The sequence below is a fragment of the Pseudomonas sp. 22526 genome (assembly GCF_052044735.1).
Taxonomy (GTDB): domain Bacteria; phylum Pseudomonadota; class Gammaproteobacteria; order Pseudomonadales; family Pseudomonadaceae; genus Aquipseudomonas; species Aquipseudomonas piscium.
The window spans coordinates 55,405-111,931 of sequence record NZ_JBQENK010000005.1 but is presented as its reverse complement, the minus strand read 5'-3'; the positions used below and the strand labels follow the sequence as shown (position 1 = coordinate 111,931).

The window sequence follows — 56,527 nt, the reverse complement described above, 5'->3', positions numbered from 1 at the left end:
CGACCATGCTCAGTTGCGCGCACTGGCCGACACAGGCCGGCATTTCGGTGAAAAGGTTGTCGGAGCAGAACAGCACCCGCAGGCGGGTCAGGCGGTGCAGGTCGTCCGGCAGGCTGCTCAGGGCGTTGCCGCTGAGGTTGAGCACTTCCAGTGAGTCCGCCAGGTCGAAGATCTCCCGGGGGAATTCGGTCAGCCCGCAAGACAGGTCCAGACGCTTGAGCCCGGCCAATTGGCCGGCCCGCAGTTGGGCAAGGGTATCCATGAACAGATTCGACACTCAGGCAGGAGGAGGGCGCGCGGCCCTGGAAATGGCCGCCATGATAGCGGCGCGGGGCGACGGGTGGCGACTGCTGGTTCAGCTCAGCGGCGTATCCGCGCTGATTTCCTGCAACTGGCCCAGGCGGCTGCGGGTGCGCGCCAGGTCGATGGCGTTGCCGCCCAGGCTCTCGCGCAGGGAGCGTTCGCCGATCAGGGTCAGGTGTTTGTCCTGGTCGTACAGCACGTCGATCAGGTTGATAAAGCGCTGCTGCACGGCGATCGGGCATTCGCCCAGTTCCGGCAGTTCGTCGATGATCCAATGGTCGAAACGCCGGCTCAGCTCCAGGTAGTCCATGACCGCAGTCGGCTGTTCGCACAGGTCACTGAAGGCAAAACCCACGCTGTGCCGGTCGCACAGCCGTACCTGGAGCTGGCGCGCGCCGACCATCAGCGCCGAGGTCGGGCCGTTGCGCTGCGGCAGGCCCAGGCTCAGGCGCTGCTGCTCGCTGCCGGGCCAGAGGTAACGGCCCTGGGTGAACATCTGCTGCGAATGGCTGCGGGGCTGGCTGCGGTAGTCGTGGGGGCCGCCGACCTCCATCACTTGCATGCGGCTGGCGATCAGGTCGATCACCGGTTTGAAGCGCGCATGGTAGAGCGGGTTGGGCAGCAAGCCCTGGGGGGCATAGTTGGAGGTCACCAGCAGCAGGATGCCGCGCTGGAACAGGGCCTTGAACAGCCGCGTGATCAGCATCGCGTCGCCGATGTCGTGGACGTGGAACTCGTCGAAGCACAGCACGCGGCAGTGGCTGAGCAATTCGTCGAGGGTGGCCTCCAGGGCGTCGGGCTGTTCGCGGTGGCGGAACATGCCCTGATGCAGTTGGGCGAAGAAATCGTGGAAGTGCAGGCGCTGTTTTTCCGCCAGCGGGATGGCGCGGAAGAAACCGTCCAGCAGCCAGCTCTTGCCCCGTCCCACCGCACCATGCAGGTACAGGCTGCGGCTGGCGTGTGGCTTGGCGTCTGGCTGGAGCAGGGCATTGGCCTGCTGGGCCATGTAGTCGATCACCCGCTGCTGGCTGTGGCTCAGGGTGTAACCCTGGTCGTGGGCCTTGTGCCGGAAATACTCGTGAATCACCCGACCGTGGCTGGTGCTGGCGGCGGGCCGGGCGAAGGCCTTGCCGAAGAACGCGCGCAGCCTGGGCCAGCGCGATGGGCGTAGCGAGCGGTTTGGCGGTAAGGCGGCCAATGGTGTCACCCCGATGGTTCCAGGCCTGCTCCCCCCCTGGAACCGGCGCGGTAATTTAACCAATCCCCGGCGCGGCATCCAGCGCTGTCTGAGGACAGGGTGGGCGTTCTACGAAAAGCTCCGGTCGGTACAGCTTTTTGCCCCTCTCAGTGCGTTCGACAATGGTGCGCCGGGCGCTCGGCGGGGGTGTTTCAAGGCAGGGCATTTTGCCGCCGCTGCTGGCGATTTCCCTGGTGCTGACTAACCTGAGCTGTACCTATCGTTCCTCAAAAGGATTGAGGCGTTGAATGGCAAGCGGGTTTTCGCAGTCATGAGCATGCTGCTCAGCGCGACGGCATGGGCCGCGGAGCTCCAGGTGGAGGTCCGGGTCAACGTGCAGCGTGGCTGCCAGCTGGTGGGACAGCAGCGCGACGCCGGCGTCGAGCAACTGGGCGTGCTGGATTTCGGCAGCGGCCCGCGTCTCGACAATCCCGCCGGCCCCCTCAGTGCGGCGTTGCTCGACGCCCGCCTGCCCAGGCTCGAATGCAACCCGGACACCCCTTATCAATTGCGCGTCGATGGCGGGCAACACGGGGGCGTCGGCGAAGTGCGCTACCTGGCCGGCACTGCCGAACACAGCAAGCCCATTCCCTATCGCCTGTACCAGGACGCGGCGCGGCGCATTCCGCTGCCGGTGAACGTGCCGGTGAGCGGCCGGGTGCCGGACTCGGGGTCGGTGGACCTGCCGTTGTACGGGCGGATCGAACCGCTGGCCGAGATCCCGCGGGTCAGCCGTTATTCCGATCTGCTGAAAGTGACGGTGACCTGGTAGTGGCCGGGCACCGAGGCTGGTCAAGGGGAGAGAGCCGATGGATCTAGGATGGCGGCGATGAGGATCAACAGCTGGGCGCTGGCGGCCCTGGGTTCGCTGCTACTGCTGGCTGGCAACGCGCAAGCGGCGATCAGCGGGCAGATTTACGCGCGGCTGACCATCATCGCCGGCTGTGAAGTGACCAAGGCCGCGACCAACACCCCCGAGAGTCCGGTCGAGGACTTCGGCCTGCTGGATTTCGGCCAGCATGGCCCGACCTGGAACACGCCCTTGAGGGCCAGCGTCAGCGGTAGCGGCAGCGGGCGCCTGGGGGTGGCCTGCAACCCTTCGGTGACCGGTTTCACCGTGACCATCAACGGCGGCCTGAATGGCGACGGCAGCACCCGCCGCCTGAGCAATGGCCGCCAGACCATTGCCTATCGGCTGTTTCTCGATGCCTCCGGCAGCGACAGCTACAGCATCGGTCAGCAACGCAATTTCGCCGTTACCAGTGGAGCCCAGATACCCATCCCGGTGTTTGGCTCGGTGGTCGCGAATACCCGCGCGCTACCGGCAGGGGTCTACACCGACACCCTGACGGTGACGCTGGATTGGTAAACCCCAAGAGGACGAATGTCATGCACATGCTTGTATCCCGGATCGCCCTGTCGCTGCTTGGACTGGCCATGTTCTCCGTGGCCCAGGCCGCGACGGTCACCGGCCAGATCACGTCCAGCCTGATTCTCACCAGCAGTTGCCAGGTCAACGGCGCGAGCGGCAGCAGCGGCCTGAACTTCGGCGCCCTGAACTTCGGCACCACCAACAGCCTGTTCACCCAGGCCACGGCCCAGGTGCTTGGCGGTGGCGGCGGGGCCTTGTCGATCCTCTGCTCCAGCGGCACCAGCCCGGTGGTGAAAGTCCGTGCGGGCGCCCATGACGGCGAGTCCGCCGGTGGCACCCGGGCCCTGGCCGATGGCAGCGGCAACTTCGTGCCTTACGACTTGTACACCGACTCCGGCCACTCGCAGCTCCTGGCCATCGACGATGTCATCAACCTGGCCACCAGCACCGGTGTGGCGCAGACCGTCAACATCTACGGCAAGGCGCTCGGCAAGGCTGGCCTGCCGGCGGGCACCTACACCGATACCGTCGCCGTCGAACTGACCTTCTGACGCCATGGCCCGTCACGCCTGCGCGGCGCTGGTGCTGCTCGGTGCCAGCAGCCTGCCGCTGCCCCTGGCGGCGGTGACCAGCCAGAGCTTCCAGGTCAGCGCCACGGTGGTCGCCGGCTGCCTGGTGGTGGGCGGGGTGAGCAATTACGGCAGCCTGAACTTCGGTAGCCAGTCGGCGTTGTCCACCAGCACGCTGCAGGTCGCCCTGGCGGGCAGCGTGCAACTGCAATGCACGCCGGGGGTGACCCTGAACATGAGTGTCGACGGCGGCCAGTACAACAGCAGCGGGCGGCACATGCAGCTCGATGGCGGCAGTGCGCGGGTGGCTTATCAGCTGTTTCGCGACGCCGCGTTCAGCCAGAGCCTGGGTATCGGCCAGAGCGTGGCGGTGGCCTACAGCGACGCGAACAACATCAGCCTGCCGATCTACGGCCAGGTGCAATTGCCGGGCAACCAGCCTGGGGGGACATACAGCGACGTGCTGCAGGTGCAGCTGTCGTGGTGATGGGGCAAGACCATAAGGAGTAGCAGCATGTATTCGACTTCCCGGCGCTTGCAGGCCGTTCGATGGGTTGCGCTGGCCATGGCGTTGCTGGGGGCGCCCCGGGCCATGGCCGCCAGTTCGGTGCTGATCTGGCCGATCGACCCGGTGCTGGAGGCCGATCAGCAAGCCAGCGCCTTATGGCTGGAAAACCGCGGCACGGAAACCGCGAACCTGCAGATCCGCGTCTTTGCCTGGAGCCAGAGCAGCTTCGAGGACCAGTACCAGAACCAGCGGGAGGTGATCGGCAGCCCGCCGGTGGCGAAGATCGCCCCGGGGCAGAGGCAGCTGGTACGCCTGACCCGGACCCGCGAAGTCCCGCCCGGCCAGGAGCTGGCTTACCGGATCATCATCGATGAAATCCCTTCGGCCCAGCCGCCGACCGTCGAAGGCGAGGGCAAGACGGCGGCGGCCATCCGGTTCCAGATGCGCTATTCGGTGCCGCTGTTCGCCTACGGCGCCGGGCTCTGGAGCAAGGAGGACAGCACCCGCCAGCGTGACCCGAAAAGCGCCGGCGTGCCCGAGCTGAGCTGGCGCAAGGTGGCGGTGGACGGGCGCAATTACGTGGAGGTGCGCAACCAGGGCGCGGTGCATGCACGCCTGACCGACGTGGCGTTCAAGCAGGCGGGGCAGACCCGGCCGCTGGTGGAAGGGCTGCTGGGCTACGTGCTGCCGGGGGCGATCATGCGCTGGCCGGTGCCCGCTGCGCCGACCGCGGATGCGGCGTTGCAGGTGCGAGTCAATGGCGCGCCGCAGGTGCAGAGCATTGCGCCGGCCCGCTAAAGCCGCCCGCCACCGCGGGCAGGCAAGGTTACGGAGCTGCCCGGCGATCGGCGATTCAGGCTGAGCGGTATCGGGAGCCACGGCTGGCCATGGAAGAAAGGTGTCCATCGATGGACGTAACGTCTCAATGAGACTCGGCGCGGTTCGTCGTTTCTGGCGCCGGGGATGGGTGCTGAGCGGGCTGTGTTGCTGGATGTTCACCTCCAGCAGCCTGGGTGGCGAGCTGCCGCCACCGCCCAGCGGCATGGACGCGATCAGCGATGCACAGTTGTTTCTGGAACTGGTGGTCAATCAGATGAATACCGGGCGGGTGATCGCTGTCGAGCAACGCGCCGGGCGCCTGTTCGTGCCGGCCCAGGCCTTGCGGGAAAGCGGGATGAAACTGCCCGAGGGGCTCGACACGCAGGTCGCCCTCGACAGCCTGCAGGGGCTGCACAGCGACTACGACAGCCAGGGTCAGCGCCTGTTGCTGCAGGTGCCGCCGGACTGGCTGCCGGAGCAACTGGTCGGCAGCCGCCAGGCCTATCCCCGGACCCCGGCGCTGAGCAGTTTCGGCGCCTTGCTCAATTACGATCTGTACCTCAACGACACCGACGATGCCGGTACCTACCTGGCCGCCTGGAACGAAGTGCGGCTGTTCGACGGCTGGGGCACCCTGTCCAACACCGGCCAGTACCGGCGGACCTTTTCCGGCCTGGGCGGGGGCACGCTGAATAACGGCTACCGGCGCTACGACACCACCTGGCGTTACTCCGACGACGAGCGCCTGCTGACCTACGAGGCCGGCGACCTGGTCAGCGGCGCCTTGCCCTGGAGCAACTCGGTGCGCCTGGGCGGCGTGCAACTGTCCCGCGACTTTGCCGTGCGCCCGGACCTGGTGACCTATCCCTTGCCGCAGTTCGCCGGGGAGGCGGCGGTGCCGTCCTCGGTGGACCTGTTTATCAACGGCTACAAGTCCAGCAGCGCCGACCTGCAGCCGGGGCCTTACACCCTGACCAATATCCCGTTCATCAACGGTGCCGGCGAAGCGGTGGTGGTGACCACCGATGCCCTGGGGCGCCAGGTGTCCACCACCGTGCCGTTCTATGTCACCAGCAGCCTGCTGCAAAAAGGCCTGAGCGATTTCTCGGTGGCCGCCGGGACCCTGCGCCGCGACTACACGCTAAAGGATTTCAGCTATGGCCCAGGCGTCACTTCCGGCAGCCTGCGCTACGGCCTGAGCGACCACCTGACCCTGGAAGGCCACGCCGAAGCCGCGGAGTCCCTGACCCTTGGCGGCTTCGGCGGCAACCTGCGCCTGGGCAATTTCGGCGTGCTCAATAGCGCCATCAGTCAGAGCCGTTTCGACGGCCAGGGCGGGCAGCAGGTCAGCCTCGGTTATCAGTACAGCAGCCAGCGCTACAGCCTGTCCTACCAGCGCATGCAGCGCCGCGACGGCTATGCCGACCTGACGGTGGTGGACAGCCCCTACGCCAGCCTCAGCCAGCGCAGCGAACAGCTGACCCTGAGCCTCAACCTCGAGCGCTACGGCAGCCTCGGCGTCGGTTATTTCGATGTGCGCGCCACGGACGACTCGCGTACCCGCCTGCTCAACCTGACCTGGAGCAAACCGCTGTGGCGCAGCAGCAGTTTCTACCTGTCGGCCAACCGTGAGATCGGCGACAGCAACTGGGCGGTCCAGGCCCAATTGGTGGTTCCTTTCGACCTCCACGGCAGCCTGAGCCTGAGCAGCGAGCGCAGCCAGGACGGGCAGAGCCGGCAGCGGATCAACTACAGCCGGGCGGTGCCCAGCGAGGGCGGCGTCGGCTTCAACCTCGGTTACGCCCAGGGCGATGCGCCGTCCTACCGTCAGGCCGACCTGACCTGGCGTTTGCAGTCGGTGCAATTGCAGGCCGGGGTCTATGGTTCCAGCGAGGCCGAAACCCGCTGGGCCGATGCCAGCGGCTCGCTGGTGTGGATGGACCGCCAAGTGTTTACCGCCAACCGCATCGACGACGCCTTCGTGGTGGTCAGCACCGCCGGCTACCGGGATATTCCGGTGCGCTACGAAAACCAGCTGGTGGGGCGCACCGACCGGAACGGCCATCTGCTGGTGCCCTGGAGCAGTGCCTATTACCGCGGCAAGTACGAGATCGACCCGCTGAACCTGCCGGCCAACGTGCAGAGTCCGCTGGTCGAGCAGCGGATCGCGGTGCGTCGCGGCAGCGGCTATCTGGTGGAGTTCCCCTTGACCCGCATCGTCGCCGCCAGCCTGGTCCTGGTGGACGCCCGGCACCGGGAGCTGCCCCTGGGCAGCCTGGTGACTCACGAGCAGAGCGGCGCCCAGGCGGTGGTGGGTTGGGATGGCCTGGTGTACCTGGAAAACCTGGCGCCGAACAACAGCCTGCGGGTCAACCTGGCCGACGGCGGCAGTTGCCAGGTGAGCTTCGCCCTGGAGCCGGAGCAGGAACAGGTGCCGCTGATCGGGCCGCTGGTGTGTCAGTGAGGATTCATGAACGGAGTCGGGAGTGGGTGAACATGGACAGGTTGCGTCGCTATTGGGGCCAGGGGCTGTTGCTGATGGTGCTGCTGTTGCCTGGGGCGGTTCATGCCCTGTGTTCGGTGGTCAGTACCTCGCCGGCAAGTTTCGGCACCCTCAGTTCGATCCTGGTGCGCACCACCTCGCAGTCCGCTTCCAGCACCAACGCCGGCCTGGCCTGCACCGGCTCGTTGGCGTCCCTGATGGCCAGCAACGACCATTTCTACGCCACCATCACCTCCTCGCAGAGCGGGTTGCTGGGCCCCACTGGCGATGTCATCAGCTATACGATCTATGGCGACAACAGCACCAATTACCCCATCACCCGCGGCGTGCAGTTCGACTTCGCGCGCAACTCCATCGTCGATGCCCTGGGGCTGCTGGGCAGCCCGACCGTGGCCAAGGCGATACCGGTCTACCTGGGCAGTATCACCGGCAGCAACGTCGCCGCCGGCCTCTACAGCGAAACCCTGAGCATTGCCTGGAGCTGGAACTATTGCTCGGGGATCGGAGCATTGGGCATATGCCTGGGGCGCGATATCGGCAGCGGCGTCGCCAGCCTGACGGTCAACCTGACGGTGGCCAACGACTGCGTGATCACCGCGCCCAACATCAGCTTCGGCAGCGCGCCGGTGATCAGCGCCTTCGCCACCGTCAGTGGGCAGACCATCAACCTCGCCTGCACCAAGGGCAGTGCCTACACCGTGGGCCTGGACGATGGCCAGCAGGCCGTCAGCGTCGGCGGGCGGCGGCGGATGGTCTCGGGGGGCAACTACCTGGCCTACGACATCTTCAAGAGCGCCGGCACCACCCGCTGGGGCAGCGTGGGCGCGGCGCGGCGGGCCAGTTCCGATGCCGAGGTGAATCCCGGTAACGGCCTGGGCACCGGCAGCCAGGTGTTCAACTACAACGCCAGGATCTACACCGACCAGGCCACGCCGCCGGCGGGGACCTATATCGACAACGTGGTGCTGGATGTGGGGTTTTAAGGAGGGAGGGACCCTATTGCGCCAGTCGCAGGTGTTTGTGGCGTGGCGCAGATCCTGCGGCTGCTGCGCTGCCGATCGCAGGCTGCGCCAGCAGCTACAGGAGGAGGTGATGGCCCAGATGACGGGGCCGATGTAGCCGCTGCCGTAGGCTGCGATAGGTCCGAAGGACCTTTGGCGGTCTCAAGGCAGGCCCAGGGGGTGCGGGCGCTGTGGCTCAGAATTTCTGGGTGTTCTGCAGCCGCTGTGCTACCGCCGAGCCACTGGGGCTGACCATGGCGTAGTTGTAGCCGCTGTCGGACCAGTAGTCGGCCTGCAGTTCGCCATCGCTGCGGCTGCCCCGGGGCAGCAGGTAGTTCTTCGGTCCCGGCGGGCGGATATAGAAGCTGATCCGGTGCCCGCCCTGGTCCTCGTACAGCACCATCGCCGCCGGCCCTTGATCGGTGCTCAGCAGGCGCCCGCTGACCGCCTGGAAGCCGGCCTCGCGCAGGTCCGGCAGGCGCTCGGCCTGGGTGAAGTAGCGGTCGAGCCAGGCCTGCATGGCGCCGTTGCCCCGGACCTCGAGGTCGGCCGGGAGAACGCCTTGCTGGGCGAACAGGCGGTAGGCCTGCAGGGCATCGGTCATCGGCAGCGGGGCGCTGGCCAGGGTCATTTCCCGGGCCTGCCAGCCGCTCAGGCCGCCGACGCCGAGGGCGAGCAACAGCAGCGCGGCGCTGGCCAGGTGGCGGCGCGACTGGCGCTTGAGGCGCTGGCGAATCAGCGTCGGGTCCAGGTTGGGGTTGGCCGGTTGTTGCAGGGCGCCGCCGAGGGCCGCGCGCAGCTGCTGGGCATCCTGCTGCCAGGCCTGGACCTGGGCGGCGAGCTGCGGGTGGCTGCTCAGGTAGGTTTCCAGCAGGCGCCGGTCGCTCTCGCTGAGCTGATGGTCGACGTAGGCGTGCAGGTCGCGTTCGCTGGGGGGCAGGCTGATCATTTGAGTATCCGCAAGGAAGGGCTGCTGATTTCGCCGTCGCTGAGCTGGCGCAGGGCCTGGCGCGCCCGGGACAGGCGGGACATCACAGTGCCGGTGGGCACGTCGAGGATAGTGGCGACTTCCTTGTAGCTCAGGCCTTCCACCGAGACCCAGAGCAGCAGCGCGCGCTGCTCGGCGGGCAGGCGGTCGAAGGCTTCCAGGGTCGATTGCGCGACCACACTGCGTTCCACCGAAGGCTGGGCGTCGTCGCGCCCGGTGAAGAATTCCAGCATGCGCGCATAACGCCGTGAACGGCGGTGCGCATCGAGAAACTGCCGGTAGAGAATGGCGAACAGCCAGGCCCGCAGATCGCCTTCGGGGCGTTTTTCGCTCCAGCTCGACAGCGCCCGCTCCAGGCATGCCTGCACCAGGTCGTCGGCGCTGCTGGGCTGGCGGCCCAGGGACAGGGCGAAGCGCCGCAACCGAGGGATGATTTCACGCAGCTGTTCGTCGATATCGTTCATGGGTTCCTGCGGGTCGTTGGCCAGTCGCGACGCTTGCAACAGCACACTTCAGCCAGACGCCCGGCAACGCAGATTATTCCCGTGCCCGAAAAATAAAAAGCGGGCCAGGGAATAAGCGCTGCCGGGGTTCGTCTGACGGGTTCTTTCCACCTGTGGCCCGCGGCCCTGGAGATATTCATGGTAGATCGTCCATCACCCCCTGACCGGCCGCCGTTGAGCGCGACCAGCCTGAGCCTGCGCCTGGCCGGGATCGCCCTGGTGGTCGCGGCCCTGGCCGGCGCCATGGCCTATGTGCACGGCAGCTTCGATCCGCAACGCCTGACCCCCAAGGCCCTGGTGGATGTGCTGGAGAAAAACAACGGCGTGCATCCGGGCTTTCGTCGCAACCACGCCAAGGGCGTGTGCGTGGCCGGTTATTTCGAGAGCAGCGGCGAGGCCCGCAGCTATTCCAGCGCCCAGGTGTTCAATGACGCGCGGACCCCGGTGGTCGGGCGTTTCGCCTTGCCCCCCGGCAACCCCTATGCGCCTGACGGCAGCGTGCCGATCCGCAGCCTGGCCCTGCGTTTCACCCAGGCCAACGGCCAGCAATGGCGCACCGGGATGAACAGCATGCCGGTGTTTCCGGTGGGCACCCCCGAGGCGTTCTACCAGTTGCAGCAGGCCAGTTCGCCAGACCCGGTGACCGGCAAGCCGAACCCGGCCAGCGTGCCGGCATTTTTCGCCGCCCACCCGGAAGCCATGCCGTTCCTGCAATGGATCAAGGGCGCCAAGCCTTCGGCCAGCTATGCCACCGAAACCTACAACGGTATCAACGCGTTTTACCTGGTGAGCGCCAGCGGGCAACGCCAGGCGGTGCGCTGGGGCGTGGTGCCGCTGACCCAGGACGCCCCCGGCGCAGTAGTGCCTGAGGGCAGCGACTTCCTGGAAAAAGACCTGGTACAGCGCCTGGCCGCGGGGCCGTTGCGCTGGCGCTTGAACATCACCCTGGCCAACCCGGGCGATCCGACCGACGACGCCAGCAAGGCCTGGCCCAGCGAGCGCAGGGTGCTGAATGCCGGGACCCTGGTGCTGGAGCGCAGCCAGCCGCAGAACGCTGGCGAATGCCGCGACATCAACTACGACCCGCTGGTGCTGCCGAGCGGCATTGCCGCCTCCGACGATCCGCTGCTGGCGGCCCGTTCGGCGGCCTACGCCAGTTCCTATCTGCGCCGCACCAGTGAAGTCGGCCAATTGCCCCGCGCTGCCCAGGAGTCCCGCCCATGAGCGCCCAACCGAACCACTTCGCGCCACTGGCGCGCCTGCTGCACTGGCTGATGGCGCTGATGATCATTGCGATGCTGTTTATCGGCGCCGGCATGGTGGCCTCGGTGTCCGAGCGCCATCAGTGGCTGATCCACCTGCACAAGCCGCTGGGCATTGCCATTCTGCTGCTGGTGATAGTGCGTCTGTTCGTGCGCTTTTCCACCCGGCAACCGCCCTTGCCAGCGGACCTGCCGGGCTGGCAGGCGTTGGCGGCCAAGGCCTCCCACGTGCTGTTGTATGCGCTGATGCTGGTCCTGCCGCTGCTGGGCTGGGCGATGATTTCGGCGGCGGGCGACCCGGTGATGCTCGGCAGCTCGCTGCAATTGCCGTCGATCCTGCCGGCCAATGCCCAACTGTTCGCCTGGCTGCGCAAGACCCACGGCTTTCTCGCCTACCTGCTGTTCCTGACGGTGCTGCTGCATCTGGCGGCGGCGCTGTTCCATGGTTGGGTGCGCCGCGACGGCGTGCTGGAGAGCATGCTGCGCGGCAAGGATTGAGCGGGATCCGATGCGAGCAGCCGGACCTTGGCCGGCTGCTCCTGCAGGAGCGAGCGTGCTCGCGAAGCGCCCGTCCAGACCCCACGATTCATCAGGACTGTGCGCTCCACCACCAATACACCAGCGCCACGCCATTGATCGCCGCCCCCAGCAGGCACACCCCGGTCCAGCCGGCCCAGGCGTACATGGCGGTGGCGCCAATCGAGCCGCTGGCGCTGCCGATCGAATAGAACAGCATGTAGCCCGCCGCCAGGCGGCTCTGGGCCTCGGGGCGGGTGTTGTAGATCAGGCTTTGGCTGGTGACATGCACCGCCTGCAAACCCAGGTCGAAGACGATCACCCCCAGCAGCAGGGCCCAGAGCGACGATTGGGTGTAGGCGATCGGCAACCAGGAGGCCAGCATCAGGCTCAGCGCCAGGCCGCTGGTCCACTGTCCCAGGCCACGGTCGGCCAGGCGTCCGGCGCGCGAGGCACCCAGGGCCCCGGCGGCGCCGGCGAGGCCGAACAGGCCGATCTCGGTATGGGACAGCGACAGAGGCGGGGCGCTCAGGGGCAGCACCAGCGGGGTCCACAACACGGTGCCGGCGCCGAAGATCAGCATTGCCAGCACCGCTCGGTCGCGCAGGACCTTTTCTTCGCGGAACAGACCGAACAGCGAGCGGATCAACTGGCCGTAGCTGTGCAGCGCCGCCGGTTGCTCGACCTTGGGCAGCACCCGCCACAGCAGCAGCGCCATCAGCAGGGTCAACCCGGCCGACAGCAGGTACACCGAACGCCAGCCGGCCAGGTCGGCCATGGTTCCCGACACCGTGCGCGCCAGCAGGATCCCGAGCACGATGCCGCTGGTCACGCTGCCCACCACCCGGCCCCGTTCGCCCGGCGCGGCCAGGTTCGCCGCATAGGCCACCAGCACCTGGGTCACCACCGCGAGCAGCCCGGTCAGGGCCATGCCCAGCAACAGCCAGGTGCTGTCCGCCGCCAGCGCCACCATCAACAGGGCAACGACCGACAAGCTCATCTGGCCGACGATCAGGCGCCGTCGGTTCAGCAGGTCGCCCAGCGGCACCAGGAACAGCAGGCCGAGGCCATAGCCGACCTGGGTCAGGGTGATGACCAGGCCGATGGTCGCTCGCGGCATGTCCAGGCTGTGGGCCATGGCGTCGAGCAGGGGTTGGGCGTAATAGACATTGCCCACCGCCAACCCGCAGGCAATGGCAAAGAGCAGCACCACCGACGCCGGAATGGTGGCGGATGGCAAAGGGGCGATTGCGGCTGTCATGTTCGGCTCCGTGAGTTCTGGTTGCTTTATGAAACCAGTTGTACGGTAAGGAGCCTGGTTTTATATTGCAACCACTTTCCTGCCGCGAGTCTGCATCATGGTCAAACGCACAAGCCTGGAGGGCGCCGAATGCCCGGTGGCCCGTTCGCTGGACGCTATCGGCGACTGGTGGTCGCTGCTGATCATTCGCGATGCCTTTGACGGCATCCGCCGCTTCAGCGAGTTCCAGCGCAATCTGGGGATGGCCAAGAACATCCTCGCCGCCCGCCTGCGCACCCTGGTGGCCCACGGCATTTTCGAAGTGCTGCCGGCGTCGGACGGCAGCGCCTATCAGGAGTACGTGCTGACGCCGAAGGGCAACGGCCTGTTCAACCTGATCATCGGTCTACGGCAGTGGGGCGAGGCGTATTTCTATGAGGAGGGGGAAGCGCATTCGCTGATGATCGACCGCGAGCAGGGGCAGCCGCTGCGACCGTTGGAATTGCGCTCGGCGGATGGGCGCTTGCTCGGGCCCGAGGATTGCCGGCGGGTGCCGGTGCAATAGGCGCTGGCCGCGGTTCGAGCCGCGGCCAGCGGCAGGATCAGCGCAGGATGCCGACCATGTCGGCCACGGTGCTGAGGACGTCCTTGCCCAGCTGCATCGAACGTTTGCCCGACCAGCCGGTGAGCGGGTTGGGGTTGTCGTCGTGGTCCTTGAACGGCATTTCCAGGGTCAGCGACAGGCAATCGAACTTCTCGCCGACGCTGTTGCAGGCCAGGGTCATGTTGGCTTCGCCGGGCTTGTCCCTGGTGTAGCCGTGGGTGGTCTGGAAGTCCCGGGTCTTGTGTTTCAGGTGGCTGCGGAAATGCTCCTCGAGCTTGGCCAGGCGCGGCGTGTAGCCCGGGTTGCCTTCGCAGCCAGCGGTGAACACGTGGGGGATTTCTTCGTCGCCGTGCACGTCGAGGAACAGGTCGACGCCGTACTGCTCCATCTGCTGCTGGACGAACAGTACTTCCGGGCTGAGTTCCTGGCTGGCGCTCTGCCAGGCGCGGTTCAGGTCCTGGCCCATGGCGTTGGTGCGCAAGTGGCCGTGGAAGGCGCCGTCGGGGTTCATGTTCGGCACCAGGTACAGGTCGGCGCTGGCCAGCAGCCGGTTCAGCTCGGCGTCGTCACGGTGCTGCAGGCGTTCGATCACGCCCTCCATGAACCATTCGGCCATGTGCTCGCCAGGGTGCTGTTGGGCGATGATCCAGACCTTGCGCCGGCCTTCGCCGCCGCTGCCTTTGCGCAGCAGCTGGATGTCACGGCCCTCGACGCTTTTGCCGGTGGCCAGCAGTTCGGCGCCGGCCTTGTTCAGCGCCTGCTCGATCAGCCAGTCATGCCGGCCGCGGCTGTAGGGTTCGAAATAGGCGAACCAGGCGTGGGTCTGGGTGGCTTCCAGGCAGAAGCGCAGGGTGTCGCCTTCAAAAATCGTCGGTACGCGGAACCAGTTGACGTGGTCGTAGGAGGCCACCGCCTGATAGCCGCTCCAGGCCTTGTTGTACGAGGACTTGCTGGCATTGCTCAGGCGGAACCAGTGTTCCTGGCCGACATGCAGGCCGCTGGCCTTGAAGTGGAACCACTGAAAATGCGCGCTGCGGGTGTCGGGCTTGATCGCCAGCAGGACTTGCGAGGGGTTGCTGGTATCCAGTACTTCGATATTGCCGCTGTCGAAATTGGCAGAGATTTGAAACGAGCTTTGAGCCACGGTCATGGTCGATTCCTGAACAGGATTTTTTATGGCCGTTACTTTAGCAAGGCAGGGAATTACCGGGGGTAATTTCCGCGGGAGAAGGGGGGGCGTCGTCCTTGACGCGAAAGCAGCTTAGAAGCTATGCGATTGATTCTCAAGCGCTGTTTTTACATTTGCGAGCCGTTGCGGCGGGCGTCGGCTTGCAATGAGGCATTCTTTTGCTATCATCGCCGCCAATTCAGCGGTACCCAGTCTTCATTAGCCTGAAGCCAAGCCAGAAAAACTGGCAGAAAAAAAAGACCCGGCAAAAAGCCGGGTCAAAAACCGTGATTAGCCTGATGAGGAGATAATCCAGGAGTCCGACCTAAGGTCTCTTGGGTTATCGACTGATCTCGCGACCAGTTGCTTGCAATAATAATCATTATCATTTGCAAGTCAAATGTTTTTCCCCGCCTTTTGGAAAATAATTTCCTGCCCCTGTTGCCAGCCTTGTTCATCGGCCGGATGAGCCGTGGGCGAATTCTGCCGTGCATCTCATTCCTGGCGCTGGCTGTCCAGTGAACGATCCACCAGCGCCTTGGCCATGTCGATCATGTGCACCACGGAAAACGCCAGGTCCCGCCGGGTACCCCGCAGGTGGTCGGCGGCCTCGTAGGCGCTGGCCGCGGCGCACCGCAGCAGGTCGGAAGCGTGGATCATCGCTTCCTCGCTGCTGATGCTGGGTTTGACCTCGAAGAATTTCTCGTCGATCGACGCTTCGGCAATAGCCGGTTTCAAGTAGTAGTCCATGGCCCGGCGGGCGGCCTCGCTGTCCTTGAGGGCGTTGAAGCCGACATCGGTTTCCAGTTCCGGTGCATCTTTGCTGGTTGTGCTCATGAGCGGTTCCATCCTTTGACGTGGAATAAGAGGGTCTTAGGAATGGTAATACTTAATGTATTTGTGACTAGGTTTCAAATACTACAACTTGTGTGTTGAGGGCCGAAATACACAACGTATTGTTCCGGTCCATGGACAAATGGATCGAGTTGGTTAAATCCAACATGAAGGACCGCAAGGTCACCCAAGAAAAACTCGCAGAACGCCTGGGCATGTCCCAGGGCGGCATCGGCCACTGGCTGAGCAAACGCCGCCAGCCGAAGATCGAAGACATGAACCGCGTGCTGGAAGAAATCGGCCTGGGTTTTCTCGAAGTCGCGCTGGTGATCCGCGAAAAACCCCAGGTGGATGACGAGGGCCAGTTGCTGCTGGAAGGGCCGTCGTTGGTGCAGAAGTACAACCCGTATTTTCGCTACCCGGTCAGCGACTGGCGGGGCGTTGGCGAGGTGCGCGAGGCCGGTGGCGCGGGCTACGCCGCCGAGCGTTACGAGCTGTCCGACTACCAGGCCGAAGGCTCGGCTTTCTGGCTGGTCGTGGTGGGCGACGCGATGATTGCCCCGAGCGGCCTGAGCATTGCCCAGGACATGTTGATCCTGGTGGATCCGGCGGTGGAGGCGGTTCCCGGCAAGCTGGTGATTGTGCAATGCCCGGGCAGTACCGAAGCGATTTTCCGCAAGCTGGTGGAAGAGGGTGGGCAACGTTATCTGGTGCCGCTGAATCCGACTTACCCGAAGGCGCTTTACAGCGATGAGTGTCGGATTATTGGTGTAGTGGTGCAGGCCACTGCGAAATTCTGACGTAAAAATACGATCGTTCCCGCAAGGCTGCGGGAACGATCTTCTGCCTCAGGAGCTTATTCCAGCTCCACCAGGGCACTTCCCTCACTGACCATCTCGCCTTCCTGGCAATACAGCGCCTTGACCACCCCGGCTTGGGGGGCGCGGATGCTGTGTTCCATCTTCATCGCCTCCAGGACCACCAGTTGCGCGCCGGCTTCGACACTCTGCCCGGCCTGCACCAGAACTCGCACGATGCTGCCGTTCATGGGTGCGGTCAGGCCGCCATGATGACTGTGACTGGCCTCCACCGCGGCAATCGGGTCATAGGCCGTGACCCGGTGCATCTCGCCCTGCCACTGCAGGTACAGGCTGTCGCCCTGGCGAATCGCCCGGTGCTGCTGGCGCAAGCCCTTGTGGTCGATCGACAGCTGCTCGCCGTGCAAGGCAATGGCCGTGCTTGTGTCCAGTTTGATCGCCCGGTCCTGGCCCTCGCAGTCGAGGTGCAGCACGGTTTCCCGCGGCAGGCCGATGCGCAGGCCACTGGCCTTGGCCCAGGGGGAATGACGGTCGTCGGCACGCAGCTGGTCCGGCTGGCTCTGGGCGAACGCCTGGGCGGCGGCTTGCCAGAACTCGTCGCTCAAGGCGGTGGCCGCTGGCAGCAACTGATCCTGATAGCGCGGGATAAAACCGGTATCCAGCTCGGCGGCGGCGAAGGCCGGGTGGGCGATGATGCGCCGCAGGAATGCCAGGTTGGTTTTCAGCCCACCAATGGCGAATTCGTCGAGCATGCCCAACAGGCGCAAACGTGCCTGCTCGCGGTTCTCGCCCCAGGCGATCAGCTTGCCGAGCATCGGGTCGTAGAACGGCGACACGCTGTCGCCTTCCTCGACGCCGCTGTCCACCCGCCGTCCGGGACCCGCCGCCGATTCGCGGTACAGCGCCAGGCGCCCGGTGGCCGGGAGGAAGTCGTTGCCCGGGTCCTCGGCGTACAGCCGCACTTCGATCGCATGCCCGATCAGCGGCACCTGGTCCTGGGTGATCGGCAGCGCCTCGCCCTGGGCCACGCGGATCTGCCAGGCCACCAGGTCCAGCCCGGTGATGGCTTCGGTGACCGGGTGCTCCACCTGCAGGCGGGTGTTCATTTCCATGAAGAAGAATTCGCCGCGGGCGTCCAGCAGGAATTCCACGGTGCCGGCACCCACGTAACCGATGGCCTGGGCTGCGCGTACAGCGGCTTCGCCCATGGCCTTGCGCTGTTCGGCGCTCAGGCCGGGGGCCGGGGCTTCTTCGACGACCTTTTGGTGGCGCCGCTGGATCGAACAATCGCGTTCGTTGAGGTACAGGCAGTTGCCGTGCTGGTCAGCGAACACCTGGATCTCCACATGGCGCGGCTTGAGCACGTACTTTTCCACCAGCATCCGCGAGTCGCCGAAGGACGACTGCGCTTCACGCTGGGCCGAAGCCAGGGCTTCGGCCAGCTGGCTGACGTCCTCCACCACTTTCATGCCCTTGCCGCCACCGCCGGCTGTGGCCTTGAGCAGCACCGGGTAGCCGATGCGTTCGGCGGCGACACGGAAGGTTTCCAGGTCCTGGGCTTCGCCGTGATAACCCGGGACCAGAGGCACGCCGGCGGTTTCCATCAGCGCCTTGGCCGCCGACTTGCTGCCCATGGCGTCGATGGCCGACGCCGGCGGGCCGAGGAAGATCAGGCCGGCGGCTTCGATGGCGCGGGCGAAGCCGGCGTTTTCCGACAGAAAGCCGTAGCCGGGGTGAATCGCCTGGGCGCCGCTGGTCTTGGCGGCGGCGATCAGTTTGTCGATCTGCAGGTAGCTGTCGGCGGCCTTGCTGCCGCCCAGGTCGACGCGCAGGTCGGCTTCGCGGCTGTGGCGGGCGTCACGGTCGGTGGCGCTGTGCACGGCCACGGTGGTCAGGCCCAGGGCCTTGGCGGTGCGCATCACGCGGCAGGCGATCTCGCCGCGGTTGGCCACCAGCAGGGTGGTCAGGACAGGGGCGCTCATCAACGCGGCTCCTTGGTGGTCGGGGCGGGCTGCCAGCTGGGCGGGCGTTTTTGCAGAAAGGCGCGCAGGCCTTCCTGGCCTTCGGCGCTGACGCGGATGCGGGCAATGGCGTTCTCGCAATAACGACGCAGGGCCGGGGTCAGGGCGCCGTTGCCGACTTCGCGCAGCAGGTCCTTGCTGGCGCGCATGGCACACGGGCTGTTGAGCAGCAGGTTGTCGATCCACGACGCCACCTGTTGTTCCAGTTCGGCCGTGGGGTAGCTTTCCGACAACAGGCCGATTTCCCGGGCCCGCTGACCGCTGAAACGCTCGGCGGTCAGGGCGTAGCGGCGCGCCGCGCGTTCGCCGATGGCCTGCACCACGAACGGGCTGATCACCGCCGGGGCCAGGCCGATGCGCACTTCCGAGAGGCAGAACTGCGCGTCGTCGGCGCCGATCGCCATGTCGCAGCAACTGATCAGGCCCAGGGCACCGCCAAAGGCCGCGCCTTGCACCACGGCCAGGGTCGGGATCTTCAGCTTGGCCAGGTTGTACATCAGCTCGGCCAGCTCGCGGGCGTCGTCGAGGTTGGTGTGGTAGTCGAGTTCGGCCGACTGCTGCATCCAGGCCAGGTCGGCGCCGGCGCTGAAGTGTTTGCCACGGCCGCGCACCAGCAAAAAGCGCAGGGCCGGATCGCTTTGCACCTGATCCAGGGCGAGGATCAGTTCACGGATCATTTCCGCGTTGAAGGCGTTGTTCTTTTCCTCGCGGCTGAGCCACAGGGTGGCGAAACCACGCGGGTCCTTCAGCAGTTCCAGGGTGTTGAAGTCGTTCATGTCGATTTCGCTCCGGGTCACATGCGGAACACGCCGAAGCGGCTCTGTTCGATAGGGGCGTTGAGGGACGCGGACAAGGCCAGCGCCAGGACGTCGCGGGTCTGCGCCGGGTCGATGACGCCGTCGTCCCACAGCCGGGCACTGGAGTAATACGGATGGCCCTGATGCTCGTACTGATCGAGGATCGGCTGCTTGATCTCGGCTTCCTGGGCGGCGCTGAATGGCTGTCCGCCGCGTTCGGCCTGCTCGCGCTTGACCTGCACCAGCACCCCGGCGGCCTGCTCGGCGCCCATCACGCCGATCCGCGCGTTGGGCCACATCCACAGGAAACGTGGGTCGTAGGCGCGGCCGCACATGCCGTAGTTACCGGCGCCGAAGCTGCCGCCGATGATCACCGTGAACTTCGGCACCTTGGCGCAGGCCACCGCGGTCACCAGCTTGGCGCCGTGCTTGGCGATGCCGCCGGCTTCGTATTTCTGGCCGACCATGAAGCCAGTGATGTTCTGCAGGAACAGCAGCGGGATGCCACGCTGGCAGGCCAGTTCGATGAAGTGCGCGCCTTTCTGCGCGGCCTCGGCGAAGAGGATGCCGTTGTTGGCGAGGATGGCGATCGGGTAGCCATGCAGGTGAGCGAAGCCGCAGACCAGGGTGGTGCCGAACAGCGCCTTGAACTCATCGAAGACCGAACCGTCCACCAGCCGCGCTATGACTTCGCGCACATCGAAGGGTTGCTTGGCGTCCGCCGGAATCACCCCGTACAGCTCGTCGCTGGCATACAGCGGGGCGATCGGCGCGCGTTGCTGCAACTCGCCCTGCTTGCACCAGTTGAGGTTGGCGATGCTGCGCCGGGCCAGGGCCAGGGCGTGTTCGTCGCTGTCGGCGTAGTGGTCGGCGACACCGGAGATCTTGCAGTGCACATCGGCGCCGCCGAGGTCTTCGGCACTGACCACTTCACCGGTGGCGGCTTTCACCAGCGGCGGGCCGGCAAGGAAGATGGTGGCCTGTTCGCGGACCATGATCGCCTCATCCGCCATGGCCGGCACGTAGGCCCCGCCGGCGGTGCAGGAGCCCATGACCACCGCGATCTGCGGGATGCCCTGGGCGCTCATGTTGGCCTGGTTGAAGAAGATCCGCCCGAAGTGCTCGCGGTCGGGGAACACCTCGTCCTGGCGCGGCAGGTTGGCGCCGCCGGAGTCCACCAGGTAGATGCAGGGCAGGCGGTTCTGCTGGGCGATGGTCTGGGCGCGCAGGTGTTTTTTCACGGTCAGCGGGTAGTAGGAGCCGCCTTTCACCGTGGCGTCGTTGGCCACGATCATGCATTCAACGCCTTCCACCCGGCCGATACCGGCAATCACCCCGGCGGCCGGCACGTCTTCGCCATACACCTGGTACGCCGCCAGCTGGCTGACTTCGAGGAAGGGCGAGCCCGGGTCGAGCAGGCGGTTGATGCGCTCGCGCGGCAGCAGTTTGCCGCGCGAGGTGTGCCGTTCCTGGGCCTTGGCGCCGCCGCCTTGCTGGACCTGGGCGAGCAAGGTGTGCAGGGCGTCGACCTGTTTGAGCATCGCCGCGCTGTTGGCGACGAACTCCGCCGAACGGGGATTGAGCTGGGTATGCAGGATAGCCATGGACAGCTCCGTTAGCGGGTTTCGTTGAACAGTTCGCGACCGATCAGCATGCGGCGGATTTCGCTGGTGCCGGCGCCGATTTCATACAGCTTGGCGTCGCGCAGCAGGCGGCCGGCGGGGAATTCGTTGATGTAGCCGTTGCCGCCGAGGATCTGGATCGCGTCCAGGGCCATCTGGGTGGCGCGTTCGGCGCTGTAGAGGATCACCCCGGCGGCGTCCTTGCGCGTGGTCTCGCCGCGTTCGCAGGCCTGGGCCACGGCATACAGGTAGGCGCGACTGGCGTTGAGCTGGGTGTACATGTCGGCGACCTTGCCCTGGATCAGCTGGAATTCGCCGATGCTCTGGCCGAACTGCTTGCGGTCGTGGATGTAGGGCACCACCAGGTCCATGCAGGCCTGCATGATCCCGGTCGGGCCGCCGGAGAGCACCACACGCTCGTAGTCCAGGCCGCTCATCAGTACCTTCACGCCGCCATTGAGCACGCCGAGGATGTTTTCTTCCGGCACTTCCACATCATCGAAGAACAGCTCGCAGGTGTTGGAGCCGCGCATGCCCAGCTTGTCGAACTTGTTGCTGCGGCTGAAGCCTTTCCAGTCGCGCTCGACGATGAATGCGGTAATGCCGTGCGGGCCCTTTTCCAGGTCGGTCTTGGCGTAGATCACGTAGGTGTTGGCGTCGGGACCGTTGGTGATCCAGGTCTTGCTGCCGTTGAGCACGTAGTGGTCGCCGCGCTTGTCGGCGCGCAGCTTCATCGAGACCACGTCGGAGCCGGCGTTGGGTTCGCTCATGGCCAGGGCGCCGATGTGTTCGCCGCTGATCAGCTTGGGCAGGTACTTGCTTTTCTGCTCGTGGTTGCCGTTGCGGTTGATCTGGTTGACGCAGAGGTTGGAGTGGGCGCCGTAGGAGAGGGCGACCGAGGCCGAGCCGCGGCTGATTTCTTCCATGGCCACCACGTGGGCCAGGTAACCCAGGCCGGCACCGCCGTACTCTTCCGGCACGGTGATGCCCAACAGGCCCATGTCGCCGAACTTGCGCCACATGTCGGCGGGGAACAGGTTGTCGATGTCGATCTGTGCCGCCCGTGGCGCCAGCTCGGCCTTGACGAAGGCCTGCACCTGGTCGCGGAGCATGTCGATGGTTTCGCCGAGGGCAAAGTTCAGGGTCGGATAGCTCATGGGGGCACCTTCAAACTTGTTTTTATGTAAGGGAGTCGGGTTGTGGAGAGCAGGTGATCCGGCTCTCACCTTTACGTTAACGTAAGCCTGCGACAGGTGGCTGTCAATCACCCTTTACGTAAACGTCAACTTGAGCGACTCTGTAGCCGCCGAGCTTGCTGGCGATGAAGGATGACGCGGTCGTATAGCGACACCGCGGCGCTCCAATCGCGGGCAAGCCTCGCTCCTACAATAAAGACAATAGGGGTCGTCATGGATCAATCCGCATCCGCGCCGGGGCGCAGCTACACTCGCGGCACGCAGGACAAGGCCTTGCTGGCGCTGACTATCGGCCAGGCGTTCGATCGCACAGTGGCGTCATACCCGCAGGGCGAGGCCCTGGTGGTACGTCATCAGCAGCTGCGCTACAGCTGGCAGCAACTGGCCGCAGCCGTCGATCTGCATGCCCGGGCGCTGCTGGCCCTGGGGCTCAAGACCGGCGACCGGCTGGGCATCTGGGCCCCCAACTGCGCCCAGTGGTGCATCAGCCAGTTCGCCAGCGCCAAGATCGGCGTGATCCTGGTGAACATCAACCCGGCCTATCGCAGCTCCGAACTGGAATACGTGCTCAAGCAGTCCGGTTGCCAGTGGCTGGTGTGCGCCGGCGCGTTCAAGACCTCCGACTACCACGCCATGCTCCAGGGTCTGGCGCCCGAGCTGGCGCAGCAGTCCATCGGCCAGTTGCAGAGCGAGCGCCTGCCGGATTTGCGCGGCGTGATCAGCCTCGACGCGCAGCCGCCGTCGGGCTTTCTGCCCTGGTCGCAGCTGGCCGACCTGGGGGCCGGCGTCAGCGTCGAAGCGCTGCACGAACGCCAGGACAGCCTGGACCCCGACCAGGCGGTGAATATCCAGTACACCTCCGGCACCACCGGTTTCCCCAAGGGCGCGACCCTCAGTCACTACAACATCCTCAACAACGGTTATATGGTCGGCGAGAGCCTGGGCCTGGGCCACGAGGATCGCCTGGTGATCCCGGTGCCGCTGTACCACTGCTTTGGCATGGTCATGGGCAACCTGGGCTGCGTGACCCACGGCACCACCATGATCTACCCCAACGATGCCTTCGATCCGCTGCTGACCCTGAGCGCCGTGGCCGAGGAAAAGGCCACCGGGCTGTACGGCGTGCCGACCATGTTCATCGCCATGCTCGACCAGCCACGGCGGGCCGAGTTCGACCTGTCGAGCCTGCGCACCGGAATCATGGCCGGGGCCACCTGTCCGATCGAGGTGATGCGCCGGGTGATCAGCGAGATGCACATGAGCGAAGTGCAGATCGCCTACGGCATGACCGAAACCAGCCCGGTGTCGTTGCAGACCGGCCCGGCGGACGACCTCGAACTGCGCGTGACCACGGTCGGCCGCACCCAGCCGCAGCTGGAAAGCAAGATCATCGACGAGGCGGGCAATATCGTGCCGCGCGGCACCATCGGCGAGTTGTGCACCCGCGGTTACAGCGTGATGCTGGGCTACTGGAACAACCCCCAGGGCACGGCCGAAGCCATCGACCAGGCGGGCTGGATGCATACCGGCGACCTGGCGACCATGAACGAGCAGGGTTACGTGTGCATCGCCGGGCGCAACAAGGACATGATCATTCGTGGCGGCGAGAACATTTATCCGCGCGAGCTGGAGGAGTTTTTCTTCACCCATCCGGCGGTGGCCGATGTGCAGGTGATCGGCATCCCGTGCTCGAAATACGGCGAAGAGATAGTCGCCTGGATCAAGTTCCACCCCGGCCACACGGCTAGCGAGGAGGAGCTGCAGGCCTGGTGCAAGGCGCGCATCGCCCACTTCAAGACGCCGCGTTACTTCAAGTTCGTCGAGGAGTTCCCTATGACCGTGACCGGCAAGATCCAGAAGTTCAGGATGCGCGAGATCAGCATCGAGGAGTTGCGCGAGCGTTCCTGATGTCATCGCAAGGCTCGCTCTGTGTAGGAGCGAGCTTGCTCGCGATAGCGACCCCAAGGTCGCTGCCGAATCAGGGAAGAAAACAGGAACGGCAGAAAGCACAAAGGGGAGCCGAAGCTCCCCTTTAATTTTTGTCGTTGCGTGCTCTTTTCTTATTATTGAGGGGCGGTCTGTTGTTGTTTTTGGCAACCGTTACCCTTTACCGCTGTTTTTGGCGATCCCCATCCGGGATCAAGAGCAAACGTATTTTTTTGAGCGCTGATCTATTTTCTCGCCTGAGCGACCAACCAGTTCGGGAGCTACCTTGGGGTAGTTTTATTGTTCTCTGCCCGGTTGCGGGTGGCTCTTATTGTTAAAGACACCCTGGAAAACACATCCTCTCCAAAAAAATCTGTTAGCTGCGTCTCTGCCGTGTTGTTTTTGTTATGTCAGAGTCGTTTCGTCTTATTTTTATTAGCTTTGCTGCTTTTTATTCTTGTTATGCCAGAGATATAGCAGGTGCCGTGCCAACTTTTTAAAATCCTTTAAAATCAATGGCTTGGTAAAAATGGTCTTTCATCTGTACCGCTAGAAAATCGACAAACTGTTTCCGTGTTACCCGTTTCGAGCGTGCGCCAGAGCGGCCGGTAACACCCTGAAACAGGCGACCCCCCTCAACCTGGGTAACGGGCCTTGGCGACGCGCGAGCCGGTGGGCCGCCCCAGTACGGAGCAGATCTGCTGGCCGGCGAGGATCAGGCGCTCCATGTCGATACCGGTTTCGATGCCCAGGCCATTGAGCAGGTACAGCACGTCCTCGCTGGCGACGTTACCGCTGGCGCCCTTGGCGTAGGGGCAACCGCCGAGCCCGGCGATGGAGCTGTCGAACACCGCGATGCCTTCCAGCAGGCTGGCGTAGATATTGGCCAGGGCCTGGCCGTAGGTGTCGTGGAAGTGCCCGGCGAGCTTGTCCCGCGGAACATGGGCAGACACCACCTCGAACATGCGGCGGGTAGCGCCGGCGGTGCCGGTGCCGATGGTGTCGCCCAGGGACACTTCGTAGCAGCCCATGCTGTACAGCTCGCGGGCGACCACGGCGACCTGTTCCGGCGCCACCTCGCCTTCGTAAGGGCAGCCCAGCACGCAGGACACATAACCGCGCACGGTAACGCCATGCTGTTTCGCCGCCTCCATGATCGGCACGAAGCGTTCCAGGCTCTCGCTGATGGAGCAGTTGATGTTGCGCTGGGAGAAGGCCTCGGAGGCAGCGGCGAACACTGCGACTTCCTTGACCCCGGCGGCCAGGGCGTCTTCGAAACCGCGCAGGTTCGGGGCCAGGGCGCCGTAGGTCACCCCCGGCTTGCGCTGGATCTGCGCGAACACTTCGGCGGACCCGGCCATCTGCGGCACCCATTTGGGCGAGACGAAGCTGCCGACTTCTATATAGCCGAGCCCGGCCGCGCTCAGAGCGTCCACCAGTTGCACCTTGTCGGCGACGCTGATGGGCTGGGCTTCGTTCTGCAAACCGTCGCGAGGACCGACCTCGACCAGGCGCACATGGGTGGGGAGGGACATGGGGCTTTACCTTTTATATGTAGGGCCGCTGATGTAGCCGCTGCCGCAGGCTGCGCTCGGCGACGAAGTCGACGCAAAACCAGGCGCTGCGGTCTGTCTGGCAGATTGTCTGGGTTGCGGGTGCGGTTACTGCACGACGCTTTTCTGATTCTTGATGGTCTGCTCCAGCGCCTGGGTGCAGCGCTCTTCCGCAGTGTCCAGCTCCAGCTTCATCTGTTCGATGTCCAGCAACTGCTGCTCCAACTGTTCGCGGCGTTCGGCGATTTTCGCCAGCATGCTGTGCAGCTGCTTCAGGTTGCCGCTGCTGGGGTCGTAGAGTTCGATCAGCTCGCGGCATTCGGCCAGGGAGAAGCCGATGCGCTTGCCGCGCAGGATCAGCTTCAGGCTGACCTTGTCCCGTGGCGAGTAGATGCGTTCCTGGCCACGGCGTTCGGGGGCGAGCAGGCCTTGTTCTTCATAAAAGCGGATGGCCCGGGTGGTGATATCGAGCTCGCGGGCGAGGTCGGAAATGCTGTAGGTCTGGCTGCTCATGGGGGCACTCGAAAAAGGTCTTGGCGTTAAGCTAATTCGAGGTTGACGTATACGTCAAGCAAGATGCAACCCTATCCGTAGGAGCGAGGCTTGCCCGCGATAGGCGAGAACCTGGTGGTTCAGCANCCTCGCTCCTACAGATTACTTTTCGAGTTTTTTCTCGTGGGCCGTCACCTGCTGGCACAACTCGATCATCTGCTCGCGCATCCAGCGGTTGGCCGGGTCCTGGTCGGTGCTTTCGTGCCAGTAGAGGTGGGTTTCCAGCGGCGGCACGTCGTTGACCGGCAGGTTGAACGCCTGCAGGTCGTGGCGCCGGGCGAAGCGCTCGGGCACGGTCATGACCATGTCGGTCTGTTGCAGCACTTGCGAAGCCATCAGGTAATGCTGGGAGCGCAGGGCGATCTTGCGCTGGATGCCCATTTTGCCCAGGGCCAGGTCGACGTAACCCAGGCCGCTGCGGCGGCTGGAGATGTGGATATGGGTCAGCGACAGGTAGTCGTCGAGGCTGAGTTTTTCCTTGTTCGCCAGCGGATGGCTCTTGCGCATGGCGCAGACGTAGCGGTCTTCCATCAGCTTGACGTGGCGGACCTGCGGGTCGGTATTGAGCGGGGCATCGACGGCGAAATCGAGGCGGCCGGCGGCCAGTTCCTTGGTGGTTTCCCGGCGCTTGGACAGGAAACTCTCGATGATCACTGTGGGGGCCAGGCGCCGCAGGCGCTGGAACAGCGGCGGCAGGATCACCGCCTCGGTCAGGTCGGTCATGCTGATGCGGTAGGTCTTGACCGCCTGCAAGGGGTTGAAGATGCGGCTTTCCTGCACCGATACCCGCAGCAGCGACAGGGCGTTGCGCACCGGGCCGATGATGTTCTGCGCCATGGGGGTGGGCACCATGCCCTGGGCGGTCCGCACGAACAGCGGGTCGTTGAAGGTCTCGCGCAGGCGGGCCAGGGCGTTGGAGACAGCGGGCTGAGTGATGCCGACGATCTGCCCGGCGCGGGTCAGGTTGGCTTCGGTGTAGATCGCGTCGAAGACGATGAAAAGGTTGAGGTCGACCTTGCTCAGATTCATTGCGCTGCACTCTTATTGTTAGGGGCCGGGGGGATGGACTGATGGCCTGCCCGATCAGTCAATCATATATCGGTGATGAATGTTAATACACGCCGAGAATAGGCTAGGTAAATTTTCGTAAGCTGTTCTAGCATCGGTTCCATGCCCTCAACCACCTTGCCAAGAAGGTAGCTGCCCATGGATTTCGCCTATTCCCCCAAGGTTCAGGAACTGCGTGAGCGCGTGACCGCGTTCATGGACACTTATGTCTATCCGGCTGAAGCGGTGTTCGAACGCCAGGTCGCCGAAGGCGATCGCTGGCAGCCGACGGCGATCATGGAAGAGCTCAAGCTCAAGGCCAAGGCCGAGGGGTTGTGGAACCTGTTCTTGCCCGAGTCGGAACTCGGCGCCGGCCTGACCAACCTCGAATACGCGCCGCTGGCGGAGATCATGGGCCGTTCCCTGCTGGGGCCGGAACCCTTCAACTGCTCGGCACCGGACACCGGCAACATGGAGGTGCTGGTGCGCTACGCCAATGAAGAGCAGAAGCAACGCTGGCTGGAGCCGCTGTTGCGCGGCGAGATCCGTTCGGCCTTCGCCATGACCGAGCCGGACGTGGCGTCGTCCGACGCTACCAACATGGCCGCCCGCGCCGTGCGCGATGGCGACGAATGGGTGATCAACGGCAAGAAGTGGTGGACTTCGGGCGCCTGCGATCCACGCTGCAAGATCCTGATCTTCATGGGCCTGAGCAACCCGGACGCGCCGCGCCACCAGCAGCACTCGATGATCCTGGTGCCGGTCGACACCCCCGGGGTGAAGATTGTCCGGCCGCTGCCGGTGTTCGGTTACGACGACGCGCCCCACGGCCATGCCGAAGTGCTGTTCGACAACGTGCGGGTGCCCTACGAGAACGTGCTGCTGGGCGAGGGCCGTGGTTTCGAGATTGCCCAGGGTCGCCTTGGCCCGGGCCGGATTCACCACTGCATGCGTTCGATCGGTATGGCCGAGCGTGCGCTGGAATTGATGTGCAAGCGTTCGGTGAGCCGCACCGCGTTCGGCAAGCCGTTGGCGCGCCTGGGCGGCAACGTCGACAAGATCGCCGACTCGCGGATGGAGATCGACATGGCGCGCCTGCTGACCCTGAAGGCTGCGTACATGATGGACACCGTCGGCAACAAGGTGGCGAAAAGCGAAATCGCCCAGATCAAGGTGGTGGCGCCGAACGTGGCCTTGAAGGTGATCGACCGGGCCATCCAGATTCATGGCGGGGCCGGGGTCTCCAACGATTTCCCGCTGGCCTACATGTACGCCATGCAACGCACCCTGCGCCTGGCCGACGGCCCGGACGAAGTGCACCGCGCGGCCATCGGCAAGTTTGAAATCGGCAAGTACGTGCCCAAGGAAATGCTGCGCAGCGGGCATTAAAACGATCGCGGGCAAGCTCCGCTCCTACAGAGTCTTCCGTANCGATAACGTCCTCGATTACACCGCTGGTTCGTCCCTCAGTACACCCAGACCTCCACCCGCCGATTCTTGATCCGCCCCTCGTCCGCGGTATTGGCCGCGACCGGCATCTGCGCGCCAAAACCGCGAATCTCGCGCAACACCACACCGTTTCTCACCAGCTCCCGGCGTACGGTCATGGCTCGCAGCTTGGACAGCAATGCCGCGCGCGCCGGATCGTTCTTGGCATCGCCGAAGCCGACCAGGGTCACACGCTTGTCCAGCTTGTCGTAGCGCTTGAGAAAATCCAGGACCCGCGCCAGATCCTGGCGTGCCTTGTTGTCGAGGGTGGCGCTGCCTTCCTCGAAGCGGAAGTTCACGGTCAGGCGCTGCGCCTGTCGGGCGATGGCCTGGTAACCCTCGGGCATCTGCGGGGCGGGTGCGACACTCATGGCCAGCACCGTCTGGGCGATAAAGCCGTTGGCCGCGACTATGGCCTGGCCCCTGGCGCTCTGGGCGAAACGCACCAGGGCGCGGGCCCAGGGGTTTTGCTCATCGGGCGGCAGGTAGAAGTACAGGCGCCGGGACAGCGGGTAGTCCTCGGTGGCGATCAGGCTGTCGAGGGGCAACATCGGTTGCGAACCGCCATCGACGATCGCCACGGCCTTGGCCTGGCGCACATAGGGCAGGCCGATAAAACCTATGCCCTGGGGATCGTGGCTGACCGCGTCGGAGAGTTGTTCGCTGGACTCGAAGCGTTTCGCCGTGGCGCTGAGGTTTTTGCCGCGGTGGGCCAGCACCAGCTCCTTGAAGGTGTCGTAGGTGCCGGAGCGGTCATCGCGGGCGTACAGGTGAATGGCGCCGCCGATACCGCCCAGTTCTTCCCAGGTTTTCACCTCGCCGCTGAACACCCGCGCCAGTTGCTCGGTGTCCAGGCGCGTCAGCGGGTTTTGCGGGTGGAGGATGATCGCCAGGCCGTCGATGGCGATCACCTGTTCGGCATCGGGGTCTTTCAGGTCGCCAAGGGCTTCCAGTTCCACCAGTTCGCTGTCCTTGATCGGCCGTGACGCGGCGGCGAGGTCGGCGCTGGCGTTCTTCAGTGCGGCAAAGCCGGTACTGGAGCCATGGGCGGCGATCTCGACGAGAACGCGCCGGCCCTGGGCATCCTGGCCTGTCACCCGACGCTCATTGTCTTTGCCCGATGCCTCGATCCGGATGTCGAGCAAGCCCTGTTCTTGCATCAGGCCCTTGACCAGGGCCGGGCCCAGCGCGGCACCTATGGTGTTGGAACCCTGGATGCGCAGCACCGGCTGGTTGTCGCCGGCCAGGGGCAGGGCGGCGAACACCGACCAGGGCAGGGCGTAGCAAACGAAGCCGACCAGCAGCAGGCAGAGGGTGCGGCACCAGAGGTCCCGTTCACTGGTGGTGGAAACGCGTGACATGCGGCAATGGCCTTCTATGGCAGGAGCGAATGCGGCGAGATTAAGTCAGGTAGGTGACGGGGATGTGACAGTTGATAAGGGCAACCAGACCATTCCCCTGGCTTTTCAGAATGCTCTTAAAGACCCGGCACAGCTGGCTCAGTAGAGTTAAAAACTTTGTCTGGAGGGGAATTGGCGCATGCCGACTCTCGTCGTCACCAGGCGTCGATGCAGCCCTGGCTGCAATTTGCTTGTGTCAAAGGAGTATGAAATGAGTGGCTGGTTCGAGCTGAAGCAATATGGCAGCGGAGGTTTCAGGTTCTTGCTGAAGTCCAAGGACGCGCAGACCATGCTTCAAAGCGACCGTTACCCTTGTCGTGAGAGTGTCGAGGCAGCCATTGCGCTGTTCCGCAAGCACTGCACGTCCCCGGGTAGTTACGAAAAGAAGATCGCCCCTGGCGGCAAATCCTACTTCAATCTCAAGGCTGGCAAGGAGGTGATCCTGGTCAGCCACTTGTATGACTCGGAGCCGACCCGTGAGTCCGCCATCGAGGCCATCATGCAGGCCGGCACCGGCACCCGGGTCGAGCTGTGTTGAGACGCTGAAGCCATAAAAAAGCCCATCGCAGGATGGGCTTTTTTGTGCCTGGCGATCAGCTCAGTTCGAGCCAGATCGGTGCGTGGTCGGAAGGTTTTTCCATACCGCGCAGGTCGTAGTCGACCCCGGCATCCTTGATCCGTGGCAGCAGGCCGCGGGAGGCCATGATCAGGTCGATGCGCAGGCCGCGCTTGGGCTCGTCCTCGAAACCGCGGCTGCGGTAGTCGAACCAGCTGAAGCGATCGGCCACCTCTGGGTTGAGGTGGCGGAAACTGTCCACCAGGCCCCAGTTCTTCAGGCGGGCCATCCACTCGCGTTCTTCCGGCAGGAAGCTGCACTTGCCGGTTTTCAGCCAGCGTTTGATGCTGTCCGGGCCGATGCCGATGTCGCAGTCTTCCGGGGAAATGTTCACGTCGCCCATGACCACCAGCGGCTGCTCGTTGCTGAAACGGCTTTCCAGCAGGTGCTGCAGGTCGCTATAGAAACGCTGCTTGGCCGGGAACTTGGTGGGGTGGTCGCGGCTTTCGCCCTGGGGGAAGTAGCCGTTCATGATGGTCACCGGGGTGCCATCGACGTCGGCGAAGGTGCCCCAGATAAAACGCCGCTGGGCATCTTCTTCGTCACCCTCGAAGCCCTTGTGCAACGCCAGCGGCGCCTGACGCGAGAGCAGGGCGACACCGTAGTGGCCTTTCTGCCCGTGGAAATGCACGTGATAACCCAGCGCCTGGACTTCGTCCAGGGGGAACTGGTCGTCCGATACCTTGGTTTCCTGCAGGCCGATGATGTCCGGTTGATGCTTTTCGATCAGCGCCGCCAACTGATGGGGGCGGGCACGCAGCCCGTTGATGTTGAACGAGACGATCTTCATGGTCGGCAGTCCTGGCAAAACTGCGATGCTAGCCGACAAGTCGCCCGGCGGCCAGCATGGCGGCAGGAAGGATGCGCTGCTAAGGTCCATGAGCAGCGCGCAGTGGAACGATCGCGGGCCTGCAAGGCTCGTAGCTATGAGCACACCAAGAACTGGCACAAGTAGCCGCCACCCAGCGCGGCCCACTTCAAGCCGGGCCCAGGGGGAGAACAATCGCCATGCCTGAAACCTCGACTGCCATCGCCGACATTCATATGCTCGACAGCGGCTATGCCCGCGAAGCCCGTTCCCTGCTGTATCAGGCTTATCGTCACGAGCCGACCTTCGCCTATCTGTTCGAGTCCGAACGCCCGGGTTACGAACAACGGGTGCGGGCCACGGTGCGTGAGCTGGTCAAGCAGCACTTCATTCAGGACCTGCCGGCCATCGGCCTGCTGGTCAACGACCGGCTGATCGGTATCGCCCTGATCGCGCCGCCCCAGCGTCGCCTGGGCATTACCGAGAGTTGGGCCTGGCGCCTGCGCATGGTGCTCAGCACCGGTTTCCGCTGCACCCGGCGTTACCTGGACTATCACGCGGCGGTGCTGGGCTGCCTGCCCAGCGATGCGGTGCATGTGTTGCCGCTGCTGGGAATTCATCCGCAGTTCCAGGGCAAGCATTTCGGCGAGCAGTTGCTGCAGGCGGTGCACAACTGGTGCGCGGTGGATGAGCATTCTCAGGGGGTGGTGCTGGACACCGGCAACCCGCGTTACCTGGCGTTCTATGAGCGCCAGGGCTATGAAGAAATTGGCGAGATCGCCGTCGGTCCGGTCCGCGAGCACATTTTCTTTCACGCCAACCCGCAGGTTCTGCAAAGCGCGAACGGCTGAACAGAACTTTCCTTGCATTTGTGCGCTCTATCGGGCTCCCAGCTCGTGATAGCATTCGCGCCTATGAAGTTTTCAGGAAGATTCACCAGCGGCTTTCTGCTGCTGTTCACAAGCTGTGCGGCACTGGCGCAAAGCGAATTGGACGTCAGGGTCAAACCCTCCAACGATGAACTCAAGGCCAATGTGGAGGGCTACATTGGCGGGGTTGGCGATCGTGACGAGGAGGCTCTGCTGCGTTTCAGCCGTGGCGCCGAGGAGCAGGCCCGCAAGGCCGCCCAGGCCCTGGGCTACTACCAGCCGCAGATCAGCAGCGAAGTCAAAGGCGGCGAAAAGCCGCGTTTGGTGCTGAACATCGATCCCGGCGAGCCGGTGCATCTGCGCAATGTCACCATTCGGGTCGACGGCCCGGCGGCCTCCCTCAAGGGCTTTCGGGTGCCCAAGAGCGACCAGTTGAAAAGCGGCGCGGTGCTCAATCACGGCCATTACGAAGACGCCAAGCGGCTGATCCAGAACCAGGCGTCGCGCTACGGCTTTTTCAGCGGGCGTTTCACCCGGCAGAAGCTGGCCGTGGACCCCCAGGCCGGGGTGGCGGATATCGAACTGGTCTACGAAAGCGGTCCGCGTTATGCCCTGGGCAAGGTCAGTTTTGCCGGCGACACGCCGTTCGACGAAGACCTGCTGCAACGCATGGTGCCGTTCAAGGCTGGCACCCCCTACGATTCCGAACTGATCGCCGAACTCAACCAGGCGCTGCAATCGAGCGGTTACTTCGAAGGCGTGCGGGTCGACGCGGCGCCGACCGCGGCCGCCGCCGAGGTGATTCCGGTGGCGGTCCAGCTGGAAACCCGCAAGCCGCGCACCATGGGCCTGGGCCTGGGTTTTTCCACCGACGTCGGGCCGCGGGCCAAGGCCAACTGGACCCGGCACTGGGTCAATGCCCAAGGCCACAGCTATGGCTGGGAGGCGGAAGTCTCCGCGCCGCGGCAGAACGTCGGCCTGTTCTACGACATACCGCTGGACCCGCCGCTGACCGACAAGCTGCGGTTTGCCGGCGGCTACCAGAACGAAGAAATCGCCAACACCGATACCTTGAGCAAGCTGCTGACCCTCGGTCCCGAGTGGCACAGCAAGTTGCCCAGCGGCTGGCAGCGGGTCATCTCGCTGAAGTGGCAGCGTGAGGAGTATCGCCTCGGCGACGATTCGGGCCTGAGTACCCTGTTGATGCCCGGCGTCAGTTATTCCTACCTGCGCAGCGATAACCGCATCGACCCGCACAATGGCTATCGCCTGCAATTCGACACCAAGCTGGCCAAGGAAGGGCTGGGCTCGGACACCAACCTGTTATATGGCACCGTGCTGCTCAAGGGCCTGACCACGGTGTGGGACAACCACCGCTTTCTCGGCCGGGTGCAGTTCGGTGGCAGCGCCACCAACGGCTACAAGAAGGTCCCACCGTCGCTGCGCTTTTTTGCCGGTGGCGATCAGAGCGTGCGCGGTTACAACTACCAGAGCCTGTCGCCGGAGAACTCCGACGGCGACCGGATCGGCGGGCGCTACATGGTGGCAGGCAGCCTCGAGTACCAGTACTCCATCGCGGAAAAGTGGCGCCTGGCGACCTTTGTCGACCAGGGCAACTCCTTCGACAAACTTGAACTGCCGAACCTCAAGACCGGGGTCGGTGTCGGTGTGCGCTGGGTGTCCCCGGTGGGGCCGATCCGCCTCGACCTGGCCCGTGCGCTGGACGATGACGGCGGCATTCGCTTGCACTTTTCCATGGGGCCAGAGCTGTGAAGCGTGGTTTGAAGATTGCGGCGCTGGCGTTGCTTGCGCTGGTGGCGGTGCTGGTACTGGCGCTGGCTTCGATACTCGGCACCCAGGCCGGCAGTCGCTGGGCCCTGGGCCTGGTGCCGGGTCTGACGGTGGAGAACTTCGCCGGTCGCCTGGGCGGGCAGTGGAGCGCCGATCATCTGTTGTGGCAGCAGGACAGCAGCCGGGTCGAACTCCAGGCGCCGAAATTCGCCTGGTCGCCGGCCTGCCTGATGCGCATGACCCTGTGTATCGAGCAACTGGACGTGGAGCAGGTCAGCCTGCAATTCCCGCCGGGTGCGGAAGAAGAGAGCAGCGGCCCGATCAGCCTGCCGGATCTGCAGCTGCCCCTGGCGATCGAGCTGGGTCAGGTGCGGGTCGGCAGCCTGCAGTTCAATGGCAGCGAGGAGCTCAAGGGCCTGCAACTGGCGGCGCAGTGGACGGCCAAGGGCCTGCGGATCGACTCGGTGAGCCTGCAACGCGACGACCTCAGCCTCAATCTTTCGGGGTTGTTGTCGCCCAGCGGTGACTGGCCACTGAGCGCCACCGGTACCCTGACCCTGCCGGCGCCCGGCAGCGAACCCTGGGCGCTGGCGCTGAAGGTCGACGGCGACCTGTTGAAGACCCTCAAGCTTGCGGCCGACAGCAGCGGTTATCTGCAAGGCCAATTGAGCGGTGAACTGCAGCCGCTGGCGGAGAACCTGCCGGCCCAGGTACGGATCACCGCCGATGGTTTCAAGGCCAGCGCCGACCTGCCCGACACCCTGATGCTCAATCAGCTGGAGCTGACCGGCAAAGGCGACCTCAAGGCCGGTTACCAACTGCTGGGCAAGGCTACCCTGCCGGCCGAGCAGGGGCCGGTGGCACTGGCGCTGCAAGGCAAGGTCGACGCCAAGGGCGCGCAGATCGCCGCGCTGGACCTGACCGCTAACGACAAGCAAAACCTCAAGCTGACCGGCCAACTGGACTGGAGTCAGGGGCTGAACGCCGAAGCCAAGCTCGACTGGCTGGATTTCCCCTGGCATCGCCTGTACCCGCTGATCGAAGAACCCGCGGTGGCGGTGCGCCGCTTCAATGCTGAAGTCGCCTACCGCGACGGCAATTACCTGGGCAACTTCAAGGGCGACCTCGATGGCCCGGCGGGGGCGTTCAGCCTCAGCAGCCCATTCAGTGGCGACCTGACGAAAATCTTCCTGCCCCAGTTCAAGCTGGCGGCCGGCCAGGGCAAGGCCGAAGGCCACCTGAACCTGCAATTCGCCGATGGCATCGCCTGGGACACCGCGCTGGACCTGTCGACGATCAACCCGGCGTACTGGGTTGCCGAGCTGCCGGGTACCTTGGCCGGACCGCTGCGCAGCCAGGGTGAGATGAAGAACGAGCAACTCAAGCTCAACGCCGACCTCGACCTCAAGGGCAAGTTGCGCGGCCAGCCGGTGGTGCTGCAGGCCAAGGCCGATGGCGCAGGCGAGCAATGGAACCTGAGTACCCTGGACATCCGCCTGGGCGACAACCGCATCAACGGCTCCGGCCGCCTGCAACAACGCTTGGCCGGGCAGCTCGATATCAAGCTGCCACGTCTCGGCCAGCTGTGGCCCGAGCTGCGCGGCCAGCTCAACGGTCGCCTCGATGTGGCCGGCACCCTGAAGGCGCCGCAGGGCAAGCTCGACCTGCAAGGCCAGCAACTGGTGTTCGCCGACAATCGCCTGCAGAGCCTCAAGCTCGATGCCAACCTGGACAGTGCGCAACGGGCGCGGATCGACCTCAAGGGGGGCGGCATCCAGGTCGGTGAAACCTCGCTGGGGACGCTGACGGCCAGCGGCCAGGGCGATATCAACAACCAGAAACTGCAACTGGACCTGCAAGGCCCGCAGCTCAAACTGGCGCTGGGCCTGGACGGCAAGCTGGACCAGGGCAACTGGCGCGGCCGCCTGGCCAGCGGCGATATCCAGACCGGTGGCCAGGACTGGAAGCTGCAAGCCCCGGCGAAGCTCGAATACCTGGCCGACGGCAAGCTCAACTTCGGCGCCCATTGCTGGGCCAGCGGCGATGCCAGCCTGTGTGGCGAGGATCAGCGGCTGATGCCCGAGCCCAAGTTGCGTTACCAGCTCAAGCAGTTCCCGATCGACAGCCTCGCGCAGTGGTTGCCCAAGGACTTCGCCTGGAAGGGCCGGCTCAACGCCGATATCAAGCTGGACGTACCGGCTGGTGGCCCGCAAGGGCGGATCCTGCTGGACGCCAGCGGCGGCACCTTGCGGGTCAAGGAAAAGCAGCAGTGGCTGGACTTCCCGTATCAGACGCTGAAAATCGACACCACCCTCAACCCCAAGCGTATCGACACGCAGCTGGCGTTCAGCGGCGGCAAGCTCGGTGAGCTGATGCTGCAGGCGCAGATCAATCCGCTGCCGAAAAACAAGCCGCTGTCCGGCGAATTCCGCCTCAGCGGCCTGGACCTGGCGGTGGCGCGGCCGTTCGTGCCGATGGTCGAGAAGCTCGCCGGCACCCTGAATGGCAGCGGGCGCATCTCCGGTGGTCTTCTGGCGCCGCAGGTCAACGGCAACCTGGCCCTCAGCGGGGGCGAAGTCTCAGGTCCCGAATTGCCCATCAGCCTCCAGGACCTGCAATTGCAGGCACTGATCTCTGGTGAGAGCGTGCAATTGAATGGCGGTTGGAAGAGCGGCAAAGCCGGGCAGGGCAGCCTGAACGGCAATATCGCCTGGGGCCAGGCGCTGGTGGTGGACCTGAGCCTCAAGGGCTCGCAGCTGCCGGTCACCGTCGAGCCCTATGCGGTGCTGGACGTGGCGCCGGACCTGAAGATTTCGATGAAGGACGACAAGCTGGCGATTGCCGGCAAGGTCCAGGTGCCCAAGGGCGAAATCACCGTTCGTGAGTTGCCGCCGTCGACGGTCAAGGTGTCGGACGACACGGTGATCATCGGGCAGCAGACCGAGGAGGGCAAAGCGCCGATGGCCATGGCGATGGACATCGACGTGGTGGTCGGCGAGGACAAGCTCAGCTTCACCGGTTTCGGCCTGACCGCCAACCTGCAAGGCCATGTGCACATCGGCGACAACATGGACACCCGTGGCGAGCTGTGGCTCAACGACGGCCGCTACCGCGCCTACGGCCAGCGCCTGACCGTGCGCCGGGCGCGCCTGCTGTTCGCCGGGCCGATCGACCAGCCGTACCTGGACATCGAGGCGATCCGCCAGACCGATGACGTGATCGCCGGGATCCGCCTCAGCGGCAGCGCCGAACAGCCGACCACGCAGATCTTCTCGGAGCCGGCCATGAGCCAGGAGCAGGCCTTGTCCTACCTGGTGCTGGGGCGTCCCTTGAGCACCACCGGCGAGGACAACAACATGCTGGCGCAAGCCGCCCTGGGCCTTGGCCTGATGGGCAGCTCGAACATCACCGGCGGGCTGGCCAAGGACCTGGGGATCGACGACTTCCAGCTCGACACCCAGGGCAGCGGCAATACCACCAGCGTAGTGGCCAGTGGCAATATCTCCGAGCGCCTCAGCCTGCGTTACGGGGTGGGGGTCTTCGAGCCGGCCAACACCATCGCCCTGCGCTACAAACTGAGCAAAAAGGTCTACCTGGAAGCGGCCAGCGGCGTCGCCAGCTCGCTGGATATCTTCTACAAGCGCGACTTCTGATAACCGTCAGTGATCCAGTCCCCTTTGACGAGGGGGCTGGCTACCACCAAGCCGCAACCCTCCAGCCGATATTTCTTCCCCCGATTTTTTCGATTTCAAGACTTTCCCATTAATTAGCTTAATAGTAAGCATGCTAATTATTGTTTGGATATTGGCTGCCTAGGCAGTAACATCTCGACATACTTTCGCTGCCTAGGCAGCTAACAGGTGGTCAGATGAAGCACTTCACCCCAGACGGTTTCCAAAATTGCCACCTCGGGCTCTTGCTGGGCCGCGCGGCCCTGCTCAAGGACCGGATCATCGACACCCACATGGAACCCCACGGCATCACCGCCGCGCAGTTCAAGGTGCTGATCATCATGGCCCAGTTCGGCGTCGACACCCCGGCCGAGCTGTGCCGCCACCTGTCCCTCGACAGCGGTTCCATGACCCGCATGCTCGATCGCCTGGAGCAGAAGGACTTCCTCGCCCGCCACCGCTCGGAGCACGACCGCCGCCAGGTGCGCCTGGTGCTCACCGAGGAGGGCCAGAAGCTCGCCGACCGTCTGCCGCACATCGGCGCCGACGCCATGAATGAATTGGCCGGCGCCATTACCCCCGAAGAGTTGAAAACCCTGGAACAGCTCCTCAAGAAAATTTTGCTGGCGGCCGGTGACCCGATCACTGTGTTGCGGGTAGGTGACAAGTAAATGAGCAGTAAAACCTTGCGTGCCCGTTTGAGCCTGGTACTGCTGGCCATGAGCCTGGCCGGTTGTGCCAACTACAGTGGCCTGACAACCGAAGGGGTGAGCCTCGATGCCAAATCCCTCAAGGCCGGACAATCCCTGAATGGCGTGACCCTGTCGCCGGCGGCCTGGCCGAAGAGCGACTGGTGGAAGAGCCTGGGCGATCCACAGCTCGATGGCCTGATCCGCGAAGCCCTGCACGACAGCCCCGACATGCAGATCGCCAGCGCCCGGGCCCACCAGGCCAGCGCGGCGGCCTATGCCGCGGATGCGGCGCGCATGCCGACCCTGGATGCCAGCGGCAGTGTCAGCCGCTCGCGGCTGTCTCGCTCGCAGGACCCGAGCGGGCAGGGCGACAACTACAGCACGATGCGCAGCCTGACAGCCAACTTCAATTACACCTTCGACCTCTGGGGCGGCCAGCGCGATACCTGGGAAGCCGCCCTGGGCCAGGCCCGCGCCGCCGAGATCGATCGCCAGGCCGCGCAACTGACCCTGGCCGCCGATGTGGCCCGGGCCTACAGCGACCTGGGCCAGGCGCATATCGTCCATGACCTGGCCGATGAAGACCTCAAGCGCACCCGGCAGATGCTCGAGCTGAGCCAGAAGCGCCTGAGCTCGGGCATCGACAGCCAGTATCAGTACCAGCAGACCGAAAGCCTGGAGGCCAGCTCCGAAGCCAGCCTGATCGACGCCGAGAAAAACCTGCAGAGCGCCAAGATCGCCCTCGCGGTATTGCTCGGCAAAGGCCCCGACCGGGGCAACGAAATCGCCCGGCCGAAAGTCCTGCAGGCCAGCGCGGTGGCGCTGCCGTCGGTGCTGCCGGCGGAACTTCTGGGCCGTCGTCCGGACCTGGTGGCCGCGCGCTGGCGGGTCGAGGCGTCGAGCAAGAGCATCGACGCCGGCAAGACCAACTTCTATCCCAACCTCAACCTGAGCGCCGCCGCCGGCACTCAAGCGTTGCTGGGGGACGCGATGTTCGGATCGGCCAGCCGCTTCTTCAACATCGCCCCGACCGTGTCGCTGCCGATCTTCGACGGTGGCCGCCTGCGCGCCGACCTGGATGCCCGGGATGCCGACTACGACCTGGCCGTGGCGCAGTACAACAAGAGCCTGGTGACGGCCCTGGGGGATGTCAGCGACACCATCTCCCAGTTGCGTGACATCGGTCGGCAGATCGCCGCCCAGCAACACGCCACTGACATCGCCCAGGACTCCTACGACACCGTGGTCCAGCGCTACGGCTCGGGGATCGGCAATTACCTGGACGTGCTCAGCATCGAGCAGCAACTGCTGCAAGCCCAGCGTCAGCTGGCGACCCTGAATGCCCAGCAGATCGACCTGTCGATCCAACTGATGCAAGCCCTGGGCGGTGGTTTCCAGACCGACAATCTGGCCGCGGCCACCCCGACCCCAGCCTCGCGCAACCAATAATTCAAGGTACTCATCATGGCCACTGCTGAAAGCAACAACGTTCCTGAAAATACGCCGGACAGCGCCAGCCCGCGCAAGCGCAAGGTCATGCTGCTGGGCCTGGTGGCGCTGATCGTCCTGGGCGGGCTGGGGGTCTTTGCCTGGTACCAACTCTACGGACGCTGGAATGAAGGCACCGACGACGCCTATGTGAATGGCAACGTGGTGGAAATCACCCCGCTGGTCACCGGCACGGTGGTCAGCATCGGCGCCGACGATGGCGACCTGGTCCACGAAGGCCAGGTGCTGATCAACTTCGACCCCAACGATGCCGAGGTCGGCCTGCAAAACGCCGAGGCCAATCTGGCCCGCACCGTGCGCCAGGTGCGCGGGCTGTACAGCAATGTCGACGGCATGCGCGCCCAGGTGGCGGCGCAGAAGGCCGAAGTGCAGAAAGCCCAGGACAACTTCAACCGTCGCCGGACCCTCGCCACCAGCGGGGCGATTTCCCAGGAGGAACTGTCCCACGCCCGCGACGACCTGACCTCGGCGCAGAACGCCCTGGCCAATGCCCAGCAGCAGCTCAACACCACCAACGCACTGGTGGACGACACCGTGGTCTCCAACCATCCGGATGTGCAGGCCTCCGCCGCGCAACTGCGCCAGGCCTACCTGACCAACGCCCGCAGCACCCTGATTGCCCCAGTGACCGGTTATGTCGCCAAGCGCACGGTGCAACTGGGCCAGCGGGTACAGCCGGGCACCGCGTTGATGGCGGTGATCCCGCTCGACCAGCTGTGGATCGACGCCAACTTCAAGGAAACCCAGCTGCGTGACATGCGCATCGGCCAGCCGGTGGACATCGAGGCCGATATCTACGGCAGCGAGGTCAAGTACAGCGGCACCATCGACAGCCTGGGCGCCGGTACCGGCAGTGCCTTCGCCCTGTTGCCGGCGCAGAACGCCACCGGCAACTGGATCAAGATCGTGCAGCGGGTGCCCGTGCGTATCCACGTGAATGCCGAAGAGCTGGCTAAGCACCCGCTGCGAGTTGGCCTGTCGACGGTGGTCAACGTCGACCTGCACGACCAGAGCGGCCCGGTACTGGCCCAGCAGCCGCCACAAAAGGCTTCGTTCAGTACCAGCGTCTACGACCGCCAATTGAGCGAGGCTGATGCCCTGATCGCCCGCCTGATCCACGACAACAGCGCCGCCATCGGCAAGACCGCGCAGCGCTGATTCGCCGATCCCTCTGCTGCGGCCGCTAGCGGCCGCGGCGCCTGCCTCGCTTCATAGGATTCGCGATGAGCAATAACGCCTCTTTCACGCCGCCCAGCCTGTTGCTCAGCACCATCGGCCTGTCGCTGGCGACCTTCATGCAGGTGCTCGACACCACCATCGCCAACGTGGCCTTGCCGACCATCTCCGGCAACCTCGGGGTGAGTTCGGAGCAGGGCACCTGGGTGATCACCTCGTTTGCCGTGAGCAACGCCATCGCCTTGCCGCTGACCGGCTGGCTGAGCCGGCGCTTCGGCGAAGTGAAGCTGTTTATCTGGGCCACCTTGCTGTTCGTGCTGGCCTCGTTCCTCTGCGGGATTTCCACCTCCATGCCGGAACTGGTGGGCTTTCGGGTGCTGCAAGGGGTGGTGGCCGGGCCGTTGTATCCGATGACCCAGACCCTGCTGATCGCGGTCTACCCGCCGGCAAAAAGGGGCATGGCCCTGGCGCTGCTGGCGATGGTCACGGTGGTGGCGCCGATTGCCGGGCCGATTCTCGGCGGCTGGATCACCGACAGTTACAGCTGGCCGTGGATCTTCTTCATCAACGTGCCGATCGGCCTGTTCGCCGCCTGGGTGGTCAAACAGCAGTTGAAGGCGCGGCCGGTGGTGACCAGCCGCCAGCCGATGGACTACATCGGCCTGCTGAGCCTGATCGTCGGCGTCGGGGCCTTGCAGGTCGTGCTCGACAAGGGCAACGACCTGGACTGGTTCGAATCCAACTTCATCATCATAGGTACGCTGATCTCGGTGATCGCCCTGGCGGTGTTCGTGATCTGGGAAATGACCGACCGCCATCCGGTGGTCAACCTGCGGCTGTTCGCCCACCGCAACTTCCGCATCGGCACCATTGTGCTGGTGGGCGGTTATGCCGGCTTCTTCGGCATCAACCTGATCCTGCCGCAGTGGGTGCAGACCCAGATGGGTTATACCGCGACCTGGGCCGGCCTGTCGGTGGCGCCGATGGGCATCCTGCCGGTGCTGATGTCGCCTTTCGTCGGCAAGTACGCGCACAAGTTCGACCTGCGCTTGCTGGCCGGGCTGGCGTTCCTGGCGATCGGCCTGAGCTGCTTCATGCGCGCCGGGTTTACCAACGAGGTGGACTTCCAGCACATCGCCCTGGTGCAGCTGTTTATGGGCATCGGCGTGGCGTTGTTCTTCATGCCGACCCTGAGCATCCTGATGTCGGACCTGCCGCCGCACCAGATTGCCGATGGCGCCGGCCTGGCCACCTTCCTGAGGACCCTGGGTGGCAGTTTCGCCGCCTCGCTGACCACCTGGATCTGGATCCGCCGGGCGAACGAGCATCATGCCTACATGGGCGAACACATCAGCAGCTTCGAACCGGCCACCCGCGATGCCCTGGGCACCCTGGGCGGTGCCAGCAACCAGGCCTACGCGCAGCTGGACCAGGTGCTGACCGGCCAGGCGTACATGATGTCCACCGTGGACTACTTCACGTTGCTGGGCTGGAGCTTCATGGGCCTGATTCTGCTGGTGTGGCTGGCCAAGCCACCGTTCACGGCCAAGGCCGGGCCGGCGTCGGCGGGGCACTGATATTGCGGTGGGGCAGAGAAATGATCGCGAGCAAGCTCGCTCCTACAGGAAGGCGTACCTTTTTGTAGGAGCGAGCTTGCTCGCGATAGAACGCGCAGCGTTCGCCCGGAAGGCCCTTTGGGCCTTATCGCAGCCTGCGGCAGCGGCTACAGGTTATGAGCGGGGCAGTGCCAGCGGCGGCATCAGGTCGAAAGCCGCCAGCTGGAAGCCCTGTTCATCCACCTGCAAGGCCCAGCCCTGACGGTCCCAGTCCCCCAGCACGATGCGTTTGGCAGCCTGGTCGCCGATCTGCAACTTGTGGATGGCCGGGCGGTGGGTGTGGCCGTGGACCAGGGTCCGCACCTTGAACTCCTGCATGATCCGCGGCACTTCGTCCGGGGTCACGTCGACGATGTCGTTGGCCTTCATGCGGGTTTGCGCGCGGCTTTCGTTGCGCAGCTTGCGCGCCAGCTTGTGCCGGGTGCGCAGCGGCAGGTGCCTGAGGATCCACAACGAAACCGGGTTGCGCAGGTAACGGCGCATGCGCATATAGGCTTCGTCACGGGTGCACAGGCTGTCGCCGTGGATCAGCAGCACCGGCTCGCCGTAGAAGTCGACCACGCTCGGGTCCTTGAGCAGGGTCGCGCCCGCGGCCTTGCAGAACGCCTTGCCGAGCATGAAGTCGCGATTGCCATGCATCAGGAAAACCTGCGTGCCGTTGTCGCTGAGCTCGCGCAGTGCCTGGCAAATGGAAAGCTGGTAGGGGGTCATGGCGTCGTCGCCGATCCAGACCTCGAAGAAATCTCCCAGGATGTACAGCGCTTGCGCCGAGCGGGCACGCCCGCCCAGTAAATCCAGAAACGCCCGGGTAATGTCCGGGCGCTCCTCTTCCAGATGCAAATCTGAAATCAGCAGTATCACTCAACGATCTCGGCTTTCTCGATGATCACGTCTTCTGCCGGTACGTCCTGGTGGCCGGCCTTCATGGTGGTGGCCACGCCTTTGATCTTGTCGACCACTTCGGTGCCGGCGACCACTTTGCCGAATACCGCGTAGCCCCAGCCCTGGACGGTCTTGCCGCTGTGGTTGAGGAAGCTGTTGTCAGCAACGTTGATGAAGAACTGCGCGGAAGCCGAATGCGGCTCCATGGTGCGTGCCATGGCGACGGTGTACTTGTCGTTGGAAAGACCGTTGTCGGCTTCGTTCTGGATGCTTGGACGCTTGTCTTTCTTTTCTTTCATGCCTGGCTCGAAACCGCCGCCCTGGATCATGAAGTTACCGATGACGCGGTGGAACACGGTGTTTTCGTAATGACCGGCTTTAACGTATTCGACGAAGTTGGCCACGGTGACCGGGGCTTTCTCGGCGTTCAGTTCCAGCACGATGTCGCCGTGGTTGGTGGTCAGTTTGACTTGAGTCATGATCGGTACTCTTTATAAGGAGGAGCGTTTTCAAGGAATTCCCGGGTTCCGGGAGGCAGGTCTGGGGCCCGTGGGCCGGAACCGCGCTGGCAAAAATCCGCCAAGGTGCGCAGTTTAGCGTGCCGGGCGTGAAATTCGAGGCTGTTTTTTCATTTGCGACGGATTAATCGCGGCAGATTTAAAGCCCGCTCTGTCAGGGGCTTGACCGCATCGGCTATGATATCCGTTTTGATTTATCAGGCCGCACCGGCCGCGCACTTGTACGTTCAAGGATCCTATGAGCAAGCCCACTGTCGACCCTACCTCGAATTCCAAGACCGGACCGGCCGTGCCGGTCAACTTCCTGCGCCCGATCATCCAGGCGGACCTGGACTCGGGTAAGCACACACAGATCGTGACCCGCTTCCCGCCGGAGCCCAACGGCTACCTGCACATCGGTCACGCCAAGTCGATCTGCGTGAACTTCGGGCTGGCCCAGGAATTCGGCGGCGTCACCCACCTGCGCTTCGACGACACCAACCCGGCCAAGGAAGACCAGGAATACATCGACGCCATCGAAAGCGACGTCAAGTGGCTGGGCTTCGAGTGGTCCGGTGAAGTGCGCTACGCCTCGCAATACTTCGACCAGCTGCACGACTGGGCGGTGGAGCTGATCAAGGCGGGCAAGGCCTATGTCGACGACCTGACCCCCGAGCAGGCCAAGGAATACCGCGGCAGCCTGACCGAGCCGGGCAAGAACAGCCCGTTCCGCGACCGTTCGGTGGAAGAGAACCTGGACCTGTTCGCCCGCATGAAGGCGGGCGAATTCCCGGACGGCGCACGGGTGCTGCGGGCCAAGATCGACATGGCCTCGCCGAACATGAACCTGCGCGACCCGATCATGTATCGCATCCGCCATGCCCATCACCACCAGACCGGCGACAAGTGGTGCATCTATCCGAACTACGACTTCACCCACGGTCAGTCGGACGCCATCGAAGGCATCACCCACTCGATCTGCACCCTGGAGTTCGAAAGCCACCGTCCGCTGTACGAGTGGTTCCTCGACAACCTGCCGGTGCCGGCGCAGCCGCGCCAGTACGAGTTCAGCCGCCTGAACCTGAACTACACCATCACCAGCAAGCGCAAGCTCAAGCAACTGGTGGACGAGCAGCACGTCAACGGCTGGGACGACCCGCGCATGTCCACCCTGTCGGGCTTCCGCCGTCGTGGCTACACGCCGAAATCCATCCGCAACTTCTGCGAAATGATCGGCACCAACCGTTCCGACGGCGTGGTGGACTTCGGCATGCTGGAATTCAGCATCCGTGACGACCTCGACCAGAGCGCCCCGCGTGCCATGTGCGTGCTGCGCCCGCTGAAGGTGGTGATCACCAACTACCCGGAAGGCCAGGTCGAGAACCTCGAACTGCCGCGCCACCCGAAAGAAGACATGGGTGTGCGGGTGCTGCCGTTCGCCCGTGAAATCTACATCGACCGCGACGATTTCATGGAAGAGCCGCCAAAGGGCTACAAGCGCCTGGAACCGGCCGGCGAAGTGCGCCTGCGCGGCAGCTACGTGATCCGCGCCGACGAGGCGATCAAGGATGCCGACGGCAACATCGTCGAGCTGCGTTGCTCCTACGATCCGGACACCCTGGGCAAGAACCCGGAAGGGCGCAAGGTCAAGGGCGTGATCCACTGGGTGCCGGCCGCCGCCAGCGTCGAGTGCGAAGTGCGCCTGTACGACCGTCTGTTCCGTTCGCCGAACCCGGAGAAGGCCGAAGACAGCGCAAGTTTCCTGGACAACATCAACCCTGACTCCCTGCAGGTCCTCACTGGTTGTCGTGCCGAACCCTCGCTGGGCAACGCACAGCCGGAAGACCGTTTCCAGTTCGAGCGCGAAGGTTACTTCTGCGCGGATATCAAGGACTCGAAACCGGGCGCACCGGTATTCAACCGTACCGTGACCCTGCGCGACTCCTGGGGTCAGTGATCAGTTAAGGAACTCCTTGTGCTAACGATCTACAACACGCTCACCAAGAGCAAAGAAGTCTTCAAGCCGCTCGATGGCAACAAGGTGCGCATGTACGTGTGCGGCATGACCGTGTACGACTACTGCCACCTGGGCCACGGCCGCAGCATGGTCGCTTTCGACCTGGTGACCCGCTGGCTGCGTTTCAGCGGTTACGACCTGACTTATGTGCGCAACATCACCGACATCGACGACAAGATCATCAATCGGGCCAACGAGAACGGCGAGTCGTTCGAGGCGCTGACCGAGCGCATGATCGCGGCGATGCACGAAGACGAAGCGCGCCTGAACATCAAGAAGCCGGACATGGAGCCGCGTGCCACCGACCATATCGCCGGCATGCACGCGATGATCCAGACCCTGATCGACAAGGGCTATGCCTACGCGCCAGGCAACGGCGACGTGTACTACCGGGTCGGCAAGTTCCTCGGTTACGGCAAGCTGTCGCGCAAGAAGATCGAAGACCTGCGCATCGGCGCGCGTATCGAAGTCGACGAGTCGAAACAGGACCCGCTGGACTTCGTGCTGTGGAAAGCCGCCAAGCCGGGCGAGCCGAGCTGGGAATCGCCATGGGGCGCCGGGCGTCCGGGCTGGCACATCGAATGCTCGGTGATGTCGACCTGCTGCCTGGGCGAGACCTTCGACATTCATGGCGGTGGCAGCGACCTCGAGTTCCCGCACCATGAAAACGAGATTGCCCAGAGCGAGGCGGCCACCGGCAAGACCTACGCCAATGCCTGGATGCACTGCGGCATGATCCGCATCAATGGCGAGAAGATGTCCAAGTCCTTGAACAACTTCTTCACCATCCGCGACGTGCTCGACAAGTACCATCCGGAAGTGGTGCGTTACCTGCTGGTGTCGAGCCACTACCGCAGTGCGATCAACTACTCGGAAGACAACCTCAAGGATGCCAAGGGCGCCCTGGAGCGTTTCTACCACGCCCTCAAGGGCCTGCCGAGCGTGCTGGCCGCCGGTGGCGAAGCCTTCGTCGAGCGTTTCACCGAGGTGATGAACGACGACTTCGGCACTCCGGAAGCCTGTGCGGTGCTGTTCGAGATGGTGCGCGAGATCAACCGTCTGCGCGAGAGCGATCTTGATGCCGCGGCCGGTCTGGCGGCGCGCCTGCGAGAACTGGCGGACGTGCTGGGTGTGTTGCAGCTGGAAGCCGACGACTTCCTGCAGGCCGGTGCCGCCGGCCGGGTCGACGCGGCGCAGGTCGAAGCGCTGATCCAGGCGCGCCTGGCGGCCCGTGCCAACAAGGACTGGGCCGAGTCCGACCGCATCCGCGACCAGATCACCGCCATGGGCGTGGTGCTGGAAGACGGCAAGGGCGGGACCACCTGGCGTCTGGCTGACTGATCGCGGTACTGGCTACAAACGGAAACCCGCCTTGTGCGGGTTTTTGTTTGCCGGTGAATTATCCAGGCGGGATCAAACCAGGATGGCCAGCGAGCTGTACTTGGCGACCAGCGGGTCGGCGGTCAGCAGTTTCATCGGTTCGCTGATCGCGGTGGCCACAATCAGCCGATCGAATGGGTCGCGGTGGTGGTGTTCGAGGTCTTTCACCGCTATGGCGTGTTCAGCGGTGATGGCCAGCTCGATAAAGCCGCTTGCCAGGCAATATTCGCGGATCTGCTCCAGGTCCACATCGAGCTTTCCCAGGCCGACCTTGATGGCCATCTCCCAGAAAGAGGCGGCGCTGATATAGACCTCGGCGGCACCCTCGATCAGTTTTCGGGCCTTGGCGGACAACTTCGGGTCGTCGCTGAGGGTCCAGAGCAGAATGTGAGTGTCGAGCAGGACCCTCACTCGCGGCTTCCTTCGAAGGCGTCAAGCATGTCGTCCGGCAGCGGGGCATCAAAGTCGTCGGGAAGCACCAGTTTGCCTTTCATTGCACCAATGCGTTGCCCCGAGGGTTTGCCGACGGGAACCAGGCGGGCGAGGGCGCGGCCGTGTTTCGCGATGGTAATGACCTGTCCTGCCGCGGCATCGTCGACCAGTTTGGACAGGTTGTTTTTGGCTTCTGCCAGCGGGACAGTGATCATGAGGCTCCTCCAATATTCTGGACAAATATAGCCAGAATATTCGAACCCAGCCAAGCCAAGGCGGACGGCAGGTCGGGTTTTATGTATCCAGCTGTCGCAAGCGCTTGTACAGGGTATTGCGACTCAGCCCCAGCCGCCGCGCCAATAGAGAGATGTTGCCGCCCACCGCCTTGAGCTGTCGCTGCAGGTCGGCGCTGTCTTCCGGGTCGATGTCGCCGGGCGGTTCGTGGCTGGCGGCCGGTTCCATGTCCAGGTCGACAAAAAAGTCGTCCGGCAGGTGCTCGGCGCGGATCGGTTGGTCTTCGGCCATGGCCAGCGCCACCTGCATCACGCTGCTGACCTGGCGCAGGTTGCCCGGCCAGGGGTGGCGCTCGAACAGTTCCTGGACTTCGCGACTGAGCCCGGCCCATTGGCCCGGCTCGCGGTGCTGTTCCCAGATGCACTTGAACAGCGCCTGTTTGTCGCTGCGTTCGCGCAGGGGCGGCAGCTCCAGGGTCAGGCCGCCGATGCGGTAATACAGGTCCTCGCGGAAGCGCCCGAGCTGTACCTGTTCGCGCAGGGAGCGGTTGGTGGCGGAGATGATACGGATGTCCACCGGGAACAGTTCGCTGCTGCCCACCGGCTGTACGCAGCGCTCCTGCAGCACCCGCAGCAGGCGGGCCTGGGTCGGCAAGGGCATGTCGCCGATTTCGTCGAGGAACAGCGTGCCTTTGTCGGCCTTGCGGATCAGGCCGATGCTGCCTTTCTGGTTGGCGCCGGTGAAGGCGCCCTTTTCGTAGCCGAACAGCTCGGACTCCACCAGTTCGGCGGGGATCGCCGCGCAGTTGACGGCAATGAACGCCTGTTTGCTTCGCGAGCTGGCCTGGTGCAGCGCCTTGACGAAGACTTCCTTGCCGACGCCGGTTTCGCCGTGGATCAGCAGCGGAATGTCCTTTTCCAGCAGCCGTTCGGCCTGGCGCACGGCTTTCTCCACCCGGCTGTCGCCGAAGTGCAGGGTGTTCAGGCTGATGGTATCGGTGTTGGCGGGAGCTGGGCGGGAAGGCGACTCGGCGAAGACCCGGGCCTGGATCGGCACCTGCCTTGGACGCTTGAGCAGGCAATGGAAGCGGTTGCGACCGGCGGCCTGCAGGGCGAAGGGCAGGCCTTCGGGTTGGTTGAGCAATTCCAGCAGGGACACCTTGAACAGGCTTTCGATGCCGACCCGCGACAGGCTGATGCCCAGCAGGTTGTCGGCGCGGCGGTTGGCCGACAGCACCTGGCCGCTTTCATCGAAGATCAGCAGGCCGGCCCACTGGCTGTCGAGGTTGTTCAGGCCGGTGTTGAAGGTCAGCTGGAAATGCCGGCCTTCGAACAGGTTGAGGATCAGCCGGTTCTCCACCGTCTGGCTCATCATCTTGACCATGCCCAGGGTGTGGGAGGGCGGCAGGTAGCTGTCGCTGGAGACGTCCAGCACCGCGATCACCCGGCGCTCGGCATCGAAGATCGGCGCGGCCGAGCCGGTCATGAAGCGGTTGGCCTTGAGAAAGTGTTCATCGTGCTCGATATGCACCGCTTGCTCGCAGGCCAGGGCGGTGCCGATGGCATTGGTCCCGCTGCAGTGTTCCAGCCAGCTGGCGCCGGCACTGAAACCGCGGGCCAGGCTCGGCTCGATAAAACGCTGGGTACCCCAGGAGGTCAGGACCTGGCCCTGGTTGTCGGCGAGCATGATCAGGCAATTGGAGTTGCTGAGGATGTTCTCGTAGTAGGGCAGGACTTCCTGGTGGGTGGTCTGCACCAGGGCATGCTGGCTCTCCAGCAACTGGGCGATGCGCTCGGCGGGCAGTTGATCGAAGGCGGGCGCGCTCTGGTGGCTGAGGCCAAAGGCCCGGCAGCGATTCCAGGAGTCCTTGATGATGGTCTCGTGAGACAGCGGTGAGGCAGGTGCGCTCATGTTGACTGGTCTCTTATTGTTCTTGTTATGACGACAGGGCGCTGCGTTCTCTGTAGCCGCTGCCGTAGGCTGCGATCGGCTGCGCAGCGGCCGCAGAACCTGAGCACGCGCTTTATCTGCATGAGCGCGGAGCCCTCTTTACGAGTCCTTCGGCCTCGATCGCAGCCTGCGGCAGCGGCTACATGAAAGCAATCTTGCCGGCGAAAACGTCCATCCAGTGTTGTTCACTCTTGTTCATTGTCAACCGCCGGACTGTTCAGTTGTTCAGTCCGGGTTGTTCATTTCTGTTCAGCTGTGAACCCTCGAACAGCCTGCCTTGGTATAAATTCCAGTCTTATCAGTGGCTTGGTTTGACGCCGCGGTTCTGGCACGAAAGTCGCTCTGCTGCTCCGGTCGCTTGACTCCAATAATAAAAAAGGCCGAGCCATGTCATTAACGCTGGAGCACGTCAGCCGTGTCGTCGAGGGCCAGACCTGGATCGATGACATCTCGCTGCGCTTTGAACCCGGTTCCTTCAATGTCCTGCTGGGGCGCACGCTGTCCGGCAAGACCAGCCTGATGCGCCTGATCGCCGGGCTCGACAAGCCCGCCAGCGGGCGCATCCTGATGAACGGCGTGGACGTCACCGGGCGCCCGGTGCGGCTGCGCAACGTGTCGATGGTCTATCAGCAGTTCATCAATTACCCGACCATGACCGTGTTCGAAAATATCGCCTCGCCGTTGCGCCAGGCCGGAGTCGCCGCACAACTGATCGAGAGCAAGGTGCTGGAGACGGCGAAGATGCTGCGGATCGAGAAGTTCCTGCAGCGCCATCCGCTGGAGCTGTCCGGCGGCCAGCAGCAGCGCACGGCCATGGCCCGGGCGCTGGTCAAGGATGCCGAGCTGATCCTGTTCGACGAGCCACTGGTCAACCTCGACTACAAGCTACGCGAAGAGCTGCGCCAGGAGATGCGCGAGCTGTTCCAGGCCCGCCACACCATCGCCATCTACGCCACCACCGAGCCCAACGAGGCGCTAGCCCTGGGCGGCACCACCACCATCCTCCACGAGGGGCGCCTGGTGCAGAGCGGCAAGACCGCCGAGGTCTATCACCAGCCCCAGACGGTGCCGGCCGCCGAGCTGTTCTCCGAACCGCCGATCAACCTGATGCCGGGGCGCATCGCTGGCAATGAAGTGAGCTTCGCCAACTTCGTGCACTTTCCGCTGAACGTCGACCTGCGCCCGGTCGGCGAGGGCGAGTTCCGCTTTGGTGTGCGGCCCAGCCATATCTCCCTGGTGCCGAGCAACGACGACGACCTGGAGCTGGCGGTGACCGTCGAGGTGGCGGAAATCAGCGGCTCGGAAACCTTCCTCCATGTGCGCAACGAACAATTCCTGTTGGTGCTGCACTTGCCTGGCGTGCACGAATACGACGTCGACGCGCCGATCCGCATCTATATCCCCACCCACAAACTGTTTGTCTTCGATGCCCAGGGCCGTCTGGTCCAGGCGCCGGGGCGACGCGTCGCGAGGGTTGCCTGATGGCCGAGATCCGTTTGCACAACCTCGCCCATAGTTACACCAGTACCCCGGCCGGTCCCGAGGACTATGCGATCCGCGAGATGAACCATATCTGGGAGCAGGGCGGCGCCTATGCCTTGCTCGGGCCGTCCGGCTGCGGCAAGTCGACTTTGCTCAATATCATTTCCGGGCTGCTCAGCCCGTCCCAGGGGCAGGTGCTGTTCGATACCCGGGTAGTCAACGAGCTGACGCCCGAGAAGCGCAATATCGCCCAGGTTTTCCAGTTCCCGGTGGTCTACGACACCATGACGGTGTTCGACAACCTGGCCTTCCCGCTGCGCAACCAGGGCCTGGCCGAAGCCAAGGTGCACAGCAAGGTGCAGGAGATCGCCGAGGTCCTCGACCTGCAGGCGCTGCTGAACAAGAAGGCACGCAACCTCAGCGCCGACGAAAAACAGAAGGTCTCCATGGGCCGCGGCCTGGTGCGCGACGACGTGTCGGCGATCCTGTTCGACGAGCCGCTGACGGTGATCGACCCGCACCTGAAGTGGAAGCTGCGGCGCAAGCTCAAGCAAATCCACGAGCAGTTCAACATCACCATGGTCTACGTCACCCACGACCAGCTCGAAGCCTCGACCTTCGCCGACAAGATCGCGGTGATGTACGGCGGGCAGATCGTCCAGTTCGGTACCCCGCGGGAGCTGTTCGAGCGGCCGAGCCACACCTTTGTCGGCTACTTCATCGGCAGCCCGGGGATGAACCTGATCGAGGTCCGGGCAGAGGCCGGCGGTGTCAGGTTCGCCGGCACCCATTTGGCACTGCCCGAGGCCTTACAGCAGCGGATCGCCGAGAGCGATTACCAGAGCCTGAAAGTCGGCATCCGCCCGGAGTTCATCCATGTCTGGGACGAGCCTTACGAGGAGGCGCTGCAGGCTGATGTGGTCCATGTCGAGGACCTGGGCACCTACAAGATCATGACCCTGAACCTCGACGGCGCGGTGTTGAAAGTGCGGCTGGCCGAAGACAAGCCGGTGCCGCAGGGCAGGGCCTGCATCAGTTTTCCCGCGCAGTGGCTGATGGTCTACGCCGACGAATACCTGCTGGAGGCCCACGCCACGAACGAGGTTCAGCCATGAACAAAGTGCAGAACAACAAGGCCTGGTGGCTGGTATTGCCGGTGTTCCTGCTGGTGGCCTTCAGTGCGGTGATCCCGATGATGACCGTGGTCAACTACTCGGTGCAGGACATCTTCGACCAGTCCAGCCGCTACTTCGTCGGCGCCGACTGGTACCGCCAGGTGCTGCTCGACCCGCGCCTGCACGACTCGTTGCTGCGCCAGTTCATCTATTCGGCCTGCGTGCTGCTGATCGAAATTCCCTTAGGGATAGCCATTGCCCTGACCATGCCGAGCAAGGGGCGCTGGTCGTCGGTGGTGCTGATCATCCTCGCCATTCCATTGCTGATCCCGTGGAACGTGGTGGGCACCATCTGGCAGATCTTCGGCCGCGCCGACATCGGCCTGATGGGCTCGGCGCTGAATGCCCTGGGCATCGATTACAACTACGCGGCCAACACCATGGATGCCTGGGTCACGGTGCTGGTGATGGACGTGTGGCACTGGACCTCGCTGGTGGCGCTGCTCTGCTACTCGGGGCTGCGGGCGATACCGGACGTGTACTACCAGGCGGCGCGCATCGACCGGGCGTCGAACTGGGCGGTGTTCCGCCATATCCAGTTGCCGAAGATGAAGAGCGTGCTGCTGATCGCGGTGATGCTGCGTTTCATGGACAGCTTCATGATCTACACCGAGCCCTTCGTGCTCACCGGCGGCGGGCCGGGCAACGCCACGACCTTCCTCAGCCAGACCCTGACCCAGATGGCGATCGGGCAGTTCGACCTGGGCCCGGCCGCGGCGTTCTCCCTGGTGTACTTCCTGATCATCCTGCTGGTGTCCTGGCTGTTCTACACCGCCATGACCCACTCCGACGCCAATCGCTGAGGACGGCCGCCATGACCAAGCGCAAGCTGATACCGCTGCTGATCTACATCCTGTTCCTGCTGGTACCTATCTACTGGTTGCTGAACATGTCGTTCAAGAGCAACAACGAAATCCTCGGCAGCCTGACCCTGTGGCCCCAGGACTTCACCTGGCACAACTACAAGGTGATCTTCACCGACCCCAGCTGGTACACCGGCTACCTCAACTCGCTGTATTACGTCAGCCTGAACACGGTGATTTCCCTGAGCGTGGCGCTGCCGGCGGCCTATGCGTTCTCGCGCTACCGCTTCCTCGGTGACAAGCACCTGTTCTTCTGGCTGCTGACCAACCGCATGGCGCCGCCGGCGGTGTTCCTGCTGCCATTCTTCCAGCTGTATTCGTCCATCGGCCTGTTCGACACGCACATCGCCGTGGCCCTGGCCCACTGCCTGTTCAACGTGCCGTTGGCGGTGTGGATTCTCGAAGGTTTCATGTCCGGGGTGCCGAAGGAAATCGACGAGACCGCCTACATCGACGGCTACAGCTTTCCCAAGTTCTTCGTGAAGATTTTCGTCCCGCTGATCGGCTCGGGGATCGGCGTGACGGCGTTCTTCTGCTTCATGTTTTCCTGGGTCGAGCTGTTGCTGGCGCGGACTTTGACCTCGGTGAACGCCAAGCCGATCGCCGCGGTGATGACCCGCACTGTGTCCGCCTCCGGTATCGACTGGGGCGTGCTGGCGGCGGCCGGGGTGCTGACCATTCTGCCGGGCATGCTGGTGATCTGGTTTGTTCGCAACCATGTGGCCAAGGGCTTCGCCCTGGGCCGGGTATGAGGATCCGCTGATGGAATGGATGAACTGGACCGCTCCGACGGCGGCATTCTTCGGTGTCATTGCCTTGATCCTGCTGGGTATGACCAGCTGGGAATTGCGTTCGCCGAGCATCCCTCGGCGCGGCTTCCTGCCGATTGCCACCACCCGTGGCGATCGTCTGTTTATCGGTCTTCTCGGCAGCGCCTACCTGCATCTGCTGGTAATCGGCGTCACCGACTGGAGCATCTGGGTGGCGTTCGTGCTGTCCCTGGTGTGGCTGTTGGCTGTGATGCGTTGGGGCTGAGGCTGATGCCCAACCCTGTAGGAGCGAGCTTGCTCGCGAAGAATTCCAGCGCGCCGCGTACAGGCNGCGTCATCGTTAGCGACCTTCGCGAGCAAGCTCGCTCCTACAGGGAGGCATTGGCATCGGTCCTCTTTGAACTTAACCGGGAGGTCTCTATGTTCGACAAAAACAATAAGCTGCGACATAGCGTTTCATTGGCGGCCATGCTGGCACTGAGCGGCTTGAGCGCGACGGCCTGGGCCGACGCCTATGAGGACGCCGCGAAAAAATGGATCGGCAGCGAGTTCAAGCCATCCACCCTGACCGCGGAACAACAGCTGGAAGAGCTGAAGTGGTTCATCAAGGCGTCCGAGCCGTTTCGCGGAATGAAGATCAACGTGGTCTCGGAAACCATCGCCACCCATGAATACGAGTCCAAGGTGCTGGCCAAGGCCTTCAGTGAAATCACCGGGATCAAGCTGACCCACGACCTGCTGCAGGAAGGCGACGTGGTGGAGAAGCTGCAGACCCAGATGCAGTCGGATAAGAACATCTATGACGGCTGGGTCAACGACTCCGACCTGATCGGCACGCACTTCCGTTATGGCAAGACCGAATCCATTACCGACCTGATGGCCAACGAGGGCAAGGACTACACCTCGCCGACCCTGGACATCAAGGATTTCATCGGCATCTCCTTCACCACCGCGCCGGACGGCAAGATCTACCAGTTGCCCGACCAGCAGTTCGCCAACCTGTACTGGTTCCGCGCCGACTGGTTCGAGCGGGCCGACCTGAAAGCCAAGTTCAAGGAGAAGTACGGCTACGAGCTGGGTGTGCCGGTGAACTGGTCGGCCTATGAGGACATCGCCAAGTTCTTCAGCGAAGACGTCAAGGAGATCGACGGCAAGCGGGTCTACGGGCATATGGATTACGGCAAGAAGGACCCGTCCCTGGGCTGGCGCTTCACCGATGCCTGGTTCTCCATGGCCGGCGGCGGCGACAAGGGCTTGCCCAACGGCTTGCCGGTGGACGAGTGGGGGATCCGCGTCGAGGATTGCCATCCGGTGGGCTCCAGCGTGACCCGCGGCGGCGACACCAACGGCCCGGCGGCGGTGTTCGCCACCACCAAGTACGTGGACTGGATGAAAAAGTACGCGCCACCGGAGGCGGCAGGCATGACCTTCTCCGAGTCCGGGCCGGTGCCGTCCCAGGGCAATATCGCCCAGCAGATCTTCTGGTACACCGCCTTCACCGCCGACATGACCAAGCCGGGCCTGCCGGTGATGAATGCCGACGGCACGCCGAAATGGCGCATGGCGCCGTCGCCCAAGGGACCGTACTGGGAGGAGGGCATGAAGCTGGGGTATCAGGACGCCGGTTCCTGGACCTTCCTCAAGTCCACCCCGGAGAAACAGAAACTCGCGGCCTGGCTCTATGCCCAGTTCGTGACCTCGAAAACCGTGTCGCTGAAGAAAACCATCGTCGGCCTGACCCCGATCCGCGAGTCGGACATCAACTCCCAGGCGATGACCGACCTGGCACCGAAACTCGGTGGCCTGGTGGAGTTCTATCGCAGCCCGGCCCGTGTGCAGTGGACGCCGACCGGTACCAACGTGCCGGACTATCCACGCCTGGCGCAGCTGTGGTGGAGCCATATCGCCGAAGCGGCCAGCGGCGAGAAAACCCCGCAACAGGCACTCGATGGCCTGGCCAAGGACCAGGACGCGATCATGACCCGGCTCGAGCGCTCGAAAGCCCAGGCCACCTGCGCGCCGAAAATGAACCCCGAGCGCGACGCGCAATACTGGTTCGACCAACCGGGCGCGCCGAAACCGAAACTGGCCAACGAGAAACCCAAGGGTGAGACCGTGAGCTACAACGAACTGCTCAAGTCGTGGGAGGCGGCGCGCAAGTAAGGTTGTGGATCTGTAATGCGCAACGGCACCTTCGGGTGCCGTTCTGTTTTGGGAGCTGTGGTGCCCGGACCATTGTTATCGCGGGCA

50 protein-coding genes (1 of these 50 cut by a window edge) are annotated in these 56,527 nt (G+C 64.0%); 29 read left to right on the top strand and 21 right to left on the bottom strand.

Annotated elements, in window-relative coordinates:
• Together ACTJKT_RS09475 and zapE are read right to left on the bottom strand one after the other, a co-directional pair.
• Positions 1–262, bottom strand: partial view of a leucine-rich repeat-containing protein kinase family protein gene (locus ACTJKT_RS09475; RefSeq protein WP_440786885.1) — the start only. It extends 1,052 nt beyond the left edge of the window; 262 of the gene's 1,314 nt are visible here — the first part of the coding sequence; its start codon is at positions 260–262; its stop codon lies off the left edge, out of view.
• Between the two features lie 93 nt (positions 263–355).
• Entirely contained in the window at positions 356–1,501 is a 1,146-nt protein-coding gene (zapE, locus tag ACTJKT_RS09470) for a cell division protein ZapE (protein ID WP_440787034.1), read from the bottom strand.
• Positions 1,502–1,811: 310 nt separating this feature from the next.
• Between zapE and ACTJKT_RS09465 the strand changes: the two genes are divergently transcribed.
• The 7 genes from ACTJKT_RS09465 to ACTJKT_RS09435 all read left to right on the top strand — a co-directional run bounded on the left by ACTJKT_RS09465 (position 1,812) and on the right by ACTJKT_RS09435 (position 8,294).
• Positions 1,812–2,312 carry a Csu type fimbrial protein gene (locus tag ACTJKT_RS09465; RefSeq protein WP_440786884.1) on the top strand — a complete coding sequence of 167 codons (501 nt, stop codon included), beginning with the start codon at positions 1,812–1,814 and terminating at the stop codon, positions 2,310–2,312.
• A gap of 57 nt (positions 2,313–2,369) precedes the next feature.
• Positions 2,370–2,909, top strand: a complete 540-nt coding sequence (locus ACTJKT_RS09460) for a Csu type fimbrial protein (RefSeq protein WP_440786883.1) — start codon at positions 2,370–2,372, stop codon at positions 2,907–2,909.
• A 20-nt stretch (positions 2,910–2,929) separates the two neighbouring features.
• Complete coding sequence (locus tag ACTJKT_RS09455) at positions 2,930–3,463, top strand: Csu type fimbrial protein (protein WP_440786882.1); 534 nt, start codon at positions 2,930–2,932, stop codon at positions 3,461–3,463.
• A gap of 4 nt (positions 3,464–3,467) precedes the next feature.
• Entirely contained in the window at positions 3,468–3,968 is a 501-nt protein-coding gene (locus tag ACTJKT_RS09450) for a Csu type fimbrial protein (RefSeq protein ID WP_440786881.1), read from the top strand.
• 27 nt (positions 3,969–3,995) lie between these two features.
• Positions 3,996–4,787, top strand: coding sequence for a fimbrial biogenesis chaperone (locus tag ACTJKT_RS09445; RefSeq protein WP_440786880.1), 792 nt, complete (start codon positions 3,996–3,998; stop codon positions 4,785–4,787).
• A 127-nt stretch (positions 4,788–4,914) separates the two neighbouring features.
• Positions 4,915–7,272, top strand: coding sequence for a fimbria/pilus outer membrane usher protein (locus ACTJKT_RS09440; protein ID WP_440786879.1), 2,358 nt, complete (start codon positions 4,915–4,917; stop codon positions 7,270–7,272).
• Between the two features lie 32 nt (positions 7,273–7,304).
• Positions 7,305–8,294 (top strand): Csu type fimbrial protein, encoded by a 990-nt coding sequence (locus ACTJKT_RS09435; protein ID WP_440786878.1) that lies wholly within the window; start codon positions 7,305–7,307, stop codon positions 8,292–8,294.
• Positions 8,295–8,508: 214 nt separating this feature from the next.
• Here the strand turns inward: ACTJKT_RS09435 and ACTJKT_RS09430 are convergent, their stop codons facing one another.
• Entirely contained in the window at positions 8,509–9,261 is a 753-nt protein-coding gene (locus tag ACTJKT_RS09430) for an anti-sigma factor family protein (protein WP_440786877.1), read from the bottom strand.
• Entirely contained in the window at positions 9,258–9,764 is a 507-nt protein-coding gene (locus ACTJKT_RS09425; RefSeq protein ID WP_440787033.1) for an RNA polymerase sigma factor, read from the bottom strand. The genes ACTJKT_RS09430 and ACTJKT_RS09425 overlap by 4 nt, the downstream gene beginning before the upstream one ends.
• 177 nt (positions 9,765–9,941) lie before the next feature.
• Here ACTJKT_RS09425 and ACTJKT_RS09420 point away from each other — a divergent pair, with 177 nt between their 5' ends.
• The gene (locus ACTJKT_RS09420; RefSeq protein WP_440786876.1) at positions 9,942–11,027 is read left to right on the top strand and encodes a catalase family peroxidase; all 1,086 of its coding nucleotides are present in this window, start codon (positions 9,942–9,944) and stop codon (positions 11,025–11,027) included.
• Positions 11,024–11,563 (top strand): cytochrome b, encoded by a 540-nt coding sequence (locus tag ACTJKT_RS09415; RefSeq protein WP_440786875.1) that lies wholly within the window; start codon positions 11,024–11,026, stop codon positions 11,561–11,563. The genes ACTJKT_RS09420 and ACTJKT_RS09415 overlap by 4 nt, the downstream gene beginning before the upstream one ends.
• Before the next feature lie 91 nt (positions 11,564–11,654).
• Here ACTJKT_RS09415 and ACTJKT_RS09410 read toward each other — a convergent pair whose 3' ends face one another.
• Positions 11,655–12,842, bottom strand: coding sequence for an MFS transporter (locus ACTJKT_RS09410; protein ID WP_440786874.1), 1,188 nt, complete (start codon positions 12,840–12,842; stop codon positions 11,655–11,657).
• Between the two features lie 97 nt (positions 12,843–12,939).
• Between ACTJKT_RS09410 and ACTJKT_RS09405 the strand changes: the two genes are divergently transcribed.
• On the top strand, positions 12,940–13,386 hold the full coding sequence (locus tag ACTJKT_RS09405; RefSeq protein WP_440786873.1) for a winged helix-turn-helix transcriptional regulator: 447 nt from the start codon (positions 12,940–12,942) through the stop codon (positions 13,384–13,386).
• Between the two features lie 37 nt (positions 13,387–13,423).
• Here ACTJKT_RS09405 and ACTJKT_RS09400 read toward each other — a convergent pair whose 3' ends face one another.
• Both ACTJKT_RS09400 and ACTJKT_RS09395 read right to left on the bottom strand, forming a co-directional pair.
• Positions 13,424–14,575: a M14 family metallopeptidase gene (locus ACTJKT_RS09400; protein WP_210688175.1), complete on the bottom strand. Its 1,152-nt coding sequence runs from the start codon at positions 14,573–14,575 to the stop codon at positions 13,424–13,426.
• 513 nt (positions 14,576–15,088) lie between these two features.
• Positions 15,089–15,430 (bottom strand): DUF6124 family protein, encoded by a 342-nt coding sequence (locus tag ACTJKT_RS09395; protein WP_063432045.1) that lies wholly within the window; start codon positions 15,428–15,430, stop codon positions 15,089–15,091.
• A 131-nt stretch (positions 15,431–15,561) separates the two neighbouring features.
• On the opposite strand from ACTJKT_RS09395, the gene ACTJKT_RS09390 reads away from it, so the two are divergent.
• The gene (locus tag ACTJKT_RS09390) at positions 15,562–16,227 is read left to right on the top strand and encodes a LexA family protein (RefSeq protein ID WP_025804745.1); all 666 of its coding nucleotides are present in this window, start codon (positions 15,562–15,564) and stop codon (positions 16,225–16,227) included.
• 56 nt (positions 16,228–16,283) lie between these two features.
• On the opposite strand, the gene ACTJKT_RS09385 is transcribed toward ACTJKT_RS09390, so the two are convergent.
• The 4 genes from ACTJKT_RS09385 to ACTJKT_RS09370 are packed head-to-tail and all read right to left on the bottom strand — an operon-like array spanning position 16,284 to position 21,842.
• On the bottom strand, positions 16,284–18,227 hold the full coding sequence (locus ACTJKT_RS09385; protein WP_440786872.1) for an acetyl/propionyl/methylcrotonyl-CoA carboxylase subunit alpha: 1,944 nt from the start codon (positions 18,225–18,227) through the stop codon (positions 16,284–16,286).
• Positions 18,227–19,042, bottom strand: coding sequence for a gamma-carboxygeranoyl-CoA hydratase (locus ACTJKT_RS09380; protein ID WP_097304273.1), 816 nt, complete (start codon positions 19,040–19,042; stop codon positions 18,227–18,229). Before ACTJKT_RS09380 ends, ACTJKT_RS09385 begins: the two co-directional genes overlap by 1 nt.
• A 17-nt stretch (positions 19,043–19,059) precedes the next feature.
• Positions 19,060–20,667, bottom strand: coding sequence for a carboxyl transferase domain-containing protein (locus ACTJKT_RS09375; RefSeq protein ID WP_440786871.1), 1,608 nt, complete (start codon positions 20,665–20,667; stop codon positions 19,060–19,062).
• 11 nt (positions 20,668–20,678) lie between these two features.
• Positions 20,679–21,842 carry an isovaleryl-CoA dehydrogenase gene (locus ACTJKT_RS09370; RefSeq protein WP_097304272.1) on the bottom strand — a complete coding sequence of 388 codons (1,164 nt, stop codon included), beginning with the start codon at positions 21,840–21,842 and terminating at the stop codon, positions 20,679–20,681.
• Between the two features lie 252 nt (positions 21,843–22,094).
• Here ACTJKT_RS09370 and ACTJKT_RS09365 point away from each other — a divergent pair, with 252 nt between their 5' ends.
• Entirely contained in the window at positions 22,095–23,789 is a 1,695-nt protein-coding gene (locus tag ACTJKT_RS09365) for an AMP-binding protein (protein WP_440786870.1), read from the top strand.
• A 653-nt stretch (positions 23,790–24,442) separates the two neighbouring features.
• On the opposite strand, the gene ACTJKT_RS09360 is transcribed toward ACTJKT_RS09365, so the two are convergent.
• From ACTJKT_RS09360 to ACTJKT_RS09350, 3 genes are all read right to left on the bottom strand, one after another.
• Positions 24,443–25,342: a hydroxymethylglutaryl-CoA lyase gene (locus ACTJKT_RS09360; RefSeq protein ID WP_106698010.1), complete on the bottom strand. Its 900-nt coding sequence runs from the start codon at positions 25,340–25,342 to the stop codon at positions 24,443–24,445.
• Between the two features lie 126 nt (positions 25,343–25,468).
• Positions 25,469–25,873 (bottom strand): MerR family transcriptional regulator, encoded by a 405-nt coding sequence (locus tag ACTJKT_RS09355; protein WP_097304270.1) that lies wholly within the window; start codon positions 25,871–25,873, stop codon positions 25,469–25,471.
• Between the two features lie 141 nt (positions 25,874–26,014).
• Entirely contained in the window at positions 26,015–26,941 is a 927-nt protein-coding gene (locus tag ACTJKT_RS09350; protein WP_009044615.1) for a LysR family transcriptional regulator, read from the bottom strand.
• Positions 26,942–27,118: 177 nt separating this feature from the next.
• Between ACTJKT_RS09350 and ACTJKT_RS09345 the strand changes: the two genes are divergently transcribed.
• Complete coding sequence (locus tag ACTJKT_RS09345; RefSeq protein WP_016701915.1) at positions 27,119–28,348, top strand: acyl-CoA dehydrogenase; 1,230 nt, start codon at positions 27,119–27,121, stop codon at positions 28,346–28,348.
• Positions 28,349–28,425: 77 nt separating this feature from the next.
• On the opposite strand, the gene ACTJKT_RS09340 is transcribed toward ACTJKT_RS09345, so the two are convergent.
• Positions 28,426–29,808, bottom strand: coding sequence for a substrate-binding domain-containing protein (locus ACTJKT_RS09340; protein ID WP_440786869.1), 1,383 nt, complete (start codon positions 29,806–29,808; stop codon positions 28,426–28,428).
• Positions 29,809–30,058: 250 nt separating this feature from the next.
• On the opposite strand from ACTJKT_RS09340, the gene ACTJKT_RS09335 reads away from it, so the two are divergent.
• On the top strand, positions 30,059–30,385 hold the full coding sequence (locus ACTJKT_RS09335) for a DUF1508 domain-containing protein (protein WP_440786868.1): 327 nt from the start codon (positions 30,059–30,061) through the stop codon (positions 30,383–30,385).
• A 55-nt stretch (positions 30,386–30,440) separates the two neighbouring features.
• On the opposite strand, the gene xthA is transcribed toward ACTJKT_RS09335, so the two are convergent.
• Positions 30,441–31,253, bottom strand: coding sequence for an exodeoxyribonuclease III (gene xthA, locus ACTJKT_RS09330; RefSeq protein ID WP_440786867.1), 813 nt, complete (start codon positions 31,251–31,253; stop codon positions 30,441–30,443).
• 218 nt (positions 31,254–31,471) lie between these two features.
• On the opposite strand from xthA, the gene ACTJKT_RS09325 reads away from it, so the two are divergent.
• The 7 genes from ACTJKT_RS09325 to ACTJKT_RS09295 all read left to right on the top strand — a co-directional run bounded on the left by ACTJKT_RS09325 (position 31,472) and on the right by ACTJKT_RS09295 (position 42,556).
• Positions 31,472–32,122, top strand: a complete 651-nt coding sequence (locus ACTJKT_RS09325) for a GNAT family N-acetyltransferase (RefSeq protein ID WP_440786866.1) — start codon at positions 31,472–31,474, stop codon at positions 32,120–32,122.
• Positions 32,123–32,185: 63 nt separating this feature from the next.
• Entirely contained in the window at positions 32,186–33,913 is a 1,728-nt protein-coding gene (locus tag ACTJKT_RS09320) for an autotransporter assembly complex protein TamA (RefSeq protein WP_440786865.1), read from the top strand.
• Entirely contained in the window at positions 33,910–37,584 is a 3,675-nt protein-coding gene (locus tag ACTJKT_RS09315; RefSeq protein ID WP_440786864.1) for a translocation/assembly module TamB domain-containing protein, read from the top strand. The genes ACTJKT_RS09320 and ACTJKT_RS09315 overlap by 4 nt, the downstream gene beginning before the upstream one ends.
• A gap of 215 nt (positions 37,585–37,799) precedes the next feature.
• A complete protein-coding gene (locus tag ACTJKT_RS09310; RefSeq protein ID WP_440786863.1) occupies positions 37,800–38,273 on the top strand; it encodes a MarR family winged helix-turn-helix transcriptional regulator in 474 nt (157 codons plus the stop codon).
• On the top strand, positions 38,274–39,743 hold the full coding sequence (locus ACTJKT_RS09305) for an efflux transporter outer membrane subunit (RefSeq protein WP_440786862.1): 1,470 nt from the start codon (positions 38,274–38,276) through the stop codon (positions 39,741–39,743).
• 15 nt (positions 39,744–39,758) lie between these two features.
• Positions 39,759–40,961, top strand: coding sequence for an efflux RND transporter periplasmic adaptor subunit (locus ACTJKT_RS09300; RefSeq protein ID WP_440786861.1), 1,203 nt, complete (start codon positions 39,759–39,761; stop codon positions 40,959–40,961).
• 65 nt (positions 40,962–41,026) lie between these two features.
• The gene (locus ACTJKT_RS09295; RefSeq protein WP_440786860.1) at positions 41,027–42,556 is read left to right on the top strand and encodes a DHA2 family efflux MFS transporter permease subunit; all 1,530 of its coding nucleotides are present in this window, start codon (positions 41,027–41,029) and stop codon (positions 42,554–42,556) included.
• 153 nt (positions 42,557–42,709) lie between these two features.
• On the opposite strand, the gene lpxH is transcribed toward ACTJKT_RS09295, so the two are convergent.
• Together lpxH and ACTJKT_RS09285 are read right to left on the bottom strand one after the other, a co-directional pair.
• Positions 42,710–43,456, bottom strand: a complete 747-nt coding sequence (gene lpxH, locus ACTJKT_RS09290; protein ID WP_440786859.1) for a UDP-2,3-diacylglucosamine diphosphatase — start codon at positions 43,454–43,456, stop codon at positions 42,710–42,712.
• The gene (locus tag ACTJKT_RS09285) at positions 43,453–43,956 is read right to left on the bottom strand and encodes a peptidylprolyl isomerase (protein WP_007929634.1); all 504 of its coding nucleotides are present in this window, start codon (positions 43,954–43,956) and stop codon (positions 43,453–43,455) included. The genes lpxH and ACTJKT_RS09285 overlap by 4 nt, the downstream gene beginning before the upstream one ends.
• Positions 43,957–44,233: 277 nt before the next feature.
• On the opposite strand from ACTJKT_RS09285, the gene ACTJKT_RS09280 reads away from it, so the two are divergent.
• Both ACTJKT_RS09280 and cysS read left to right on the top strand, forming a co-directional pair.
• A complete protein-coding gene (locus ACTJKT_RS09280) occupies positions 44,234–45,931 on the top strand; it encodes a glutamine--tRNA ligase/YqeY domain fusion protein (RefSeq protein WP_440786858.1) in 1,698 nt (565 codons plus the stop codon).
• A gap of 18 nt (positions 45,932–45,949) precedes the next feature.
• On the top strand, positions 45,950–47,332 hold the full coding sequence (gene cysS, locus ACTJKT_RS09275; RefSeq protein ID WP_440786857.1) for a cysteine--tRNA ligase: 1,383 nt from the start codon (positions 45,950–45,952) through the stop codon (positions 47,330–47,332).
• Positions 47,333–47,404: 72 nt separating this feature from the next.
• On the opposite strand, the gene ACTJKT_RS09270 is transcribed toward cysS, so the two are convergent.
• Genes ACTJKT_RS09270 through ACTJKT_RS09260 form a run of 3 tightly spaced genes read right to left on the bottom strand, consistent with a single transcriptional unit; the run spans position 47,405 to position 49,948 of the window.
• Positions 47,405–47,782 carry a PIN domain-containing protein gene (locus tag ACTJKT_RS09270; protein ID WP_169914317.1) on the bottom strand — a complete coding sequence of 126 codons (378 nt, stop codon included), beginning with the start codon at positions 47,780–47,782 and terminating at the stop codon, positions 47,405–47,407.
• Positions 47,779–48,072 carry a type II toxin-antitoxin system Phd/YefM family antitoxin gene (locus tag ACTJKT_RS09265; protein WP_440786856.1) on the bottom strand — a complete coding sequence of 98 codons (294 nt, stop codon included), beginning with the start codon at positions 48,070–48,072 and terminating at the stop codon, positions 47,779–47,781. The genes ACTJKT_RS09270 and ACTJKT_RS09265 overlap by 4 nt, the downstream gene beginning before the upstream one ends.
• Positions 48,073–48,097: 25 nt before the next feature.
• Entirely contained in the window at positions 48,098–49,948 is a 1,851-nt protein-coding gene (locus ACTJKT_RS09260) for a sigma-54-dependent Fis family transcriptional regulator (RefSeq protein WP_440786855.1), read from the bottom strand.
• Positions 49,949–50,374: 426 nt separating this feature from the next.
• Between ACTJKT_RS09260 and ACTJKT_RS09255 the strand changes: the two genes are divergently transcribed.
• From ACTJKT_RS09255 to ACTJKT_RS09230, 6 genes are all read left to right on the top strand, one after another.
• A complete protein-coding gene (locus tag ACTJKT_RS09255; RefSeq protein WP_440786854.1) occupies positions 50,375–51,469 on the top strand; it encodes an ABC transporter ATP-binding protein in 1,095 nt (364 codons plus the stop codon).
• Positions 51,469–52,584 carry an ABC transporter ATP-binding protein gene (locus tag ACTJKT_RS09250; RefSeq protein WP_097304254.1) on the top strand — a complete coding sequence of 372 codons (1,116 nt, stop codon included), beginning with the start codon at positions 51,469–51,471 and terminating at the stop codon, positions 52,582–52,584. Before ACTJKT_RS09255 ends, ACTJKT_RS09250 begins: the two co-directional genes overlap by 1 nt.
• Positions 52,581–53,447: a carbohydrate ABC transporter permease gene (locus ACTJKT_RS09245; protein WP_053279915.1), complete on the top strand. Its 867-nt coding sequence runs from the start codon at positions 52,581–52,583 to the stop codon at positions 53,445–53,447. The genes ACTJKT_RS09250 and ACTJKT_RS09245 overlap by 4 nt, the downstream gene beginning before the upstream one ends.
• Before the next feature lie 11 nt (positions 53,448–53,458).
• Positions 53,459–54,259 (top strand): carbohydrate ABC transporter permease, encoded by an 801-nt coding sequence (locus ACTJKT_RS09240; protein WP_007929618.1) that lies wholly within the window; start codon positions 53,459–53,461, stop codon positions 54,257–54,259.
• Positions 54,260–54,269: 10 nt separating this feature from the next.
• Complete coding sequence (locus ACTJKT_RS09235) at positions 54,270–54,542, top strand: DUF2160 domain-containing protein (protein ID WP_038577821.1); 273 nt, start codon at positions 54,270–54,272, stop codon at positions 54,540–54,542.
• 155 nt (positions 54,543–54,697) lie between these two features.
• On the top strand, positions 54,698–56,440 hold the full coding sequence (locus ACTJKT_RS09230; RefSeq protein WP_025804713.1) for an ABC transporter substrate-binding protein: 1,743 nt from the start codon (positions 54,698–54,700) through the stop codon (positions 56,438–56,440).
• The last annotated feature ends 87 nt before the right edge of the window (positions 56,441–56,527 follow it).

Bases quoted from the DNA above. Each gene is read 5' to 3' on its own strand.
- ACTJKT_RS09465 (WP_440786884.1), top strand. From the start codon at position 1,812: ATGAGCATGCTGCTCAGCGCGACGGCATGGGCCGCGGAGCTCCAGGTG.
- ACTJKT_RS09460 (WP_440786883.1), top strand. From the start codon at position 2,370: ATGAGGATCAACAGCTGGGCGCTGGCGGCCCTGGGTTCGCTGCTACTG.
- ACTJKT_RS09455 (WP_440786882.1), top strand. From the start codon at position 2,930: ATGCACATGCTTGTATCCCGGATCGCCCTGTCGCTGCTTGGACTGGCC.
- ACTJKT_RS09450 (WP_440786881.1), top strand. From the start codon at position 3,468: ATGGCCCGTCACGCCTGCGCGGCGCTGGTGCTGCTCGGTGCCAGCAGC.
- ACTJKT_RS09445 (WP_440786880.1), top strand. From the start codon at position 3,996: ATGTATTCGACTTCCCGGCGCTTGCAGGCCGTTCGATGGGTTGCGCTG.
- ACTJKT_RS09440 (WP_440786879.1), top strand. From the start codon at position 4,915: ATGAGACTCGGCGCGGTTCGTCGTTTCTGGCGCCGGGGATGGGTGCTG.
- ACTJKT_RS09435 (WP_440786878.1), top strand. From the start codon at position 7,305: ATGGACAGGTTGCGTCGCTATTGGGGCCAGGGGCTGTTGCTGATGGTG.
- ACTJKT_RS09430 (WP_440786877.1), bottom strand. From the start codon at position 9,261: ATGATCAGCCTGCCCCCCAGCGAACGCGACCTGCACGCCTACGTCGAC.
- ACTJKT_RS09425 (WP_440787033.1), bottom strand. From the start codon at position 9,764: ATGAACGATATCGACGAACAGCTGCGTGAAATCATCCCTCGGTTGCGG.
- ACTJKT_RS09420 (WP_440786876.1), top strand. From the start codon at position 9,942: ATGGTAGATCGTCCATCACCCCCTGACCGGCCGCCGTTGAGCGCGACC.
- ACTJKT_RS09415 (WP_440786875.1), top strand. From the start codon at position 11,024: ATGAGCGCCCAACCGAACCACTTCGCGCCACTGGCGCGCCTGCTGCAC.
- ACTJKT_RS09410 (WP_440786874.1), bottom strand. From the start codon at position 12,842: ATGACAGCCGCAATCGCCCCTTTGCCATCCGCCACCATTCCGGCGTCG.
- ACTJKT_RS09405 (WP_440786873.1), top strand. From the start codon at position 12,940: ATGGTCAAACGCACAAGCCTGGAGGGCGCCGAATGCCCGGTGGCCCGT.
- ACTJKT_RS09400 (WP_210688175.1), bottom strand. From the start codon at position 14,575: ATGACCGTGGCTCAAAGCTCGTTTCAAATCTCTGCCAATTTCGACAGC.
- ACTJKT_RS09395 (WP_063432045.1), bottom strand. From the start codon at position 15,430: ATGAGCACAACCAGCAAAGATGCACCGGAACTGGAAACCGATGTCGGC.
- ACTJKT_RS09390 (WP_025804745.1), top strand. From the start codon at position 15,562: ATGGACAAATGGATCGAGTTGGTTAAATCCAACATGAAGGACCGCAAG.
- ACTJKT_RS09385 (WP_440786872.1), bottom strand. From the start codon at position 18,227: ATGAGCGCCCCTGTCCTGACCACCCTGCTGGTGGCCAACCGCGGCGAG.
- ACTJKT_RS09380 (WP_097304273.1), bottom strand. From the start codon at position 19,042: ATGAACGACTTCAACACCCTGGAACTGCTGAAGGACCCGCGTGGTTTC.
- ACTJKT_RS09375 (WP_440786871.1), bottom strand. From the start codon at position 20,667: ATGGCTATCCTGCATACCCAGCTCAATCCCCGTTCGGCGGAGTTCGTC.
- ACTJKT_RS09370 (WP_097304272.1), bottom strand. From the start codon at position 21,842: ATGAGCTATCCGACCCTGAACTTTGCCCTCGGCGAAACCATCGACATG.
- ACTJKT_RS09365 (WP_440786870.1), top strand. From the start codon at position 22,095: ATGGATCAATCCGCATCCGCGCCGGGGCGCAGCTACACTCGCGGCACG.
- ACTJKT_RS09360 (WP_106698010.1), bottom strand. From the start codon at position 25,342: ATGTCCCTCCCCACCCATGTGCGCCTGGTCGAGGTCGGTCCTCGCGAC.
- ACTJKT_RS09355 (WP_097304270.1), bottom strand. From the start codon at position 25,873: ATGAGCAGCCAGACCTACAGCATTTCCGACCTCGCCCGCGAGCTCGAT.
- ACTJKT_RS09350 (WP_009044615.1), bottom strand. From the start codon at position 26,941: ATGAATCTGAGCAAGGTCGACCTCAACCTTTTCATCGTCTTCGACGCG.
- ACTJKT_RS09345 (WP_016701915.1), top strand. From the start codon at position 27,119: ATGGATTTCGCCTATTCCCCCAAGGTTCAGGAACTGCGTGAGCGCGTG.
- ACTJKT_RS09340 (WP_440786869.1), bottom strand. From the start codon at position 29,808: ATGTCACGCGTTTCCACCACCAGTGAACGGGACCTCTGGTGCCGCACC.
- ACTJKT_RS09335 (WP_440786868.1), top strand. From the start codon at position 30,059: ATGAGTGGCTGGTTCGAGCTGAAGCAATATGGCAGCGGAGGTTTCAGG.
- xthA (WP_440786867.1), bottom strand. From the start codon at position 31,253: ATGAAGATCGTCTCGTTCAACATCAACGGGCTGCGTGCCCGCCCCCAT.
- ACTJKT_RS09325 (WP_440786866.1), top strand. From the start codon at position 31,472: ATGCCTGAAACCTCGACTGCCATCGCCGACATTCATATGCTCGACAGC.
- ACTJKT_RS09320 (WP_440786865.1), top strand. From the start codon at position 32,186: ATGAAGTTTTCAGGAAGATTCACCAGCGGCTTTCTGCTGCTGTTCACA.
- ACTJKT_RS09310 (WP_440786863.1), top strand. From the start codon at position 37,800: ATGAAGCACTTCACCCCAGACGGTTTCCAAAATTGCCACCTCGGGCTC.
- ACTJKT_RS09305 (WP_440786862.1), top strand. From the start codon at position 38,274: ATGAGCAGTAAAACCTTGCGTGCCCGTTTGAGCCTGGTACTGCTGGCC.
- ACTJKT_RS09300 (WP_440786861.1), top strand. From the start codon at position 39,759: ATGGCCACTGCTGAAAGCAACAACGTTCCTGAAAATACGCCGGACAGC.
- ACTJKT_RS09295 (WP_440786860.1), top strand. From the start codon at position 41,027: ATGAGCAATAACGCCTCTTTCACGCCGCCCAGCCTGTTGCTCAGCACC.
- ACTJKT_RS09285 (WP_007929634.1), bottom strand. From the start codon at position 43,956: ATGACTCAAGTCAAACTGACCACCAACCACGGCGACATCGTGCTGGAA.
- ACTJKT_RS09280 (WP_440786858.1), top strand. From the start codon at position 44,234: ATGAGCAAGCCCACTGTCGACCCTACCTCGAATTCCAAGACCGGACCG.
- ACTJKT_RS09260 (WP_440786855.1), bottom strand. From the start codon at position 49,948: ATGAGCGCACCTGCCTCACCGCTGTCTCACGAGACCATCATCAAGGAC.
- ACTJKT_RS09255 (WP_440786854.1), top strand. From the start codon at position 50,375: ATGTCATTAACGCTGGAGCACGTCAGCCGTGTCGTCGAGGGCCAGACC.
- ACTJKT_RS09250 (WP_097304254.1), top strand. From the start codon at position 51,469: ATGGCCGAGATCCGTTTGCACAACCTCGCCCATAGTTACACCAGTACC.
- ACTJKT_RS09245 (WP_053279915.1), top strand. From the start codon at position 52,581: ATGAACAAAGTGCAGAACAACAAGGCCTGGTGGCTGGTATTGCCGGTG.
- ACTJKT_RS09240 (WP_007929618.1), top strand. From the start codon at position 53,459: ATGACCAAGCGCAAGCTGATACCGCTGCTGATCTACATCCTGTTCCTG.
- ACTJKT_RS09235 (WP_038577821.1), top strand. From the start codon at position 54,270: ATGGAATGGATGAACTGGACCGCTCCGACGGCGGCATTCTTCGGTGTC.
- ACTJKT_RS09230 (WP_025804713.1), top strand. From the start codon at position 54,698: ATGTTCGACAAAAACAATAAGCTGCGACATAGCGTTTCATTGGCGGCC.